We start from the raw sequence: 47,641 nt of genomic DNA, 5'->3' as shown, positions 1-47,641 counted from the left end.
TCCGTGAATGTTTACCCGTAATCGGGTGCGCATCCGCGTTGAGCGGAACCAGGAAGAGGAATAATCTTCCGGTTCACAGCGTCCTCGCTGATGTTGCCACCCCGAGGGGTGGACTTTTCAAAGGAACCGCGTCCGGCCGTGATGGCCGAGACGGGGTTGTCAATCTGGCGTTGACTTTTGGCACGCTGTTGAGTTCTCAAGGAACGGACGCTTCCTTTGTACTCACCCTCTCGGGCTTTCCTCCGGGCGCTTCCCTTCGGTGTTTCTTTTGTCTTGCTGTTCTCGCTGTCTTGCGTTTCCGACTCTATCAGACTCTTTCGTGTCCGATTTTCCTCGGTGCCTTTCCGGTTCCCGCTCCGACCTTTCGGCTTTCGCGTTTCCCTTTCCGGCGGTTCCGACTTTATCAGAAGTTTTCGGCCGGTCTTACCGGCCTGGTGTTTCTGATTTATCGGGAGTGGCTTCTTGGCTTATGAGAATCAAGAAGCAGGCAGATATTAACTGCCGCCACTGGACTTGTCCAGTTCTAGGCAACTGTTCGAATCTACCTCCCCAGTCCTTCCGTGTCAACGGTTTTTCTGGGGCGTCGAGGAGACTAGCAGGTCAGCAGGGGCCGACGCACATCACGCCGCAGTGGGGACCGTGGCGCTGCGCTCCGCGGGGTCCAGGTCGCCTGTGGCGCCGGCTCGGGCAGCCCTGCCGCCCAGGACGTAGACGTAGGCGAGGAAGGCCAGTTCAGCGGCGATTCCGATGCTGATGCGGGCCCAGGTCGGCAGGCCGGAGGGGGTGACGAAGCCTTCGATGGCCCCGGAGATGAACAGGATCAGGGCCAGGCCCACCGCCATGCCGAGAGCCGCTCGGCCCTCTTCTGCGAGGGCTGTCCGGCGTGAGCGCGGGCCCGGATCGATGAGCGTCCAGCCGAGGCGCAGGCCTGTGCCCGCGGCCACGAAGACCGCCGTCAGTTCGAGGAGGCCGTGCGGGAGGATCAGGCCCAGGAACGTGTCGAGGCGGTCGGCGGAGGACATCAGGCCGATGCCTACGCCCACGTTCAGCATGTTCTGGAAGAGGATCCAGATGACGGGGAAGCAGAGGAAGGCGCCCAGGACCAGGCACATCGCCGCTGCCTGGGCGTTGTTCGTCCACACCTGGGCGGCGAACGACGCCGCTGGGTGGCTCGAGTAGTACGTCTCGTACTCACCACCGGGGCGGGTGAGCTCGCGCAGTTCGCCGGGGGCCGCGATGGAGGACTGGACCTCCGGGTGGGTGGCGATCCACCAGCCGATGATGACCGCGAGGGCCGTCGAGAGCAGGGCCGTCGGGACCCACCAGTGGCGGGAGCGGTAGACCGCTGCCGGGAAACCGTGGGTCAGGAAGTGTGTGGCGTCGCGCCAGGAAGCGCGGCGGGTGCCTGTCACGGCACTACGCGCGCGTGCCACTAGGCGAGTGAGGCGGCCGGTGAGCTGCGGATCAGGGGCGCTGGACTGGATCAGCGAGAGGTGCGTGGCCGTGCGTTGGTAGAGGGCGACGAGTTCGTCGGTCTCGGCTCCGTTGAGGCGGCGCTGACGGCGCAGCAGGGCGTCGAGTCGGTCCCACTCTGCTCGGTGGGCGGAGACGAAGACGTCGAGGTCCATCAGGTGGCTGCTCCTCGTACTACGGCGCGATGCTGCCTCAGCTTGGCAGACTGGCGGTTCCGAGGGCAGGGCAGGGAAGGGCGGCTGGCGTGAGTGAGCTTGTGACGGGCGAGGCGGTGGCGCTTGAGCTGCGCCCGGCGAAGCTGCCGAGCCGGGGGCTCGCCGTACTGATCGACTTGGCGGTGGTCTGGGCGGTCTACCTGGGGGTGACCATTGGGATCGTGGCTTCCACGTCCTCCTTGGACGACGCCGCGGCCGCGGCGGTCGCCGTCGCCAGCTTCGTACTGATCCTGGTCGGTGGGCCGATCGCGGTGGAGACGCTCAGCCATGGGAGGTCGCTGGGCAAGATGGCGTGCGGGCTGCGGGTGGTGCGGGACGACGGGGGGCCGATTCGTTTCCGGCACGCCTTGGTGCGGGGTGCGGTGGGGGTCGTCGAGATTCTGCTGACGTTCGGGGTCGTCGCGTGCATCGCCTCGCTGGTGTCGGCGCGGGGGCGGCGGCTCGGGGATGTGTTCGCGGGGACGCTTGTCGTACGGGAGCGGGTGCCTGTCGGGCAGACGGCTTTCATTCCTCCGCCGCCGCCCTGGCTCGCGGGGCGGTTCTCCGGGCTCGATCTGTCCGGGGTGCCGGAGGCGCTGTGGCTGGCGATCCGGCAGTACCTGACGCGGATGGGGCAGTTGGATCCGCAGGTCGGCTGGGCGATGGCGGAGCGGCTTGCCGGGGATCTCGCGGAGCGTACGGGGGCGCCGGCTCCGCAAGGTGTGCCGCCGGCCGCGTATCTGGCGGCGGTCGTGCGGGAGCGGCAGGCGCGGGACGCTCGGCGGGCGTTCGGGGGTGGGCACGCGGCGGCGCCCGTGGGGTATCCGGGCGGGGGTGTGCCGGCGGGGCCTGTCTCTCACCCGGCTTACCCGGCGGGGCCGGTTGCGCCGGTTGCGCCGGTTGCGCCGGTTGCGCCGGTTGCGCCGGTTGCGCCGGTTGCGCCGGTTGCGCCGGTTGCGCCGACGGTCGGACAGGAGCCGCGTGATGTGGCGCCGCCGCCGGCCGCTGAGCGGGGCGGTGCGGATGCCGCGTCGCCCGGCACTGGGTTCGTGCCGCCCGCGTAGGTCTGCGGGGCCGGCGTCAGGCGAACGTCGAGGGCGGGGATTCTAGGTTCTCGAGCTCGATGCCGGGGGCCGAGAGTACGACGTCGCCCGTGATGTGGATGGCGTGCTGCTCGCCGGTGTCCAGGGCTGTGACCTGGTATTCGTCCACGATCAGCGGGCCGTTGTCAGTGGCGTGTGCTTCGCTTTTGAGCAAGGCCCAGGACTGGTCGAGGGTGCGGGGGGCCAGGACCGGGTCGGTGAAGGCGACGAGGCGGACGCGGGTCGCGGGGGAACCGGGGGTGAGGCGCAGCAGGCGTGTGGTCGCGATGAGGAATGCGGGGGATGTGCCGGTGAAGGCGTGGGCGGGGGCGTTGTCTTCCGTGGCGTGGGTTCCGGTGGGGTCGGTGCGGACCCAGGTGACGCCGTCGATGGCAGCGGCGCGGATCTGCCAGTCCCCCGCGTGGAGTTCGAGGCGGATGGGGCGGCCGAGTTCGTCGAGGGCGAGGTCGACGGAGCCGGTGGGGTCGCCTGAGGGTGCGTTCCGCTGGGCGACGTAGCGCCAGCCGGAGGGGCCGGGGGCGCAGTGGAAGTGTTCTTCACCGAGGGGGGTGTGGTCGTGCGGGTCGTGAAGCGAATAGTGGCCGCGGGGCATGGGGGCTCGGTCCTTGTCGGGGGTTGGTTGTAGGCCGGGGGTGGTTCTAGGCCGGGGGTGATTCTTGTCCGCGGGCCTGCTGGGGCGGGGGACGTGCACGGGGACGGGGACGCGCCAAATTCGGCCTCGGGCGGTCGGCTGTCGGCTGCTGTCGGGAGGTCGGGGTCGAAGCCAAGGTAGGCCAGCCGTGAGTCTGCGTCGCTCGGGCCCGGGTGTGCTGGGGGCCTGGGTCGGCTGGGGGTCAGGCTCGGCTGCGCGGCTTCGGGCTGATGGGCACCGGGTTGCGAGGGGGCCTGGGCGGGCGCGGACAGGTTCCGTCGGCTGCGGCCTGAGGGCTGGGGGCTGACTGCCCGGTTCGCGGTGGCGCGGACCCGGTGCGGGCTCAGGCACAAGGGCCGGCGGCTGACCACCCGGCTCGCGGTGGCGCAGATCCGGGGCGGGAACAGGTGCAGCGGGCGTGGGGATCGTCCCGCCGGCGGGACGGAGGGGCGCTGGGGAGATTGTGTCTGTGGGGGTAGTCAGTCGTGCCGTGGGCGTCGGGCTGTGGGTGGGGCGCCCTCCACGGGCGCAGGCCCCCGCCCTGGTGGGCGGAGGCCTGCGGATGAACCAAGGGCCGGGGCGGTGCGTCCCGGCGGCAGGGTTGATCAGTAGCGGTAGTGGTCCGGCTTGTACGGGCCCTCTACCTCTACGCCGATGTACGAGGCCTGCTCGGGGCGCAGCGTCGTGAGCTTCACGCCGAGCGAGTCCAGGTGGAGGCGGGCGACCTTCTCGTCGAGGTGCTTGGGGAGGACGTAGACGTCGGTCGGGTACTCCTCCTGCTTGGTGAACAGCTCGATCTGGGCCAGGGTCTGGTCCGCGAAGGAGTTGGACATCACGAAGGACGGGTGGCCCGTCGCGTTGCCCAGGTTCAGCAGGCGGCCCTCGGACAGGACGATGAGGACCTTGCCGTCGGGGAACGTCCACGTGTGGACCTGCGGCTTGACCTCGTCCTTGACGATGCCGGGGATCTTCGCGAGGCCGGCCATGTCGATCTCGTTGTCGAAGTGGCCGATGTTCCCGACGATCGCCTGGTGCTTCATCTTGGCCATGTCCGAGGCCATGATGATGTCCTTGTTGCCCGTCGTGGTGACGAAGATGTCGACCTTGTCGACGACCTCGTCGAGCGTCGTGACCTGGAAGCCGTCCATCGCCGCCTGCAGGGCGCAGATCGGGTCGACCTCGGTGATGATCACGCGCGCGCCCTGGCCGCGGAGCGACTCGGCACAGCCCTTGCCGACATCGCCGTAGCCGCAGATGAGGGCGGTCTTGCCGCCGATCAGGACGTCCGTGGCGCGGTTGATGCCGTCGACGAGGGAGTGGCGGCAGCCGTACTTGTTGTCGAACTTCGACTTCGTGACGGCGTCGTTCACGTTGATCGCCGGGAAGAGAAGGGTGCCGTCGCGGTGCATCTCGTACAGACGGTGGACACCGGTCGTGGTCTCCTCCGTCACGCCGCGGATCTCAGAGGCGAGCTGGGTCCACTTCTGCGAGCCTTCGGTGATGGTGCGGTTGAGGAGCTGAAGGATGACGCGGTGCTCGTCCGACTCGGCGGTGTCCTCGGAGGGGACCTTGCCGTCCTTCTCGTACTCGACGCCCTTGTGGACGAGGAGGGTGGCGTCGCCACCGTCGTCCAGGATCATGTTCGGGCCGCCGGTGGGGGTGTTCGGCCAGGTCAGCGCCTGCTCCGTGCACCACCAGTACTCCTCAAGGGTCTCGCCCTTCCAGGCGAAGACCGGGATGCCCTGCGGGTCGTCCGGGGTGCCGTTCGGGCCGACGGCGATGGCCGCGGCGGCGTGGTCCTGGGTGGAGAAGATGTTGCAGGAGACCCAGCGGACCTCGGCGCCCAGGGCGACCAGGGTCTCGATGAGGACGGCGGTCTGCACGGTCATGTGCAGCGAGCCCATGATGCGGGCGCCGGCCAGCGGCTGGGTGGCCGCGAACTCCTTGCGGATCGACATCAGGCCGGGCATCTCGTGCTCGGCGAGGGTGATCTCCTTGCGGCCGAAGTCGGCGAGGGAGAGATCGGCGACCTTGAAGTCCTGGCCGTTGATGAGAGTCGACATTGGTGAGCTGCTCCTCGTGGGATTGATCGAGGGTGGGTGGACATGGCTGACCTGCGACGACGGCACGGAGAAGCACCGGCGCGCAGCAGCGCAGTCCGTCGGAGGCCCTCTCTCCCTCGGCCGGTGCCCGTAAAGGCACCGCCCGACCGCCATCAGCAGCGACGTCTGGCTCGGTCACAAAGCTACACCGATTGGCCCAGCGAGCCCCAGCCCGCCTCCCGGGTGTCACCACGGGTGCGCTCCCCGCGGGCGGGGACACGGACAGGGACACGTACAGGGCCACGTACCCGCACATTCGGGACCTTTGCGCTTTTGAACCTGCGCGTGCGTGTTGCAGGATGCCTTGAGATCGGGAACATTTGCGCGATCTTGTTTGACGAAGGCGTTAAAGGCGTTAGGAGATCCACGTGACCCGTCCGGCCGATCCCCCCATAGGCGGGAGCAGCGGCGAGCAGAAGAAGCTCAAGCTGCTCGCAGTGACCGCCTGTCCGACCGGTATCGCTCACACGTACATGGCGGCGGAGAAGCTCTCGCAGGCGGCGGAGAGCCTCGGCATCGACATGAAGGTGGAGACGCAGGGCTCCATCGGTGCCGAGAATGTTCTGACTGACAACGATGTCAGGGAGGCTGACGGCATCATCATCGCGGCCGACAAGGATGTCGACCGCGACCGTTTCGCGGGCAAGCGCATCCTGTCCGTCGGGGTGTCCGAGGGCATCAGCCACCCGGAGCGACTGATCGAGCAGGTGCAGAGCGCGCCCGTGCACGGCGGCGGCAGCGGTGACGGCGGTTCCGCCGCGGCGTCCTCCGGTGGCGGTGGTGGCGGTGGCGGCAAGGAGCGCAGCCTCGCGTACAAGGCGCTGATGAACGGCGTCTCGTACATGATTCCGTTCGTCGTGGTCGGCGGGCTGCTGATCGCGATCTCGCTCTCGCTCGGCGGCCACACCGACCCTCAGGGCGGGCTCGTCATCCCCGACGGCTCGTTCTGGAAGCACGTCAACGACATCGGTGTCATCGGGTTCACGCTGATGGTGCCGATCCTCTCCGGCTATATCGCGTACGCGATCGGCGACCGGCCCGCGCTGGTGCCGGGCATGATCGGCGGCTTCATCGCCAACACCGGTGAGCTGTACGACTCCAAGGCCGGTGCGGGCTTCATCGGGGCCATCGTGACCGGCTTCCTCGCCGGTTATCTGGTGCTGTGGATCAAGAAGGTCAAGGTCCCGAAGTTCGCCCAGCCGATCATGCCGATCATCGTGATCCCCATCGTCGCGACGACGGCACTCGGTCTCTTCTTCATCTACGTCATCGGGAAGCCGATCTCGTGGATCTTCGAGCATCTGACCAGCTGGCTCAGCGGTATGACCGGCACCAGCGCGATCCTGCTCGGCGCGATTCTCGGGCTCATGATCGCTTTCGACATGGGCGGGCCGGTCAACAAGACGGCGTTCCTGTTCGGCACGGGGCTCATCGCGACCGGCAACCAGACCGTCATGGGCATGTGCGCCGCCGCGATCCCGGTCATGCCGCTCGGGCAGGGGCTCGCGACGCTGATCCGCAAGCGGCTCTACAGCGAGCAGGAACGGGAGACCGGTCTTGCCGCCCTGTTCATGGGCTTCTTCGGGATCTCGGAGGGTGCGATTCCGTTCGCCGCGGCCAGGCCCGCGCAGGTCATTCCCGCGAACATGCTCGGTGGCGCGGTCGCCGGTGCGATCGCAGGACAGGCGGGCGTCGAGGACGCGGTGCCGCACGGTGGGCCGATCGTGGCGGTCCTGGGTGCCGTCGGTGGCGTACCGATGTTCTTCATCGCGATCGTCATCGGCGCCGTCGTCACCGCCCTCACCACAGTCACCCTGGTCGACCTCAGCGAGCGCAAGCGGCGCGGGGCGCCGGTCGTCGACGTACCGGGCGGTCCCGAGCCGGTGCTCGCGGGCGTGGGTACGGGCGCGGGCTCCGGGACCGTAGCCTCCAGGGCGTCGGCGACCCCGGCCCCTCAGAAGGCGCCCGCGGCAGCCGCTCCGGCCGCAGCCGCGGCCTCCTCTCCCGAGGCCGACGACGAAGTCCTCTCCGGCTATCTCACCGAGCAGACCGTCAAGGTCCAGCTGGACTCCGCCGACAAGGACTCCGCGATCCGCGAGATGGCGAACCTCCTTGCCGCCACCGGCAAGGTCACGGACGTCGAGGAGCTCGTGCGGACCGCTCTGCGCCGCGAGGCCCAGGGCACCACGGGGCTCGGCGAGGAGATCGCCATCCCGCACGCCAAGACCGATGCGGTGACCTCGCCGGTCGTCGGGTTCGCGCGGTCGGCGGAAGGCATTGAGTGGGGTGCCATCGACGGTACGAAGGCCAAGCTGATCTTCATGATCTCCGTGCCGGAGGCCGCCGCGGGCGACGAGCACCTGCGGATTCTCGCGCTGCTCTCGCGCAAGCTGATGGACACCGGCTTCCGTGAGCGCCTGGAGGCCGCGCCCGACGAAGCGGCGATCCTCGGGGTGCTGCGCGAGGTTCAGTAGCTCCGGCAGTTCCCGTACGAAGATGGGGCCCCGCACCTGCACGGTGCGGGGCCCCATCGGCGTACGTACTCAGAAAATCAGTGACCGCCCGGCGCCTTCGCCGGGTTCGTGCCCTCGGCGGCGGCCGCCTCGCTGTAGATGTCCGGCTCCAGGTAGATCACGCGGGCGATCGGGACCGCCGTGCGGATGCGCTCCTCGGCGGCGTTTATGGCCGCGGCCACCTCGGCGGCCGTGTCGTCGTGCTGGACGGCGACCTTGGCGGCGACGAGGAGCTCCTCGGGGCCGAGGTGCAGCGTGCGCATGTGGATGACGCGGGTGACCGTCTCGCCGTCGACCAGGGCCTTCTCGATCTTCTCGACCTCGTCCGTGCCCGCGGCCTCGCCCAAAAGCAGGGACTTCGTCTCCGCGGCGAGGATGATCGCGATCAGGATGAGCAGGACGCCGATGCAGAGCGTGCCGATGCCGTCCCAGACGCCGTCGCCCGTCGCGAGCGCGAGGCCTACGCCGCCGAGGGCCAGAATCAGACCGACGAGCGCGCCGAGGTCCTCCAGGAGCACGACCGGCAGCTCGGGGGCCTTCGCGCGGCGGACGAACTGCGTCCAGGTGAGGCTGCCGCGCGTGTGGTTCGACTCCTTGATCGCCGTACGGAAGGAGAAGCTCTCGGCGATGATCGCGAACACCAGGACACCCACCGGCCAGTACCAGTGCTCCAGCTCGTGCGGGTGCTTGATCTTCTCGTAGCCCTCGTAGATCGCGAACATGCCGCCGACCGAGAAGAGCACGATGGAGACCAGGAAGGCGTAGATGTAGCGCTCGCGGCCGTACCCGAAGGGGTGTTGCGGGGTGGCCTCGCGCTGCGCCTTCTTGCCGCCGAGGAGCAGCAGCCCCTGGTTGCCCGAGTCCGCGAGCGAGTGCACGCTCTCGGCGAGCATCGACGACGAGCCACTGAAGATGAACGCGACGAACTTCGCCACCGCGATCGCGAGGTTCGCGGCGAGTGCCGCGACAATCGCCTTTGTTCCGCCTGACGCGCTCATGTGTGCCCGTTGTCCCTTCGCCTGCGTACGTTCCTCGTCCACGGCCGGCAGTACTGCCTGCCGGCCGGGCGGCGCTGCTTTGCCCGCCCTTTGCGGTGGGTCATTGTTGCAGCACGAGGCGCTGGTGGTGAGTCAGGCCACCACAGTGGCACGGAAGACCGTACCCACTCCGGACACTTCGGTCTTTTCGTCCGCGGGGACGAACACCGACTGTCCGGGCGTGAGTTCCCCGGCGTCGCCGACGCGGACCGAGCCCGCGACGCAGAGCAGGATCTGCGGCGTCGCGGCCGTGAGGTCGTGCGGTCCCGCCGCGCCCTCGGGGAGGACGAAGCGGGAGAGGCGGAACTCGTCGATCGGGGTTTCGTAGACCTCTTCGCCGTCCGGTGATGCCTCGGGGCGCAGGACGCCGGGGTCGGTCGGCTCGAAGCGGACGATGCGCAGGAGTTCGGGTACGTCGACGTGCTTGGGGGTCAGGCCGCAGCGCAGCACGTTGTCCGAGTTGGCCATGATCTCGACGCCGAGGCCGTCGAGGTAGGCGTGCGGGACTCCGGCGCCGAGGAACAGTGCCTCGCCGGGCTGGAGTCGGACGTGGTTGAGGAGCATCGCCGCGATGACGCCGGGGTCGCCGGGGTAGTGGCGCGCGATGCCCGCGTACGGGGCGTAGGCGCCGCCGAGGCGCTCGGCGGCCTCGGTGACCTCGGTGACGGTGGCCGCCATCTCCTCGGGGTCGGCGGTCAGGACGGCCGTCAGGACCTCGCGCAGGGCGCCGTCCTGCGGCTTGGCGTGCAGGAGGTCGACGTACGGCTTCACGGAGTCGACGCCGAGACCGGCGAGCAGGTCCGCGGCCTCGACGGGGTCGCGGAAGCCGCAGAGGCCGTCGAACTCCGTGAGCGCGCAGATCAGTTCGGGCTTGTGGTTGGCGTCCTTGTAGTTGCGGTTCGGGGCGTCGACCGGGACGCCCCGGCTCTCTTCGTCCTCGTAACCCTCCCGCGCCTGCTCCAGGTCGGGGTGCACCTGGAGGGAGAGCGGGGCGCCCGCCGCGAGGAGCTTGAGGAGGAAGGGCAGGCGCGGGCCGAACCTGGCGACCGCCGCCCTGCCGAGCTCCCGCCCCGGGTCCTCGTCGATCACCTCGTCGAGCGGACCGCGCTCGGTGCGCGAGGGCGCGCCGGGGTGTGCGCCCATCCACATCTCGGCCTGCGGCTCACCGGTCGGCTCGACGCCGGTGAGCTCGGCGATGGCGGTGGTGGAACCCCAGGCGTAGGGGCGGATGGTGTTGGTGAGGCGGTCCACGGAGGGGGTCTCCCTTACGTACGTGCGCGGTGCGGGGTGTTCGGTGGCGAGTGCCGGGTCATGCAGCCCGTGCGCTCATGAACGGGCTGCGGTCATGAGCCGTGCTGCGGTCATGATCCGTCCCTCGGGGCGAGCGCCAGGTAAACGGCGGCGAAATCCGTGACGGCGATCAGCTCCGCGAGGGTCTCCAGGTCGTCGCCGTCCTCCGGTTCGAGCTCGCTGATCGCGACGTCGTGGCTGTGGGCGAGCTCGCGGGCAGCGGGCGCGGCGCTGAGGCCGCCCGCGTCCACCGGGCGGTCGCGGAGCAGGACGACGCGGGCCCGCAGGTGCTGGGGTTCCTCGACGCGGTCGCGGAAGAAGTCGTCGCCGTCCGCACCGGGGGCCAGGTGACCGGCGAGCAGGGCGCCGTGCGCGGGCAGCGCCTCGGGCAGTTCGCCCGCGACCGCCGGGTGCCCGGCCAGCTCGGCGAGCGTGGCGGCGAAACGCCGGCCGACGGGACCCGCCAGCCGGTCCTCGGTCCAGATCACCGGCAGGGCGTCGGCGAGTTCGGCGGCGAGTGTCTTGGCGGGGTTGCTGTGCGTCGCGATGACCGGACCGCAACGTTCCGCGACGTGGTCGAGGCGGTCGGCGATCTTCTCCAGGGTCTCGGCCGGTGCGGTGATCAGGCCGGTGCGGTCCAGGAGGATGAGCAGCGGGACGAGCAGCGCCCAGAGGGTGGCCGGGGCGGACGCGGCGGCCTCGTCGCTCACGCGTCGTGCTTCGTACGTCCCCGAGGCGCGCTCTCCGTCGTGCGGGGCTTCGTACTCCCCGTACGGCGATGTGGCCATCGGGACCGTGAGGCCGTGCGTGCCTTCGACGCCCTCGGCGAGGGGGGTACGGGCGGGGGCCACGGCGACGACGGTGCAGCCGCGGCGGTAGGCCTGCTCGGCGAGGAGTTCGAGGCCGGGCTCCGTGCCGTCCGGGGTGGCGACGAGCAGCAGGTCCAGGGGGCCCGCCCAGCCGGGGAGCGCCCAGCGCAGGGCGCCTGCCGCGGGGGCCACGCCGGTGGGGGCGAGGCGGATCACGGGGCAGCCCGCTCCCGCGAGGGTGCCGAGCAGGTCGGCCACGCAGGTGGCGGCGGTGCCGGGGCCCGCGATCAGGATGGCGCGGGGGCGGCCGTCCGGCTTGAGCTGCGTGAGGCCGGCCTCCGTGGCGTGCCGGACCGCCGTACGGACGCGGGCTCCTGCTTCTGCGGCGCCGCGGAGGAGGCCGCGGCGGTCCGCCACGGCGAGGGCCTCGGGGGCGTCGAGCAGCGATTCGTCGAGCATGGGTCGGGCCTCCGATTCGCCGGGCGACGGCGGGGCGCCGCCGGTCGCGCTTCTTGGGCTTTACGCGGGGCGGCGGGCCTCGTCGACGAGGAGTACCGGGATGCCGTCGCGGACGGGGTAGGCGAGGCCGCAGTCCTTGCCTGCTGCCGTGCAGACCAGCTCCGTGTCCGCCTCCTTGAGGGGGGCGTGGCAGGCCGGGCAGGCGAGGATCTCCAGGAGGCCGGCTTCGAGCGGCATGGGGTGGGTCCCTTCGAGCGGGGTGGGGTGCGGGATGTGGCCTGCTCAGCGTACCTCTGGCCCCTGGGCCTGGGGTTGTGTACTGCCGGGGCTTCGCCCCAGGCCCCCTTGGGGTGCTGCGCGTCGTTCTTTGGCTGCGGGCCGGTGGGGCGTTTGTGCCCACCCGTTCCGCCTTGCGGAACGCCTGCCCACAAACGGGGGCGGCCGGGGTGGGCACCTGGCCGCGAACGCCTGTGGTTGCTAGCCCCTGATGATTGCCAGGGCCTCGTCGCGTGCCTTGGTCATTGTCTGTTCGTCTCTTGCTTCTACGTTCAGGCGCAGGAGGGGTTCCGTGTTGGAGGCTCGGACGTTGAACCACCAGTCGGTGGCCGTGATGGTGAGGCCGTCGAGTTCGTCGATGGTGACGCCCTCCTGGTCGGTGTACTTCGCCTTGATCGCGGCGAGGCGGGCCGTCTGGTCGTCGACCGTGGAGTTGATCTCGCCGGAGGCGGCGTAGCGGTCGTACTGGGCGACGAGGGCCGACAGCGGGCCGTCCTGGCCGCCGAGCGCCGCCAGGACGTGGAGGGCGGCCAGCATGCCCGTGTCCGCGTTCCAGAAGTCGCGGAAGTAGTAGTGCGCCGAGTGCTCGCCGCCGAAGATGGCGCCGGTCTTGGCCATCTCCTCCTTGATGAAGGAGTGGCCCACCCGGGTACGCACCGGCGTGCCGCCGTTCTCCCGCACGACCTCGGGCACCGACCAGGAGGTGATGAGGTTGTGGATGACCGTGCCCTTGCCGCCGTTGCGCGCCAGCTCGCGCGAGGCGACCAGGGCGGTGATCGCCGACGGGGAGACCGGGGCGCCGTCCTGGTCGACGACGAAGCAGCGGTCCGCGTCGCCGTCGAAGGCGATGCCGAGGTCGGCGCCCTCCGCCCGGACCCGCTCCTGGAGGTCCACGATGTTCTTCGGGTCCAGGGGGTTGGCCTCGTGGTTGGGGAACGTGCCGTCCAGTTCGAAGTACATCGGCACGAGCGTGAGCGGCAGGCCCTCGAAGACCGTCGGGACGGTGTGCCCGCCCATGCCGTTGCCCGCGTCGACGACGACCTTCAGGGGGCGGATGGAGGTCAGGTCCACCAGGCCGCGCAAGTGCGCCGCGTAGTCCCCCAGGGTGTCGCGCTGCGTGAGCGTGCCGGGCGTGGCCGCGGCCTCCGGGGCGCCCGACTCCGACCAGCCCTCCACCAGTGCGCGGATCTCGGCGAGGCCGGTGTCCTGGCCGACCGGGGCGGCGCCCGCGCGGCACATCTTGATGCCGTTGTACTGCGCGGGGTTGTGCGAGGCCGTGAACATCGCGCCCGGCAGGTTCAGCGCACCCGACGCGTAGTAGAGCTGGTCCGTGGAGCAGAGGCCGATCTCGGTGACGTCCACCCCGAGCGCCGCCGCCCCGCGCGCGAAGGCACGGGCCAGGCCGGGCGACGACGGCCGCATGTCGTGCCCGGTCACGATCGCGTCCGCGCCCGTCACCTTCGCGAAGGCGGCGCCGAACAGCTCGGCCAAGGACTCGTCCCACTGGTCCGGGACCACCCCGCGCACGTCGTACGCCTTCACGATCTGGGACAGATCAGCAGTCACGGCCAACCCTCTCTGCAGGTTCTGCGAGTTCAGCGATTCCGGCGAGTCTTCGTCGGCCACCCCAAACTACCCGCAACAACCGACAACCAGCCGTGAACGTCATGAAGCCATGATCGTTGCTGGTCGTCGCCCGGTTCCCGCGGTCACCGCCAGCTCCTCGTCACGGCCGCATCCAGGTCCTCGTCACGGCAGCATCCAGCCGAGCACCGCCGTGCTCTGCCCCACCACGATCAGGCACATCACGAGCAGCAGGCCGAGGCTCCAGGGCAGCACCTTGCGCAGCAGATCGCCCTCCTTGCCCGCGAGTCCGACGGCCGCGCACGCGATCGTCAGATTCTGCGGGGAGATCATCTTGCCGAGCACGCCGCCCGAACTGTTGGCGGCCGCGAGCAGTTCGGGCGAGAGGCCGGACTGCTGGGCCGCCGTCACCTGGAGCGCGCCGAAGAGCGCGTTGGCGGAGGTGTCCGAGCCGGAGACCGCGACGCCGAACCAGCCGAGCACCGGCGACAGGAAGGCGAGCCCCGCTCCCGCCGCCGCCACGAAGTGGCCGATGGTGGCGGCCTGCCCGGACAGGTTCATCACGTACGCGAGGGCGAGCACGGAGGTCACGGTGAGGATCGCGAACCGCAGTTCGTGCACGGTCGCCGCCCATTCGCGCACCGCCACGCGCGCGTGCACCCCGATGACGGCCGCCGTGGCCATCCCGGCGATCAGCACGAGCGTCCCGCCCGTCGCCACGAGCGGCAGCGAGAAGAGATTGCCGCCGACCGGGTCACCGTCGGGGTTGGCGACGTCCAGGAAGGGCCAGTCGAAGGTCTGCGTCGCCTTGGCCAACAGGTCCTTGACGGGCGGGATCTGGGCGACCGAGAAGATGGCGACGATGAGCGCGTACGGGGCGTAGGCGCGCAGGATCTCGGGGCGCGGGTCGTCGTGGTCCAGGTCTTCGCTGCGTACGCCGGTGAGGACCGCGACGCGTACGGGTTCCGAGGCCGGCCTGCGCGCGCTCGGCACCGCCACCAGGGCGCCCGCGCCCGCCAACGCCGCCCCGATGTCGGCAAGCTGGGCCGAGACGTAGTTGGACGCGGCGAACTGGGCGGCGGCGAAGGCGAATCCGCAGGCGAGGGCGGGCACCCAGGTCTCGCGCAGCCCGCGCCGCCCGTCCACGAGGCCGACCAGGAGCAGCGGCACGACGAGGGCGAGCAGCGGTGTCTGGCGGCCGACGACCGTGGCGACGGTGTCCAGCGGAAGCCCGGTGACCTGGGCGAGCGTCACCACGGGGGTGCCCATGGCGCCGAACGCGACGGGCGCGGTGTTGGCCACGAGGGCGACGACGGCGGCCTTCACCGGATCGAAGCCGAGCGCCACCAGCATCACCGCGGAGATGGCGACGGGCGCCCCGAAGCCGGCGAGCGCCTCCAGGAGCGCCCCGAAGCAGAAGGCGACGACGAGGGCCTGGATGCGCGGATCGTCCGAGAGCCGCCCGAAGGAGCGGCGCAGGATGTCGAAGTGCCGGGTGCGCACCGTCATCCGGTACACCCACAGGGCGTTGACGACGATCCACAGGATGGGGAAAAGACCGAAGAGGACGCCTTGAGCGGCCCCGGACGCCGTCTGGCCGAGCGGCATCCCGTACACGAGCCAGGCGACAAGGGCGGCGACGCCGAGGCCGATGAGGCCCGCGCGGTGGGCCTTCATGCGGACGACGCCCAGCAGGACGAGAACGGTGAGGAGGGGCAGGGTCGCGATGAGGGCGGACAGGCCGAGCGAGTCGGCCACGGGCTCCAGCTGCTGCACGTACACGGGCGGCTCCCCGGTTTCCGTGATGCGGAAAGTGATCTCTCACGAGTGGGGGAAATGGTCATGTCGACGGCATGGGCACGTCAATGGGTCGCGCGAGAGAAAATGTTCAGCGCTAAACAACGGGGGCCTACGTAGCGGGGCGTACGGGAAGGAGCACACAAGAAGGAAGGGGCGTACAGGAGCGAAGGAAGCGGTCCGCTCAGGAATCCGGTGAGCGCAGCACACGCAGATGGCCGCGGCGCGCGACCTCCGTCGGGTCCGCCCTGCGGGGGCCGCCGCCCGCTTCCGCCGCACGCTCCTGCGGGCGGGCCGCCTCGCGCACCGCGTTGGCGAGCGCTTCGAGATCGTCACCGCTGGGGCGGGCCGGACCGGAGGCGTCGGCGAGGCGGACGACCTCCCAGCCGCGGGGCGCGGTGAGGCGCTCGGAGTGCTCGGCACACAGGTCGTAGCAGTGGGGTTCGGCGTAGGTGGCGAGGGGGCCGAGGACCGCGGTCGAGTCGGCGTAGACGTACGTCAGCGTCGCGACGGCGGGACGGCCGCAAGCGGTGCGCGAACAGCGACGTACAGGGCTCACGATGTTGGACGGTACCGCACTCTTGAGCGGGCCGCGACGACGCCCCGCGACGTCACCCCACCGTGTCGTGCTGTGATCCGCGCCACGGCACGCTCGCGCGACGCCTCGCTGACCTGCGGTGACACAAGAGGCCTGGGTGGTCAGTGGTGTTGAATCCGGTCACCACTTGGCGCAAAACACGTCACTCATCGCGAGATCGACCGTCCCGGGGAGAGGCGGAATCGGCCCCGAGGCTGACCGGAACGGTCATGCGGCGACATCCCGCGCCTCGTACAGACGCCCTACGGAAGCCGTACGGCAGCCCGGTGGAAGCTGTGCGGAAACAGCGATCTCGAGGACTACTCTTCGTCAGTGATGGACGACCCCGTACAGCCCCCCACCTCAGAACCGAGGCCCCGCCGTCGCGACCGCCACGGCAGGGGCATGCGCGGCCCCGTCGCGCCTCCCCAGGTGCCGCTGTCCGCCAGCCGCGCCGAGGTCTTCACCGACCTGGTGCAGGACTCCGTGGAGCGCCTGGAGCGGCGGTGGCCCCAGCTGACCGAGATCGAGTTCCTGGTCCTCGAGGTTCCCGCTCTGGGGCGGGCCGCGGGTCCTGGCCCCGGTTCGGGCGAGGACGACTGGAGCGACGACATCGTGCCGCTCGGGGGCACGATCGAGGCCTCCGAAGGGCGGCCCGCCCGCGTGGTCGTCTACCGGCGTCCGGTGGAGATCAGGACCAAGGGGCGCGACGAACGGGCCGCGCTCGTCCACGAAGTGGTGGTCGAGCAGGTCGCCGAGCTCCTCGGGCTGTCGCCCGAGTCGGTGGACCCGCGCTACGGAGAAGACTGACCGCTCCCCCGCGCCCCTGCCCGCCCGCCGGCCGCGCTACTTCTGCAGCACCTTCAGATCCTGCTCCGCCTCCGGCACCGACACCGTCCCCCTGTCGTCCGGCAGGGTCTGGATGGTGAACATGGGGATGCCGTCCTCCGGGGACTCCAGCATGCGGGAGCCGTAGACTTCGCCCCCCGAGACCGGCTCCACCGTGATCGCGTACGTGCCCTTGAGGCCGCTCGGAACAGGGGCCTTGATGCCCAGCGTCGTACCGCCCTTGACCGCGTACGTCTTGCTCGTCGACGAGCCGCCCTCGGAACCGCCCGAAGCCGTGACCTTCACCCTCCCGGTCTTGCCGGGGGCCACCAGGGAGAGCGTGGACCCCTTGGCCCGGTTGTCGGCCACCGTCGCGCGCGTGCCGATCGCGTTCGTGGCGGGGATGAACGCCGCCTCCTGGTCGGCGCCCTTGCCCCGGGTGACGCGCAGGGCAGCCACCACCGGCGCCGCGTCCTCGGTCGGCGTCAGGACCAGCGAGCCCGCCTCGCCCTTGGTGACGTCGGCCAGGTCGACGGCGCTCGTCATGCCCGACTTGACGTGCAGGTTCGCGTGTCCGGCCGGGCTGATCGAGCCGGTGGGCGAGGCCAGTTGGACCTTGAGGTCGGCATCCGCGGCGCCCGGCGCGAAGGCCACCAGACGTACCGAAGTGGCGTCCTTGGGGATGCCGGGCAGAACCAAACGGCTCGCGGGGTCCGCGGACGCGGGCAGCCAGTCGCCGCCGAGCTTGTCGTCCGAGGACTGCACGGCGGCCGCGACCCGGCCGCTGCGCGCGGTCACGTGCATCGTCAGGTTGGTCTGCTCCTTGGGCGAGAGCGTGGAGAGCAGGACCGGGACGCTGGAGTGCGGCTGGACCTGGATCGCCTCCCCCACCTCGGTCTTGAGGGCGCCGTCCTTGCCGTACAGCTCGATGTCGACGACGGCCGCCGAGTCGTCCGGGTTGGTCAGGTGGACGTAGTCGCTGCGGTCCTTGTCGGTGCTCGCGCCGGGGAACCAGAAGTCCGTGTCGGGAGCCGTGCAGTTGGCGCCCTGGATGCCGCGTCCGCTGCCCACGGAGTACTTGGTGGTCTGCTGGACGGTCCAGCCGGGGGCAAGCTTGCCGTCCGCGGTGCCCAGGAGCGCGGGTGAACTTCCCCCGGACTCCTCACCGGTGACGGGCTTGCCCGGCGTCTTCGGGGTCAGGAAGGGCTTGGCGGCCTTCTTGGCCTCCTTGTTGTCGCCGCCCTTGGGGGCGTCCGTCAACTCCCTTGTCGCGGGCAGCAGTTCCGCCTTGCCCGCTTCACCCGATTCCTCACCCTTGGGGGTGAACGCCGTGTACGAGGTCTCGGCGAGGTCGGACGAACTGGGCACCGGGCAGAGCAGGCTGGTGCGCTCGACGGGCAGCCGCGCCGCCGCCTTCGCTCCGTCGTCGCCGCTGCCGTCGGGCGCGTTGGCCACGGCGAATCCGGTGACGGCGGCGAGGGCGGCCACCGCGGCGATCAGGGACTGGGTCGTGCGGTTCACTGCTGGCTCCCGTCGGGGCGCTCACTGTCGGTGCCGTGCGGCGGCTGTGGCGGCACCGGGGGCTGCTGGTGCCCGTACACGGGGTCGTACGACTGCCCGTACTGCTCGGCGCCGCCCTGTGCGCCTCCGTAGGCGTACGGGTCGTACTGGCCGCCCTGGTAGGGGTCCTGGTACCCGATCTGGTCGGACTGGTCGTAGCCGCCCGCCTGGTACTGCGCGTCCTGGTACTGAGCGTCCTGGTACTGCTGCTCGCCCTGGTACGTGCCGTAGTCGGCGCCCGTGTGGGCAGGTGCCTCCCACTCCTCGTACGACTGCTGCTGGGGCACCGCGGCGAAGGCCTCCTCCTCCGGAGGAGGGGGCGGCGTACCGGCGTCGTCCTGTCCGGCGCCCGCCTGCGCCTGCGCGGCTTCCTGCTCGGCCTGAGCGGCCCGCAGCCTGCGCGCCCTGCGCCCCTCGCCCTCGACCGGCTGGGCCGGGATGACGGGCTCGTCCGGCAGGTCGTCGTCCACGTGCCGGCGGCGTCCGGGAAGGGCCATGACCACCAGGACCACGGCGAGCGCGCCCTGCGCCCAGAGCCACGCGGTGTGGCCCATGGGCGCGTCGTAGGTGACGTCCAGACGGCCGCCCGTCGCGGGCAGGTCGAAGCCCTGTGCCCAGCCGTCCAGCGTGGTCGCGGTCAGCGGGCTGCCGTCCAGGGTGGCGGTCCAGCCCGCGTCGACGGCGTCCGCGAGCCGCAGGGTGCGGCCCTCGTCACCGGCCGGGATGTTCGTGTGCAGCTCCACGGGCCCCGCGGCTACCGGCTGGGGGTCGCCGGAGCCGGGCACGATCGCGGCGCGCGAGACCTGGCGGTCCACGCGCCACAGGGCGCTGCCGTCCTCCTGGCTGAGCCGGGTGAGGCCGGGCGTGGAGTCCAGGGTGCGGCTCATCTGGCGGGGTGCGCCGTCGCGTACGAGGACGTAACGGACGGCGAAGCCGCCGAGCTGGTCGGCCTGGTCGGCGCCGGAACCCGCGAGGAGCCTGGCGACGATCTTGTCGAGGTTCCGGTTCGAACCGCCGGCCTCGGCGAGCTCGGCGTCACCGAGCCGGGCGCCGGAGCCGCGGACGAGCGTGTACGAGACCCGGGCGGCCGACTCGCTGTCCAGGACGAGCGTGCGGGCCTGGTCCTGCGTGCCGCTCTCCTCGGCGACGAACGCGGGCACCTGCACCGGGTCGCGCCGCTCCAGGGGGCCGTCGGCGCCGCGGATCATCCACCCGGCGGCGACGAGCAGCGGCCCGGCGGCGGCCGCGAAGGCGATGAGGACGGCGACCGGCTGACGCCAGCCGAAGCTCTGCTCGGCGACACGCGTGCGTGCTCCGTCGGCGCCGAGCGCGGCGGCGGCAAGGAGGGCGATGCCGTACCCGAGGGTGGCGGGTCCCGCCCACGCCGAGCCGTTCGAGAGCGCCGCGAAGACCAGTGAGACCAGCGCGGCGAGCCAGGCGGTACGGACGGCCAGCTGCCGCTCGGTGCGCAGGAGCGCGGCGAGGGCGGCGAGCACGATGCCGATGAGCAGAAGGCCGTCCACGGTGCCGGGACCGCCGGGGCTGCTCCCGAGCAGGTCGAGCCCGGTCGCGGAGCCGGCGCCGAATTCGAGCCCGGCCTCTCCGAAGAAGCCGAAGGGCAGCAGCGAGAGCGACCAGGGCGCGAGGATCAGGAGCGGGGTGCCGAGCGCGGCGAGGAACCGGAGGCCGTACGCCGTGATGTCGCCCCTGCGCACCACGAGGAGCGCGAGGCCGAGCACCAGGGCGATCGGCCACACGACCGGCGTGAAGGCGGTGGTGATCGTCAGGAGCAGGGCGAACGCCCACGAGGCGCGCCAGCTGCCGCGGTTGCCCTCCGCCGAGGTCAGCCCGCTGGCCGCGATGCCCGCGCGCGCCATGAGCGGCAGCAGGATCGCGAGGACGGCGGTGCCGATGCGCCCGCCCGCGAGCGCGCCCGTGGCGGCCGGCAGGAAGGCGTACGCGACCGAGGCCCAGGCGCGCAGCAGGCGCGACTCGACGAGCGGCCGTGAGGCGAAGTAGGCGGCGAACCCGGCAAGCGGCACCGAGCCCACGAGGAGCACGGTGACCGCGAGTCCGGTGGAGCCGAACATCAGGGTGCTGAGCCCCGCGACGAGCGCGATGTAGGGCGGCGCCGACTGCGTACCGCCCGTCCCCACGGGGTGCCAGGCGTCCAGATAGCGCGCCCAGAGGCCGGAGGAGTCGCCGGGTGCGGGAAGGAGCGCGCCGCCCGCGAGCGCACCGCTGCCGAGGAGTTCGCGGCAGGCGATGAGGGAGGCGAACAGGAGCACCACGAAGAGCATCGGACCCGGCTTGCGGGCCAGGCGCTTCAGCCGTGCGAACTGCTCGACCTGGAGGAAGTCGGCGTCGTCCCCGCCGGGTCCGGACTCGACGGTTCCGTGCCGTCCCGCGCCGGTGACGGCCTCGGGGTCGGAGCGGCCGACGACATTGCCCGCGACCTGTTCGACGGTGGCACGCACGGTGGCGCCGGGCGGCGGGAAGAGCGGCCGCATCTCGGCCGGTTCGAGCGCCGACTTGCCGCGCTTCTTGCGGGCGGCGGTGATCCGTCCGGGCCGAAGCAGCGTCCCGAGGAGTCCGGCGACCTCGTCGACGGCCTGGCCGGGCACCTTGCCGACCAGATACGCGACGGTACGCAGCAGGGTGCCCACCACGAGCCGGAACAGCACCCAGGGCAGCACGGCCGTGCGGGCGTTGACGAGCAGGGTGTAGACGGCGCCCGCCTTGTCCACGCGGTGCGGCGACGTCGACGTACGGCCGACGCAGTCGACGGTGCGGCGCTCGCGCGAGGAGGCCTCGGCGTGCCGCACGACGGCTTCGGGGGCGATCAGGACGCGGTGGCCCGCGTTCTGCGCGCGCCAGCACAGGTCGACGTCGTCCCGCATGAGCGGCAGGCGCCGGTCGAATCCGCCGAGTTCGTCGAAGACGTCCCGCCGGATCAGCATGCCCGCGGTGGACACCGAAAGGACGGGCCGCACGTGGTCGTGCTGGCCCTGGTCCTGTTCGCGGCGGTCGATGCCGGTCCAGCGGCGGCCGCTGTTGGCGATGGAGACGCCGACTTCCAGGAGCTGGCGGCGGTCGTACCAGCCGCGCAGCTTGGGGCCGACGATCGCGACGTCCTTGCCGACCTCGCGTTCGTTCTCCACGACGCGGAGCAGTTCGGACAGGGCGCCCGGCTCGGGCGCGCAGTCGTCGTGCAGCAGCCAGAGCCACTGCTCGGGCTCGCCGTGCGGCAACTCCGGGAGGTCGTAGTTGTCGTCGCGCCAGGTCCGGCTGACCGGGTCCCAGCCGCTGGGGCGCTTCAGGTAGGGCAGCTCTTCCGGTGTCAGCATGCCGGCGGTGCGGTTCGCCTCGTCGACGGCGGTGCCGAAGCCGGAGCGCCGGGCCAGGTGCAGGACGCGGTCGGGGCCGAGTGCCTCGGTGACCAGGCGGGCGGAGTCGTCCGCGCTGCCGGTGTCCGCGGCCACGGCGTTCTGCACCGGGCGGTCCTGGCCGAGCAGGCCGGCCAGGGCGTCGGGCAGCCAGCGGGCGCCGTCGTGGGAGACGATCACGGCGGTGACGACGTGCCGCGGGAACTCAGGAGCGGCAGCGTCGTGGTGAGCGGCTGCCGGATGGCTGTGCACGGACATCGAGGTACGGGCCCCGGTTCGATGGACTGCGGTGGACGCCTGCGCTTCATGGGGGCGCCGGGGCGTCTCGGACGGGGCCCCACACTAACGGCTGGCATCACAACAGCCCGCCGCCTGTGGATGACCCACGGACGTCGGGCTGTTCCTTACGTAGGGGTGTGTGCCGATTGTTCGGGCGGAACAGGCTCTTGCTATCGGTCTCCTGTTCGCTCCGAACTGGCTGGAGTTCAGACGGCAGCCTTCTTCAGGCGCCGGCGTTCGCGCTCCGAAAGACCGCCCCAGATTCCGAACCGCTCGTCGTTCGCCAGTGCGTACTCAAGGCATTCCGAGCGAACCTCGCAGGCGAGGCAGACCTTCTTGGCCTCTCGCGTGGAGCCGCCCTTCTCGGGGAAGAAGGACTCGGGATCGGTCTGGGCGCACAGCGCGCGCTCCTGCCAGCCGAGTTCCTCGTCCGCGTCCTCGACCAGCAGTTCCTGAACCAGCTCGGTCATGTGCGCCCCTCGTCTGTCTGTGCGTCCCCGTGGTGCTTGCCGTTACCGATTTCGGCTGAACGACACGAGTGAAATTACAAGTGTGCCGATCCGGGCCAGTCAAGCCGAGATCTGCTATTGGGCCCCTTATTCACCCTGCGGAACCAAGGTAATGCGGAAAGTGTTCAAATCGGCATAAACCCTGACAGCCGTCAGCGGCCCGTACCGAGGCATCGCGCGACCGCCTCGCCGGGCACCCTCATCAGGGAAGGACGCCGCCGAGATCGATCCCGTTGCGACCGGTCCGCCGAAGCGAAGCGGATCACATTCGGGTTACGGGATCACAACGGGGTTTACGAGCCGGTCGCGCCGGTTGAAGCGCAACGTGTCCCCTGGGTGTCCCGTGTGCCGGGTGCACAAACCTTTCACCTCACAGAACAACCGGATGAGGTGAAACATGTCTCGCATAACGGACATAGAGTTGACAGAGAAGGTGTGAGCCGGTCTCCTTGTGGGCATGCTCGCGAACTTGGCTCTCTCGACGACCCGCACCAGCGGGCTCCTCGGTGCTGTCCACGCGCGCTGTCGTTGTTCCTGCTCCAGCTGTTGAGGTTTCCCGCTTCCAGCTGTCGAGCCCGCTCGGGCGCCGTATCGCCGCCCGAGCCGCCTTCTCTTTCTGCTTCTTCTTCGGCCTCGCAGCCCTCTTCTGTTCCCTCGCTTCAGCGCCCTAGCGACTCCTGACACTCACGTTGAGGAACCACCGCACCATGAACAGCGACAGCGACCTCCAGATCGCCGGCGACATCCTCGAAGTCACGCACCTCCTGCAGCCCGCCCGCGAGCACCCCGCCACCGTGGCGGAGTTCGTCGGCATGGCCCGCGGCATCGCGGCCGACCGCACGCAGTGGGCCCACCTCGTCGAGTACGACGCGACGAGCCGCTGGTACCACCGCCTGCGCACCGGGCCCGGCTACGAGGTCTGGCTGCTCTCCTGGGTGCCAGGACAGGGCAGCGGGCCGCACGACCACGGCCTCTCCTCCGGCGTACTGACGGTCCTGGAGGGTGAACTGACGGAGCGTACGGAGCGCGGGCAGCGCGCGCTCGGCGCCGGGTCCCAGCGCGTGTTCGCGCCCGGGTACGTCCACGACGTCGTCAACGACTCCCTGGAGCCCGCCGTCAGCCTGCACGTCTACTACCCCGGCCTGACCGACATGCCGATGCACGCGGCGCGGTGCGGCGTGCGGGACACCGCCGAGGCGGCCGGAGATGTCGTAACCGCCTGACACGCTGTCGTACCTGCCTGACATGCTTGGGCCCATGCGCATTGTGGTCCTGGCCGGCGGTATCGGCGGCGCCCGTTTCCTCCGCGGGCTCAAGAAAGCCGCGCCTGACGCGGACATCACCGTCATCGGCAACACCGGTGACGACATCCACCTGTTCGGCCTCAAGGTCTGCCCCGACCTCGACACCGTGATGTACACCCTCGGCGGCGGCATCAACGAAGAGCAGGGCTGGGGACGTACGGACGAGACGTTCAAGGTCAAGGAAGAACTCGCGGCGTACGGAGTCGGGCCCGAGTGGTTCGGGCTCGGCGACCGGGACTTCGCCACGCACATCGTGCGGACGCAGATGCTGGCCGCGGGCTTCCCGCTCAGCGCGGTGACGGAAGCGCTGTGCGAGCGCTGGCAGCCGGGCGTGCGGCTCATCCCGATGTCGGACGACCGCGTCGAGACGCATGTCGCCGTCACGGTCGACGGCGAGCAGAAGGCCGTGCACTTCCAGGAGTACTGGGTGCGGCTTCGGGCGTCCGTGGACGCGCACGCCGTCGTGCCGGTCGGCGCCGACCAGGCCAAGCCCGCGCCCGGCGTCTTGGAGGCGATCGCGGAGGCGGACATCGTGCTCTTCCCACCGTCCAACCCCGTGGTGAGCGTCGGCACGATCCTCGCCGTGCCGGGGATCCGCGAGGCCATCGCCGACGCGGGCGTGCCCGTCGTCGGGCTCTCCCCCATCGTCGGGGACGCGCCCGTGCGGGGCATGGCCGACAAGGTGCTCGCCGCGGTGGGCGTGGAATCGACGGCCGCTGCGGTCGCCGAGCACTACGGAAGCGGTCTGCTCGACGGCTGGCTCGTCGACACGGTGGACGCCGGGGTCGTGGAGCAGGTCGAGTCGGCGGGGATCCGGTGCCGTGCGATCCCGCTGATGATGAGCGACGTCGACGCGACCGCCGAGATGGCGCGGGCGGCGCTTGCGCTGGCGGAGGAGGTGCGGGCGTGAGTTCTTCCTCCCTTTCGGCCTCCCCTCCGACTTTTCGGGTGTGGGCCGTTCCCGGGCTGCCCGAGGTTCGGCAGGGGGACGATCTCGCCAAGCTGATCGCCACCGCCGAGCCGGGGCTTGCCGACGGTGACGTGCTCCTCGTCACCTCCAAGATCGTCAGCAAGGCCGAGGGGCGGATCGTCGAGGCCGGTGACCGCGAGGCGGCCATCGACGCGGAGACGGTACGGGTCGTGGCGCGGCGCGGGACCCTGCGCATCGTCGAGAACCGCCAGGGCCTTGTCATGGCCGCCGCCGGTGTCGATGCCTCGAACACGGCGTACGGGACCGTGCTGTTGCTGCCCGAGGACGCCGACGTCTCGGCGCGTGCGGTGCGGGACGGGCTGCGGGACCTGCTGGGCGTGGACGTCGGGGTCGTGGTCACGGACACCTTCGGGCGGCCCTGGCGCAACGGCCTGACCGATGTCGCCATCGGGGCGGCGGGCGTGCGGGTCCTCGACGATCTGCGGGGCGGCGTGGACGCGTACGGCAATCCGCTGAGCGCGACGGTCGTCGCCACCGCGGACGAGCTGGCCGCCGCCGGGGATCTGGTCAAGGGGAAGGCCGAAGGGCTGCCGGTGGCGGTGGTCCGGGGGCTGCCGCATGTGGTGGCGGAGGCTGGTGGGTCCGATGAGGGGGCCCGCGCCATGGTGCGGAGCTCACGTGACGACATGTTCCGGCTCGGGACGTCCGAGGCCGTACGTGAGGCTGTGACGCAGCGGCGGACCGTCCGGGAGTTCACGGACGATCCGGTGGACCCCGGAGCCGTCAGGCGTGCCGTGGAGGCTGCCGTGACCGCGCCGGCGCCGCATCACACGACGCCGTGGCGGTTCGTCCTGCTGGAGTCCGAGGAGTCGCGGGTGCGGCTGCTCGACGCCATGCGCGCCGCTTGGGTCGCGGACCTGGAGCGGGACGGGAAGTCCGCGGAGTCCATCGAGAAGCGGGTGCGGCGGGGGGACGTCCTGCGCAGGGCGCCCTATCTGGTGGTGCCTTGCCTGGTGATGGACGGCTCCCATACGTACGGGGACGAGCGGCGGGACGCCGCCGAGCGCGAGATGTTCGTGGTCGCCGCCGGGGCCGGGGTGCAGAACTTCCTCGTCGCGCTTGCCGGGGAGCGTCTTGGGTGCGCGTGGGTTTCGTCGACGATGTTCTGCCGGGACGTCGTACGGGAGGTGCTCGGGCTTCCGGGGTCGTGGGACCCGATGGGGGCGGTGGCTGTGGGGCATCCGGCGGGGGAGCCTGCGGCTCGGGCTTCGCGGGATGCGGGGGACTTCGTCCGGGTTCTGTAGCGGGCCTGGCCTTCGGCCTCGGCTTGGCCTGCGGCCTCGGCTTGGCTGCGCCTTTGCTGCGGGTTGTGGGGGCTGGTCGCGCCGTTCCCCGCGCCCCTGAACTTCGGCTGCGGGTTTGGTGTGGTTGCTCGCGCCGTTCCCCGCGCCCCTTACGGGGCTCGTGACGTTCTCCGCGCCCTTACGGGGCCTCGCGGCGTTCCCCGCGCCCCTTGCGGGGCTTAGATCTTGGCTATGTCGAACTTCGGCATTCCCGGTTTTCTGCGGGAGGGGGTTCTGCCGCTCAGGAGGATGAGGCGGGCCGCTCGGTGGCGTTGGCCCTCGTAGGGGGTCAGGAGGCGGAGCATTTCCTCGTCGTCCGCCGTGCGGTTGTCCGCAAGGGCGTGGCCGATGATGCCCGGCAGGTGGAGGTCGCCCACCGTGACCGCGTCCGGAGCGCCGTTGCTGCGCTGGATCGTCTCCGCCGACGTCCACGGGCCGATGCCCGGGATCAGTTCCAGGCGGGCCTGCGCCTGCGCCGGCTCCATCGCCGCCGCCTCCTCCAGGCGCGCGGCCACGCGCGTCGCCCGCAGGATCGTCGACGCGCGCTTGTCGTCCACGCCCGCCTTGTGCCACTCCCAGGACGGGATCAGGGTCCAGGTCCTCGGGTCCGGCATGACGTGCATGCGCAGCTGGGCGGGGACCGGGCCGGGGGCCGGTTCGCCGAACTTGCGGACCAGGAGGCGCCACGCGCGGTACGCCTCGTCCGTCGTGACCTTCTGTTCCAGGATCGAGGGGATCAGGGATTCCAGGACCAGGCCCGTGCGGATCAGGCGGAGGCCGGGGCGGCGGTGTGCCGTGACCGCGAGGAGGCGGTGGCGGGGCACGAAGTCCTCCGGGGCGTCCGATTCACCCAGGAGGAGCGGGAGTTGGTCCAGGAGCCAGGCGGCTCCCGGGCCCCACGCCTCCGCCTCCACCGACTCCGCGCGGAGGGCGACCCTCAGGGTGCCGGGGCCTTCCGGGGTGCGGGTGGCTCGCCAGGCCGAGCCGTCGGGGGTCGCGCGGAACGTGGGGTCCGCGGGGCCCCTTCGCAGGGGGCCCAGGGTCAGGCCGAGGTTCAGGGGGTAGGGCGGGGTCCAGGTGCGGGTTCGCCCCGTCGAGGGGCGACGGGGCACTCCCCCGGGCACCACCGTTTCGCCGCCGCGCACCGTGGTGCGGGTGGGGCGGGGGGCGAAACGGGATGACATCTGTACGAGGGTAAGGGCTTTTATTTCCCCAACCCCGCCCCTTCCCGAAAACCGGCTGGGCGCCGGGGCCTTGCGTGTCGGAAATCACCGGCTCCGCCGAGTTCGTCCTCAAACTCCCCCAAGCTCTTAAAGAGCAGGGGGGGACCCCCATGACGGGCTGGGAATCCAGACCCCTGACGGGCTGTAACCCCTGAAAGGGGTCTACTGGTCCGACGAGAACCGCACCGCCCCCGCCGGCAACGCCGCCCCGCACCACACCCGTACGCCCTCGCGCAGTTCGTTGTCGGGGCCGACGTCCGCGCCGTCGCCGATCACCGCGCCCGTCAGGATCGTGCGGGCGCCCACCCTCGCGCCCTCGCCGATCAGTGAGTCCGTGATCACCGCGTTCGGTTCGACGACCGCGCCCGCGAGGACCGTGCTGCCGTCCACCCGCGCGCCCTCGCCGATCACCGCGTGCTCGCCGACGACCGTGCCGCCGGTGAGCTTCGCGTCCTGGGCGACCGTGGCGGTCGGCAGGACCAGGCGGTCGCCGCAGCGGCCGGGGATCGCGGGGGACGGCGCGCGGCCGAGCACCAGGTCGGCGGAGCCGCGTACGAAGGCCTGGGGCGTGCCCAGGTCCAGCCAGTACGTCGAGTCGACCATGCCCTGGAGGTGGGCCCCGGAGGCGAGGAGGTCGGGGAACGTCTCGCGTTCGACCGAGACGGGGCGGCCCACGGGGATGGTGTCGATGACCGAGCGGCGGAACACGTACGCGCCCGCGTTGATCTGGTCGGTGACGATCTCCTCGGGGGTCTGCGGCTTCTCCAGGAACGCCTGCACCCTGCCCGTGTCATCGGTCGGCACGAGGCCGAACGCGCGCGGGTCGGTGACCTTCGTGAGGTGCAGGGAGACGTCCGCCCCCGACTCCTCGTGCGTCGAGACCAGGGCCCGGATGTCCAGGCCTGTCAGGATGTCGCCGTTGAAGATCAGGACCGGTTCGTCGGGTCCCGAGGTCAGGCGCGATGCCACGTTGCGGATCGCGCCGCCCGTGCCCAGGGGCTCGGTCTCCGTGACGTACTCGATGTGGAGACCGAGGGCCGAGCCGTCACCGAAGTACGGCTCGAAGACCTCGGCGAGGTAGGAGGTCGCCAGGACGATGTGCTCCACGCCTGCCGCGCGGGCCCGCGCCAGCTGGTGGGTGAGGAACGGGACGCCTGCCGCCGGAACCATCGGTTTGGGGGTGTGCACCGTGAGCGGACGCAGCCGGGTGCCCTTGCCGCCGACCAGGAGGATCGCTTCTGTCACCTGTCGTCTCTGCTTCCTGCTGGGGCCGGCCGAACTTGAGTCGCGGCCGGCCAGTGTATGCAGATGGCTTTGCAGATCGTGCAGTCGTGCAGTGCGCTGTGCGGGTCGTGCGGTGTGCGTCGGCCTCAGCGCGCCTCAGCGGCCCTGGAGCCTGGCCGAGGTCGACCGGGCCTTGCCCAGCTTCTTGTACAGGCGGATACCGGGGCACTCCGTGGCGAAGCCGTCACGGTGCCCGGAGATCACATGGAGCCGGACGTTCCTGCCTTTCTTGTACAGATTGCCACCCCCGGACTTCAGATATGTCGATCCTCGCGGGTTCGCTCCGTACAGACCGAGTTTCCACGCGGTCAGCCGGGCGATCGCGTTCACGGCTGCCGCCGGCGGATTGGAGGAGCCGTAGCTGCCGATGACGGCGATGCCCGTGCTGTTGGTGTTGAAACCGAGAGTGTGGGCCCCCAGGACGGGCTTGGCCACACCTCCGGCACGCCCTTCGTAGATGTTTCCGCACTTGTCGACCGCGAAGTTGTAGCCGAAGTCACGCCAGCCGCTGCTCTTGACGTGGTAGCGGTAGATGCTGCGCAGCACGGATCCCGCCTGTGAGCAGCGGTAGTTGTTGCCGGACGCGCTGTGGTGCACGAAGGCGGCCTTCACCGTCTTCGTGTACGCGAACTTCTTCTCGCGCAGCTTCTCGTTCGCGCCCCAGCCCTTGCGCGTGACGATGCGCGGCCGGGGTCCCACGTAGGGCTTGGCCTTCCCCGCCGCCTCCGGGCCGCGGGCCGCGATGAGCTCGGCCTCCGTCTCCTTCTTGCTGAGCGCGGGCAGGACGGCCGCGTTCTCGCCCGCAAGAGCCGCGGCCTGGGCGCCTTGGGGCCGGGCGTTCAGCGGGGCGGGCTCGGCGCCGGGGTCGACGAGTTCGACACGCAGCCCTTCCGGAAGGACCTGATCGGCGGGGACCCCCGCGATCGAGCGGTGCCGTGCCGCCTCGCTTCCCTCCTGCTCACCCGCCTCACCCCGTACGCGGATCTCGACCGCGTTCGAGTCGCCGACCCACAGAGGTGCCGTGGAGCCGCGGACCCTGCCCGAGGCACGCTCCTCGGCGTCCGGGTCGGCGGCGTGCTCGTGGTTGTGCGTCTCCACGGCCTGCCAGGAGGACCACTTGTCGGTGCCGCTCGCCCGCGTGCGGACCTGGACGCTGCCGTGCAGTTCGGCGTCCGGGTCGTCCCAGACGACGCCGACGAGGGAGAAGGGGCGGACCTCTCGCTGGAGCAGGCCCTGTTCGCCGGACGCGCCGCCGCCCGGTGAACGGTCGGAGCCGAGCGGGGCGAGCGGGAGGGACTGGGTACTGCCCGGAACCGACTCCGCGGATCGCCCGTCCTGCGACTGGACGGCTGGAGTCTCGGCACGGGCGCCGGACGACGGCAGGGTGAGGGGAAGCGCCAGGGCGGCCGCGCACGTGACGCCGATCGAGGAAGCTAGAAATCCACGCATACGACTGATAGTTGGCACAGTCGGGCATTTCTGTCCATTGCGGAATTGACGGTCCGTCTGTTCGTGTCCGCCGAACCGGTGGCCCGCACTCCCCCGCCACGCCCGGGGTCAACGGAGCACGCGCGTACCCTTGCGCCCGTGAATGCCACCGACCGCACCCCTGCCGACCTGCTGCGATCCGCGCTCGCCGCGGACCCGGGCCGCCCGCTCATCACCTTCTACGACGACGCCACCGGTGAGCGCGTCGAATTGTCCGTGGCCACCTTCGCCAATTGGGTGGCCAAGACCGCCAACCTGCTCCAGGGCGACCTCGCCGCCGAGCCCGGTGACCGGCTCGCGCTGCTGCTGCCCGCGCACTGGCAGACGGCGGTCTGGCTGCTCGCCTGTTCGTCCGTCGGCGTCGTCGCGGACGTGGGCGGCGACCCGGCGGGCGCCGACCTCGTCGTCAGCGGGCCCGAGTCGCTCGACGCGGCGCGGGCCTGCTCCGGGGAGCGGGTCGCGCTCGCGCTGCGGCCGCTCGGCGGTCGCTTCCCGCAGGCTCCCGACGGCTTCTCCGACTACGCGGTCGAGGTGCCGAGCCAGGGCGACCGTTTCGCCCCGTACGCGCCCGTGGACCCGGACGAGGCCGCCCTCGCCGTCGGCGGCGCCGACGGGCTGACGGGTGCGGAGCTGGTGGAGCGGGCCCGCGCCGACGCCGGGAAGCTGGAGCTCGCGCCCGGCTCGCGGCTGCTCTCGGGTCTTTCGTACGACACCTGGGAGGGCCTGAGCTCCGGGCTGTACGCCCCGCTGGCGGCGGGCGGCTCCGTGGTGCTCTGCCGACATCTCGACCAGCTGTCCGGGGACGGCCTGGCGAAGCGGATCGAGGACGAGCGGGTCACGGCCACCACCAAGTAGCCCGCTCCCCTCCCGGGCTGCCCCCGCCACCCGATCGGCCCACCCCGGCCCCTGGCCCGCAGGCCCCCGGCGTCACGTCGGTCCATGGTCGTAGAAGCGCACCTTGCACCGACGTCGCGATGAGGGGTGGACGTAGACGTGTCCGACACCGCAGGCATGCCCGCCGGACCGGATCGCCCGGACCCGGACGGGGCCCTGCCTGAGCCGCCGGTCACGCACGCTCCCGGTGCGGGCTCCAGCCCCACCGGCGAGGGCATCGCCCGGCGCAGGCGGCGCTGGCTGCGGTGGACGGCGGTGGGGGCGGCCGGGCTCGTCCTGGTCGCCGGGGGCGCCGGGTGGGCCATCTACAAGAAGCTCGACGGCAACATCACCAAGGACACCGACGCCGCGGCCGAGCTCGCCCGCTACGAGAAGGAGCGCCCGACGGCACTGGTGAACGGCGCGCAGAACATCCTGCTCATCGGCTCCGACACCCGGGCGGGCCGCGGCAACAAGAAATACGGCCGCGATCCGGGCACCCAGCGCTCGGACACCACGATCCTGCTGCACCTGTCGGCCGACCGGAAGAGCGCGACCGCGGTGTCGATCCCGCGGGACGTGATGGTGGACCTGCCCAGTTGCCGCAAGGCCGACGGGTCACGGACGCGGGCCCAGTTCGCGCAGTTCAACTGGGCGTACGAGTTCGGCGGGACTGCCTGCACCATTCGTACGATCGAGAAGATGACGAAGATCCGCGTCGACCACCACATGGTCGTGGACTTCGCCGGGTTCAAGGACATGGTCGACGCGGTCGACGGCGTCCAGGTCTGCCTCAAGCGGCCGATCAACGACAAGGCCGCCCATCTGAAGATCGCCGCGGGCATGCAGACCCTCAACGGCGAACAGGCGCTCGGCTATGTGCGCGCTCGCAAGAGCATCGGCAACGGCAGCGACACAGACCGGATGGACCGCCAGCAGCAGTTCCTCGCGGCACTCGTCAACAAGGTGCAGAGCAATGACGTCCTGCTCAATCCGGGGAAGCTCTATCCCGTTCTCGACGCGGCCACTTCTTCGCTGACGACCGACCCGGCACTCGCGAGTTTGCGTGGTTTGTACGAACTGGTGCGCGGCATGCGCAACATCCCCACAGAACAGGTGCAGTTCCTCACGGTGCCCCGGCGCTCCTATGTCTACGACGCCAATCGGGATGAACTCGTGGAGCCCGCAGCGGACGAACTGTTCTCGCGACTCCGAACGGACGCACCCCTTCAAGTGACACGCGAGGAGCCCGAGCCGACCCCCCGCAACGAGCAGGCGGAGAAGGGCCGGAGCGACTCCGAGGAGTACGACGGAGCCGACACGTACGAAGACTCCGAGGAGTACGACTACGAGAGCGACGAGAAGCCGGACGACCCCGCCGATACGCCGAGCCCCGCTCCCACATTCCGGGGCAACACGGCCGCCGGAACGACCTGCGAGTAAAGCCATGCTCAAGCGCAAGACCGCCCGCACAAAGAAATAGGGCGGATTGCCCAGTTGTAGGGGAGTGGAATTTGTCACCGGCGTCGTTCATCGCTGAACTGGGCGGATAGTGTGAGCGATCCGGTGCGCCGGGCCCTTCGTGGCCGCGCACCGCTGGACGACTGACCGAGCGCCTTTCTTGAGGGGGGAAAGGCGCCGCGTGGCCCCGACGGAGGACGCAGACAACCGTGGACGCGCAAGGCCGTGGGCGGGCGGAGAACATCGATCCCGCAGACCAGTGGGTACTCAACCCGAACACCGGCGATTACGAACTGCGACTGAGCCCTTCCGGAGGGCAGTCGGCAGTACCCGGACCCCGCAGATCGACGCGGTCCTCGTCACGCCAGGGAACGCGCGGCCGTGACGGCCGACGCGACGAGCACCGTGACGAACAGCGCGAACAGCGCGATGTGCCGCCGCAGCGCAGACGCCGCGCTCCGCAGCCGGAGGCCGCGGGAGGGCGGCGCAAGCAGAAGCCGAAGAAGTCCAAGGGCAAGAAGGCCCTGGTGTGGACGGGCGGCGTGCTCGCCTTTGTCCTGGTCGCGACGGGTACCGCCGGGTACCTCTACTACCAGCACCTCAACGACAACATCACCTCCATCGGCGACGACGGAGCGGGCACCGGCGGCTTCAGCAAGGACCGCGCCATCAACATCCTGGTGATGGGCACGGACAAGCGCAGCGGCAAGGGCAACGAGAAGTACGGCGACAAGGGAAGCCTCGGCCACGCCGACACGACGATCCTGCTGCACGTCTCGAAGGACCGCACGAACGCGACCGCGTTGAGCATCCCGCGCGACATGATCACGGACATTCCGGACTGCCCGACCGAGATGGAGGACGGCACCAAGAAGACCATCGCCGGCTCGCAGGGCGTCCGCTTCAACGAGAGCCTCGGCCAGAACGACCGCACGCCCAGCTGCACCATGCGGACAGTCACCGAGATCACCGGCATAAAGATGGACCACTTCATGGTGGCCGACTTCAACGCGGTCAAGACGCTTTCGAGCGCGGTCGGCGGCGTGGAGGTCTGTCTGGCCAAGGACATCGACGACCCGGACTCGCACCTGAAGCTGCCCAAGGGCAAGCACACCATCGAGGGCGAGGACGCACTGGCGTTCGTCCGTACGCGTCACTCCGTGGGCACCGGCGGCGACTTGAGCCGCATCGAGCTCCAGCAGCAGTTCCTCAGCTCGCTGATGCGCAAGCTCAAGTCGAACGACACGCTCACCAGCCCGTCGAAGATGATAAAGCTGGCCGAAGCGGGCACCGACGCGCTCACCGTCGACTCCAAGATCGCGGACATCATGAAACTCCGTGACCTGGGCATGGAGCTCGGCAAGCTCGACATGAAGAACCTCAGCTTCGCGACCGTGCCCGTCGTCGACAACCCGGCGGAGAAGGTCCACACGACGGTCATCCCGAACGAGAGCAAGGCCGAGCCGCTCTTCGCCATGATGCGCGCCGACGAGTCGCTGACCGCGGTGAAGAAGAAGGAGAAGAAGGAGAAGGCGGAGGTCGCCGCCCGTCTCAAGGGCAGCAAGTCCGCGGCCTCCGACGTGCGGGTCAACATCTACAACGGCAGCGGCAAGACCGGCGCCGCTCAGGCAACTCTCACGTACTTGCAGAACACTGAGGGCATGTCCAAAGCAAGCCAGCTCGGCAACGCGCCGTCCGACCTCAAGAAGACGACGCTGGAGTACGCCCCCGACCAGGCCGACCAGGCCCGGCGGCTCGCCGACATCATGGGGCTCTCGGGCTCCGCGATGAAGCCCGGCAAGAGCGAGAAGAACTCGCAGGGTCTGCCCGCCATCAAGCTGACGCTCGGCAGCGACTTCAAGGGGGCCGGGGTCTCGATCAGTGCCCCGTCGAAGGCGCCGGAGGACATCCAGAAGGTCGAAGCGGATAAGACTGTGTGTGCCAAGTGACCTGAAGCGGCCATTCTGCGTCTAACAAGGCGCAGGATGGCCGTAATTCGGGCTGGCGCGGGGAGCGCCGGGGGCGCGGGGAGGGGCAGGGGATGGGGAAGAGCAGCGTGCGTGGGGAGGGGGCGCGAGAACGTGCCCCGCACGCAAGTGATCTTGGCTTGGAAGAAAGCCCGCAGCACGAGGGCGGGAAACCACCGGCGGACGGCGGTAAGCAGCGGCACCGCAGTGGGGGCGGCGGCCCGCGGGCGCCGCGTCCAAGACGCCGGATACTCCGCTGGTCGGCGACGATCCTGTCGGTGCTGATTCTCGGCACGGCCGGCGCCGGATATCTCTGGTACCAGCATCTGAACAACAACCTGGAGACCGACGAGCTGAACATCGGCGAGGACCGGGCTCCCGCGCCCACGCCGAACGCCGCGGGCCAGACGCCGCTGAACATCCTGCTCATCGGCTCGGACGCGCGGGACTCCAAGGAGAACCAGAAGCTCGGCGGCGCCAAGGAGACGTTCGGGGGCACACCGCTCGCCGACGTCCAGATGCTGCTCCACCTGTCGGCCGACCGCACGAACATGTCGGTCATCAGCATGCCGCGCGACACCCTGCTCGACATACCCAAGTGCACCGACCCCGACGACGGCAAGGTCTACGAGGCGTCCACGCAGCGGACGATGACGAACCAGACGCTCGGCCGCGGCGGCCCCGGCTGCACGGTCGCCACCTGGGAGAAGCTCACCAACATCCACATCAACCACTTCATGGAAGTGGACTTCTCGGGTGTGGTCGACATGGCCGACGCGATCGGCGGCGTGCCGGTCTGCGTGGACGCCAACATCCACTCGCGCGACAGCGAGGGCCACGGATCGGGCCTGAAGCTCGAAGAGGGCACCACGTCCATCAAGGGCGAGCAGGCCCTGCAGTGGCTGCGCACCCGCTACGGCTTCGACGACGGCAGCGACATCGCCCGCGCCAAGGCCCAGCACATGTACATGAACTCGCTCGTGCGCGAGTTGCGCGAGAACGCCGGTCTGAGCAGCCCCAACAAGCTGCGCAAGCTGGCCGAGACGGCCACCAGCGCGCTCAAGGTCGACGAGGGCCTCGGCAGCGTCAAGAAGCTCTTCGACCTGAGCAACGAGCTCAAGAAGGTCTCGCCGGAGCGGACCACGATGACGACCATGCCGTTCGAGTACCTGGGCGCGCGCGTGGTCCCCAAGCCGGGCGACGCCGAGCAGCTCTTCCGCCTCGTACGCGACGACGTCGCGCTGGACGGCAAGGGCAAGAAGAAGGCCGCCAAGGAGAAGGTCTCGGACGACCCGGCGGCCGACGACGCCGAGATCGCCGTGCAGGTGCAGAACGGCACCCGCTCGGACACCGAGCCGCCGGCCAGCGGGCGGGCGACCACCATCACTCAGCTACTCGCAGGGAAGGGCTTCACCAAGGCGGCTGCCGATACGACGACGGCGCTCGCCGAGGAGAAGACCGTCATCAGGTTCCCCAGCGCGGACCTGGAGGGCGACGCCCAGCGGGTCGCCAAGTCCCTCGGCATGAAGCTGAGTTCGGTGAAGAAGTCGACGGACGTCTCCGGGGTGACCCTGGTCGTCGGCGCCGACTGGCGGGAGGGGAACACCTACCCCAAGTCGAAACAGGACGACAAGACGCCGGATTCGGCCGACGCGCTCAACGGCTCGGACAAGAAGGCCTGCATGCACGTGAACCCGAAGTTCACCTGGGAGTGACGCCGGACCCCGGCCCGCCTGCAGCGGGCCGGGTCCGCCCGGAAGGCACGTGCCTCAGGCTTCGCTGAGGACAGCCGGACGCCGGGAAGCGATGACCCTCTTGGCGAGCGAACGCGGGCTGGTCAGGAAGCCCCAGCCCCACGACATGTGCATGGTCGCAAGCGCCACCGGGATCTGCAGGCGCGCCTTCAGCGGCAGCCCCTTGCCCGCGGGCAGCGAGCCCGCGGTGATCGCCGCGAGGTAGCCGGCGGGGACGACGAAGCCCCAAGGCGTGACGAGGGCGCCCACCACGACGCCTGCCGCGATCGCGCAGACGGCGGTCGGCGGCGCGAGGTAGCGCAGGTTGATGGAGCCCTCGTGGTAGCGGGCGACGACGTGCCGCCAGCGGCCGTAGTCCTTGTACTGCTTGGCAAGCGCCTTCACGCTCGGCCGCGGGCGGTACTGCACCTTCAGCTCGGGCGAGAACCAGATGAGGCCGCCCGCCTCGCGGATACGGAAGTTCAGCTCCCAGTCCTGGGCGCGGATGAACTCTTCGTTGTAGCCGCCCTGCTGTTCCAGGGCCTCGCGGCGGAAGACACCGAGGTAGACGGTCTCCGCCTGCTGGGCCTCGCCGCCGGTGTGGAAGGCGGCGTTGCCCACGCCGATCTTCGACGTCATGGCGGCGGCGACCGCGTGCTCCCAGTCGTTCTCGCCCTCGGCGTGCATGATGCCGCCGACGTTCTGCGCGCCGGTCTCCTCCAGGAGGCGTACGGCCGTGGCGATGTAGCCGGGCGAGAGGATGCCGTGGCCGTCCACGCGCACCACGATCGGGTGGCCGGAGGCCTTGATCGCGGCGTTCAGGGCCGCGGGCGTGCGGCCCGTGGGGTTCGGGACGGTCTGCACCCTCGCGCGGTGCCCCGCGGTCTCGGCGACCAGTTCGGCGGCGATCTCGTCCGTGCGGTCCGTGGAGGGACCGAGCGCGACGACGACCTCCATCTCACCGTCGTAATCCTGTTCGAGGATCGCGGATACGGCAGCACGCAGATGCCGTTCCTCGTTGAGCACCGGCATGATCACGGAGACGGCAGGAAGCTGCACGTGAGGCGTCGCGTTCATCGGCGTCACGTTACCGCGAATGGGGGACACCGGCGCGCGCCGCCCGGCCTGCTGCCCCGGGTCGCAGATCGTATGGGCCTACGGTTCTGGCATTCCCCGGCCCATCGAGACTCTCCCCCACCCGTCCCGGCCACCGCGGAGGTGTCCCTTCACGTGCCCACACCGCCCCGCCGCTACCCGACCCCGCCACCGCGTGGCCAGCGCCCGCCACGCGCGAGGCAGCCTGCGCAGCAGCCCGCGGGTCGGCCGGTCAAGCGGCGCAGGCGGCCACGCTGGGTCGCGCGGGCGGCGACGGTCTTCTCCGTGACGGTGCTCGCGGCGGCCGGGATCGGGCACGCCGTCGTCACCAGCCTCGACACCAAGATCGACCGGGTCGACGCCTTCAAGGACATGAAGAACCGGCCCAAGGGGGGCACCGGCATGAACGTCCTGCTGGTGGGCACCGACGGCCGCGACAAGATCACCGATGCGGACAAGCAGAAGTACCGCCTGGGCGGAGCGCCCTGCCACTGCACGGACACGATCATGATCGTGCACATCTCGGAGGACCGGAACCGCGCCAGCGTCGTGAGCCTGCCCCGGGACAGCTACGCCGAGATGCCCGAGCACGTCGACCGGAACTCCGGCGAGAAGCACAAGCCGCACCCGGTCAAGATGAACGCGGCGTACGCGGAGGGCGGCGCCAACCTCACCGTGCGGACCGTCGAGAACATGACGAAGGTCAAGATCGACCACTATCTGGAGGTCGACTTCACCAGCTTCATGAAGACCGTGGACGTGCTCGGCGGCGTCGAGATCTGCACGTCCCGCCCGCTCAAGGACTCGTACACCGGACTCGACCTGCCCGTCGGCACCCACACGCTGAACGGCGGCGCCGCGCTGCAGTACGTCCGCACCCGGCACGTCGACGGCTCGTCCGACCTGGGGCGGATGCGCCGCCAGCAGCGGTTCCTCGCGGCGCTGATCTCCAAGGCGACCGGCAGCGGGGTGCTGCTCAACCCGCTCAAATTCCGCGACGTGAGCAGGACGCTGCTCAGCTCGGTGCGGGCCGACGGCGGCTTCGGCACGAACGAGATGCTCTCCCTGGGGCGGGCGATGCGCGGCTTCTCGCCGCGGTCCTCGGAATTCACCACGGTGCCGCTGCTCGACAAGGGCGTGAACGTGCCGGGCATCGGCTCGACGCTGAAGTGGGACCCGAGGAAGTCCACGAAGCTCTTCGACGCGATCCGCGCCGACCGCCCGCTCGCCGCGCACCACGCCAAGCGGGCCATCGTCGACGTGTCCCCGCAGCAGATCCGGGTGCAGGTCGACAACGGAACGGGCAGGCCGGGCCAGGGCAAGCAGGTCGACGGCGCGCTGCGGTCCACCGGCTTCAGGACGACCCGGGCTCCGGGCAACTGGCCCGGAGCGCCGCTCAAGCACACGGTCGTCGCGTACGACCCGCGCTGGGACCGGTCGGCGAAGTCCCTGGCGACCGCGCTGCCCGGCAGCATCATGAAGCCGGTGAACGGGCTCGGCTCGACCCTGAAGGTGTTCGTGGGCCAGGACTTCAAGCGGATCAGGTTGGTACAGGCGGAGGACGCCTACCAAGGCGAGTTCGGCGCCCTGACCGGCGACCAGGTGGTGTGCCGGTAGGCCGGGGCCGCCCGGGGGCTCAGTCCTGGAGCCCCTCGGCGGTTCAGTCCTGGAGCCCCTCGGCGGCACGCGCCTGCCGCAGCTCCTTGATGGCCCGGCGCCGCGCGAGACGGTGCGTGCGCCGGATCTGCGCCTCCTGATACCGGCGCCGGTCCCGCTCGGTCTCCGGGAGCACCGGCGGCACGGTCCGCGGCTTGCCGTCCGCGTCGACGGCGGCGAAGACGAGATACGCGGAGCCCACCTGCTGTGCGGGCGTCGACTCGTTCCAGCGCTCGGCGAGGACCCGGACGCCGACCTCCATGGAGCTGCGGCCCGTCCAGTTCACCTGCGCCTTCACATGGACGAGGTCGCCGACGCGCACCGGCTCCAGGAAGGCCATCTCGTCCATGGACGCGGTGACCGCGGGTCCGCCCGAGTGCCGTCCGGCGACGGCCCCCGCCGCGTCGTCCACCAGTTTCATGATCACACCGCCGTGCACCGTCCCGAGGAGGTTGGTGTCGGCGTGGGTCATGATGTGGCTGAGAGTCGTACGGGACGCCGAAGTCGGCTTGCCCGGAATCTCCGATTCCGCGCCAGGGGCCAGGTCTGTCATGGGCTCCACCCTATGTCTGACGTATGTCCGGGCCGGCCCCCGGCCGCTTTGCATCAGCTCTGCAACAGCCCTGACCCGAAATCCCACCTGCCCTGTAAGGCACCCTCTCCAAGACGGCACACTGGTCCACATGAGCGATTGGCCTGACGACCAGGGCGGCCGTGGATACGGCCGGGGCAGCGGGAGCGCACAGCCTGAGGGCGCCCGCAGGATGCGGCATGTCCAGCGCGGCGGCCCGTCCGGCCGACCGGGCCAGCAGCAGGCGGGAGGTGTCCCGCAGCAGCACTCGTACGACGACGGCTCCGGCCAGCGGTACGGCGACGCGCGCGACGACATGTTCGAGCCCCGCGGCCCCGCACAGAACGACTACGACAGCGGTTACAACACCGGTCAGGTCTACGGCTCCCCGAACGGCCAGGGCAACGGCGGCCAGGGCGGCGACGGATACGGCACCCGCGCCCCCCGCCCCGCCCCGAACTGGCGGCGCCGCATCAAGATCGGCTCGATCACCCTGGTCGTGGTGCTTGTCGCGGTCTCCGTCGGCACGTACTTCTGGGCCGACGGCAAGCTCAAGCGCGAGGTCGACCTCTCCAAGGTCATCGAGCGCCCCGACGGCGGCGACGGCACTAACTACCTGATCGTCGGCTCCGACAGCCGCGAGGGCATGTCCGACCAGGACAAGAAGGACCTCCACACGGGCTCCGCCGAGGGCAAGCGCACGGACTCGATGATGATCCTGCACGTCGCGGACGACGGCGGGAACACGATGATCTCGCTGCCCCGCGACTCGAACGTGACGATCCCGTCCTTCAAGGGCGCCGAGTCCGGCAAGCTCTACCCGAACCAGGGCCGCCAGACGAAGCTCAACGCGGCGTACGCCGAGGACGGCCCCGAGCTGCTCGTGCGGACCGTCGAGTACAACACCGGCCTGCGCATCGACCACTACGCCGAGATCGGCTTCGGCGGCTTCGCCAAGATCGTGGACGCGGTCGGCGGCGTCGAGCTGGACATCCCCGAGGGCTTCAAGGACGAGAAGTCCGGCGCCGACTTCGAGGCGGGCAAGCAGACCCTCGACGGCAAGGAGGCCCTGGCCTTCGTCCGCACCCGTTACGCCCTGAAGGGCAGCGACCTGGACCGCACGAAGAACCAGCAGAAGTTCCTCGCGGCCCTGGCCAACCAGGCGGCGACGCCGGGCACGGTCCTGAACCCCTTCAAGCTCTACCCCACGATGGGCGCGGGCCTGGACACGCTGATCGTCGACAAGGACATGGGCCTGTTCGACGTGGCGTCCATGTTCTGGGCGATGAAGGGCGTCACGGGCGGCGACGGCAAGTCCATGAACATGCCGCTCGCGGGCTCCACCGGCGGCAACCTGCTGTGGGACAAGGCCAAGGTCAAGCAGATGGTGGAGCAGCTGAACAACGACGAGAAGGTGACCGTCTCGGGCGGCTGAGACGTTCGAGCGAATCACGGGAGGGCCCCGCCGGCGGATCGGCGGGGCCCTCCCGCATGCCGCGGGCACGGCCCCGTACCCCGAACGCTCCGCCCGCCGCGAAGGCGCGGCTCCCTCGTGTCACGGTGGACCGGACCCCACCTGACGCCCGGAGCACGCCAATGGCAGATCTGCAGGTCGACCTCGACACCACCGCCGAAGCCGGAGACCTCGACCGGCCCGTCGAGCGGACCCCCGAACCTCCGCCCATATCCGACGGCTTCGAGCCCGGACCGGCGCGCGAGACGGCGACAGCCCCCGGATCACGGTCCGGGACAGCGGCCGAAGAGCTGCGGCCCAAACCCGGGCCCTCCGTGCCGGACCCGCTCAGGCGGGCCCGCGCGCTGCTCGCCGCGCATCCCGTCGCCGACGGCTACAGCGGACTGCCCTGGGTGCTGCGCGGACTGCCCTGGTACGACCTGGAGCTCGGCGACAACGCCGTGGACGCCGATGTGCCGCGCCTGCGTGCGGGCGGTGTGGGGGCGCAATTCTGGTCCCTGCACGTCCCGGAGTCCATCACCGGTGACCGGGTGCTCGGCGCGACCCTGGAACAGCTCGACCTCGCCAAGCAGGTCGTCCGCGGTCATTCCGAGGGGTTGCGTCTTGCCGCGTCGGCGTCCGAGGTGGCCGACGCCCGCCACTGCGGCCGCATCGCCGCCCTGCTCGGTCCGGCGCGCGCAGAGGCGATCGGCGACTCGCTCGCCACCCTGCGCGCCCTGCACGCCCTCGGCCTGTGCTCGCTGACGCTCTCCGGCACGTCATGGGCGGGCCCGCAGGGGCTGAGTCCGTTCGGCGAGGAAGTGGTGCGCGAGCTGAACCGGCTCGGGGTGCTCGCGGAGCTTTCCGGGGCATCCGAGGCAACGGCGCGCCGGGTGCTCGCCGTCTCCAGGGCGCCGGTGCTGTTCACCCGCGCGGGAGCCCGCGCGCTGCGGGACGCCCCGGCGAACCTGCCGGACGACCTGCTCACCGCGCTCGGCGCCGCCAAGGGCCTGTGCCTGGTGCCCCTGGCGGCCGGGCAGACGGGTTCCTCGATACGGGAGGTGGCGGACCACCTCGATCACGTGCGCCGTCTCGCGGGGCCGGAGTCCGTGGGCCTCTCGGGGATGTACGACACCCCGGACGCGCACCCCGACGGCCTGGGCGACGTCTCGCACTATCCGCACCTCATCGCCGAGCTCATCGAGCGCGACTGGCCCGACGAGGACCTCGCCCGCCTGACGTGGGGCAATGTCCAACGGGTGCTGCGCGGCGCGGACTTCGCGGCGCGGGCGGCGCGGGAGAGGCTGCGCCGGCAGGCGGGGCTCTAATGCCTGACAGTTACCGCATGCCGCCTCTTTGAGGGTAACGTCGCGTGCATGAACGACAGAGCACCCGCTCCTGGAGGGCTCGCGCTGGTCCAGGCGCTGGTGAACACGCTGGACGTGGAGTCGGGCGCGGACGCCCTCGATACCACGGAGGGGCGGGCGCCGTTCGGCCTCGCGCCGGGCGCGGAGGTGACGGCCGCGCGGGAGCTGCGGGAGTCGCTGCGGGTGGTGTGCCTCGCCCATGCGGGACTCGGGCCGCATGCGGGGGCGCCGCCGCAGTCTCTGTCGCTGGATCAACTCCTCGCGGGGGCGCCGCTGTTGGTGCGGATCTCCGCCGATGACGGGTCGGCGTCGCTCGCTCCGGTCGACTCGGCGTCGCTCGCTCCGGTCGACTCGGCGCCGCTGGTCTCACGAGTGGCGGCGGCGATCGCGGAGGCGGCCGCCGCCGGGACGTGGGGGCGCCTCAAGGCGTGCGAAGCCCTCGATTGCCATTGGGCCTATTACGACCGCAGTCCTGCCGGGCGGAGCCGGTGGTGCGACATGGGGGTGTGCGGGGCCCGCGCCAAAATGCGGGCTTATCGGGCGAGGAAGGGTGCGGGTGGGGAGGGGTGAGTTCTCCCGACCCCGCCCCTTCCCGAAAACCGGCTGGCGCCGGGGCCTGACCGCCAAGAATCTCCTCAAACGCCGGACGGGCTGAATTAAGCCCCCGGCCTCCCCATCGCCCGGTACGTCCAGCCCGCCGCGCGCCAGACCTGCGGGTCGAGCGCGTTGCGGCCGTCCAGGATGAGGGGGTTCGACGCCACCTGGCCCAGGGCCTCCGCGTCCAGCTCGCGGAACTCGGCCCACTCCGTCAGGTGCAGGACCGCGTCGGCGCCCCTGACCGCGTCCAGGGCCGTCTGTGCGTACGCGAGCGTCGGGAAGAGCCGGGCCGCGTTCTCCATCCCCTTGGGGTCGTACACGGTCACCTGGCCGCCCTGGAGGTGGATCTGCCCGGCGACGTTCAGCGCGGGCGAGTCACGGACGTCGTCCGAGTCAGGCTTGAACGTGGCGCCGAGTACCGCGACCCGCTTGCCCAGGAAGGACCCGCCGCCGAGCGCCTCGCGTGCCATCTCCACCATCTGCCCGCGCCGGCGCATGTTGATGGAGTCGATCTCCCGCAGGAACGTCAGCGCCTGGTCGGCGCCGAGCTCCCCCGCCCGCGCCATGAACGCCCGGATGTCCTTGGGAAGGCAGCCGCCGCCGAAGCCGATCCCGGCGCGCAAAAACTTCTTGCCGATGCGGTCGTCGTATCCGAGCGCCTCCGCCAGCTTCACGACGTCGCCGCCCGCGGCCTCGCACACCTCGGCCATCGCGTTGATGAACGAGATCTTCGTGGCGAGGAAGGAGTTGGCCGCGGTCTTCACGAGCTCGGCGGTCGGGAAGTCCGTGACGACGAAGGGCGAGCCCTCACCGATCGGACCCGCGTACACCTCGCGGAGCAGCTTCTCGGCGTGCGCGCTGCGGACGCCGACGACGATGCGGTCCGGGTGAAGGGTGTCCTTGACCGCGAAGCCCTCGCGCAGGAACTCCGGGTTCCAGGCCAGCTCGGCCTCCGCGCCCGCGGGAGCGGCCGCGGCCAGCTCGCGCGCGAGGCGGTCCGCCGAGCCGACCGGCACGGTGGACTTGCCGACGACGAGCGCGGGGCGCGTCAGGTGCGGGGCGAGCTGAGCGAAGGCGCTGTCGACGTAGCTCATGTCGCAGGCGTACTCGCCGTGCTTCTGCGGGGTGTTCACGCAGACGAAGTGGACGTCGCCGAAGGCCGCGACCTCCGCGAAGTCCATGGTGAAGCGCAGCCGCCCGCTCGAACCCTCGATCCCGGCGACGTGCTTGCGCAGCAGCTCCTCCAGGCCGGGCTCGTACATCGGGACCTCGCCCCGCTGCAGCATCTCGATCTTCTCGGGCACGACGTCGAGGCCGAGCACCTCGAAACCGAGCTCGGCCATGGCCGCGGCGTGCGTCGCACCGAGGTAGCCGGTGCCGATCACGGTGATCTTGAGGGCCATGCGGTGCTCCAGGGGTATACGGCCGTCAGTGCGGTGCCCGAGCATAGTCGGGCCCTTGACCGGGCACGTTTCCGCCATTGCCGACCGCTCGCCGACCGCCCGGTGCCGGCTGTCGGCAAGCTCACGTATCCCTCACGTGAGCCGCCCTCTAAAATTTGGGTTACTTAACGGTAATTAGCGTCCTTGGAGCGTGAGAAACCTTGGCCGGATCGGCTGATTTCGACCTGTACCGCCCGTCCGAGGAGCACGACATGCTCCGGGACGCGATCCGTTCGCTCTCCGAGGCGAAGATCGCACCGTTCGCCGCCGCGGTGGACGAGGAGGCCCGCTTCCCGCAGGAGGCGCACGACGCGCTCGTCGCCTCCGACCTGCACGCCGTGCACGTACCGGAGAGCTTCGGCGGCACCGGCGCCGACGCGCTCGCCACGGTCATCGTGATCGAGGAAGTGGCCCGCGTCTGCGCCTCGTCCTCCCTGATCCCGGCCGTGAACAAGCTGGGCTCGCTCCCCGTGATCCTCTCCGGGTCCGAGGAGCTGAAGAAGAAGTACATGACGCCGCTCGCCAAGGGCGAGGGCATGTTCTCGTACGCCCTCTCCGAGCCGGACGCGGGTTCGGACGCGGCGGGCATGAAGACGAAGGCCGTCCGTGACGGGGACTTCTGGGTCCTCAACGGCGTGAAGCGCTGGATCACGAACGCGGGCGTCTCCGAGTACTACACGGTGATGGCCGTGACCGACCCGACCAAGCGCTCGAAGGGGATCTCCGCCTTCGTCGTGGAGAAGTCGGACGAGGGTGTCTCCTTCGGCGCCCCCGAGCGCAAGCTCGGCATCAAGGGTTCGCCGACCCGCGAGGTCTACTTCGACAACGTTCGCATCCCCGCCGACCGCATGATCGGCGAGGAGGGCACGGGCTTCGCCACGGCGATGAAGACCCTGGACCACACCCGCATCACCATCGCGGCCCAGGCGCTCGGCATCGCGCAGGGCGCCCTGGACTACGCCAAGGGGTACGTCCAGGAGCGCAAGCAGTTCGGGAAGCCGATCGGCGACTTCCAGGGCGTGCAGTTCATGCTCGCGGACATGGCGATGAAGATCGAGGCCGCGCGGCAGCTGACGTATGCCGCCGCCGCCAAGTCGGAGCGCGGCGACGCCGACCTCACCTTCCAGGGTGCGGCCGCCAAGTGCTTCGCCTCGGACGTCGCGATGGAGGTCACCACGGACGCCGTCCAGCTGCTCGGCGGCTACGGCTACACCCGTGACTACCCCGTCGAGCGGATGATGCGCGACGCGAAGATCACGCAGATCTACGAGGGCACGAACCAGGTCCAGCGGATCGTGATGGCCCGCAACCTGCCGTAACCCGGAGCGGCTCTTCCGGAGCAGCACCTCGGAGCAGCACCTGTCGCCCTCCCCCTGTCACAGGGGGAGGGCGATCGTGTTTTCCGGGGCTCACCTCTCGGGCGGGGCGCTCACTTCCCGGGCGGGGCCAGAACCGGCGGGCTGCCCCACGGGAGTTCGAGGGCCGCCCGCAGCGCGAGCACCGGCTGCTCGCCGATCCTCTCGGCGAGCTCCCGCTCGACGCGGCCCAGGACCAGTTCCGCCCTGCGGTGCGTGCGCGCGCCCTCCTCGGTCCTGCGGATCAGCCGCCGGCGCCCGGAAGAGGGGTCGGGGACCTGTTCGAGCAGACCCGCGGCGACCAGGCCGTGCACCGCCTGGTGGGCGGTCTGCCGGGTGACGCCCATCCGGCGTGCCAGCTCGGAGACCGTCGTGCCCTCCTCGTCGAGGACCGCGAAGAGGCCCGCCTGCGTCGGGGACACCGGGGCCTCCCCCGCCTCTTGCAGGGTCGCGAGGAGCGCGTCCTCGAACCAGCGCCGGGCGTCGCCGAGCAGTTGCGGGAGGTTGCGGCCGGTGGCGTGCATGGCGCGAGCCTATGCGCCCGCGGCTTGCCCGACCCCTCACCACTATGTCAGGCTGCCTGACATTCAGCTCGTCGCTCCGCACCCCGGGAGAGCCATGACCATCGAGTACGCCACCCGCCACCGGCGCTCCTCACGCATCCCCGCCGAGCCGGGCAAGCCCTACGTCATCGAGAAGGGCGAGGGCGACCGCGCCCATCTGTTCGGCGACCTGATCACCATTTACGCGGGTGGCGAGCAGACCGAGAACGCCTTCAACTTCTTCACCGTCGAGGGCCCCAGGGGCAACGTCATCCCGGCCCATCTGCACCCCGACACCTACGAGGTCTTCTACGTCACCCAGGGCGCCGTCCGCCTGTTCGTCGAGGACCTGGAGGGCGAGCAGCAGGAGAAGCTCCTCACCCCCGGCGACTTCGGCTTCGTGCCCAAGAACTGTCCGCACGCCTACCGCATGGAGCGCCACCACAGCCAGGTCGTCGGCGTGGCCGCGGGGCCCGGCGGCACCTTCGAGCGGTTCTTCGAGACGCTCGGCGCCCCCGCCGAAGGGCTCGGTCTGCCGCGCGAGCCGGTCGTGCCCACGCCCGACAAGTTCGCCACCGTCCCCGAGCAGTACGACGTGCGCTTCCTGCCCGACCACCAGTGGCGCACCCGGTGAGCGACACGGGACCTGACCTGCGGAAGCTGATCGCCGGGCCCCATCCGGACGTCGCGCCTCTTCCGGCACCTGATCCGCGGGTCCTGCGTGGCGTCCCGTACGGCGAGGTCGAAGGCGCCCGGCCCCTGGAACTCGACCTCTGGCTGCCGCCCGCCGGAAGCGGCCCCGCCCCTCTGGTCCTCTTCGTGCACGGCGGCGCCTGGCGCAGAGGGCGCCGTGACGACATGGGACTGCGCACCCGGCACTGGACCCCCGGCCCCCTTGAACGCATCGCCGCGGCGGGCTTCGCGGTCGCCTGCGCCGACTACCGGCTCAGCGGCGAGGCCCGCTTCCCCGCCCCGCTCGACGACCTGCGCGCCGCACTGCGCTGGCTGGGCCTGCGTGCGGCGGAGCTCGGCATCGACACCGCGAGGACGGTGCTGTGGGGCGAGTCCGCGGGCGGGCACCTGGCCTCGCTGCTCGCGCTCGACCCCGCGGCCTCGGCCGCCGGAGCCGTGATCTGGTACGCCCCGAGCGATCTCACCGTCGCCCGCGGCCCGTTCGACCCGCACAGCGCCACCACCCCGGAGGCCCTGCTGCTCGGCGCGGCCCCCGCCTCCGTTCCCGAGCGGGCCCGCGCCGCCGGCCCCGTCGCGCGGGCCCACCGCGGCGCCCCGCCCTTCCTCCTGGTCCACGGCGAGCAGGACACGATGGTCCCGGCCGCGCACAGCGAGGCGCTCGCGGCGCGGCTGCGGGAGGTGGGAGCCCCGGTCGAACTGCGCACGGTGCCGGGCGCCGACCACGGCTGGTACGGAGCGCCCGACGACGTGGTGGAGGACGTGTTCGCCCGCTCGCTGCGGTTCGCGCAGGGGCTCGTGACCTGAGAACGCGGAGAGCGGGGGGGGGGGGGGCCGGGCCCCCCCCCCCCCCCCCCCC

37 protein-coding genes are annotated in these 47,641 nt (G+C 70.7%); 17 read left to right on the top strand and 20 right to left on the bottom strand.

Annotation, left to right across the window (positions count from 1 at the left end; genetic code table 11):
• Window positions 1-620 precede the first annotated feature (620 nt).
• On the bottom strand, window positions 621-1,628 hold the full coding sequence (locus ACWFR3_RS36235) for a stage II sporulation protein M (RefSeq protein ID WP_453738947.1): 1,008 nt from the start codon (window positions 1,626-1,628) through the stop codon (window positions 621-623).
• Window positions 1,629-1,717: 89 nt separating this feature from the next.
• Here ACWFR3_RS36235 and ACWFR3_RS36230 point away from each other — a divergent pair, with 89 nt between their 5' ends.
• Window positions 1,718-2,731 carry an RDD family protein gene (locus ACWFR3_RS36230; RefSeq protein WP_453738946.1) on the top strand — a complete coding sequence of 338 codons (1,014 nt, stop codon included), beginning with the start codon at window positions 1,718-1,720 and terminating at the stop codon, window positions 2,729-2,731.
• Window positions 2,732-2,747: 16 nt separating this feature from the next.
• Here the strand turns inward: ACWFR3_RS36230 and ACWFR3_RS36225 are convergent, their stop codons facing one another.
• On the bottom strand, window positions 2,748-3,362 hold the full coding sequence (locus ACWFR3_RS36225; RefSeq protein WP_453738945.1) for a hypothetical protein: 615 nt from the start codon (window positions 3,360-3,362) through the stop codon (window positions 2,748-2,750).
• A gap of 644 nt (window positions 3,363-4,006) precedes the next feature.
• Window positions 4,007-5,464 (bottom strand): adenosylhomocysteinase, encoded by a 1,458-nt coding sequence (gene ahcY, locus ACWFR3_RS36220; RefSeq protein ID WP_453738944.1) that lies wholly within the window; start codon window positions 5,462-5,464, stop codon window positions 4,007-4,009.
• 407 nt (window positions 5,465-5,871) lie between these two features.
• Here ahcY and ACWFR3_RS36215 point away from each other — a divergent pair, with 407 nt between their 5' ends.
• Window positions 5,872-7,977, top strand: coding sequence for a fructose-specific PTS transporter subunit EIIC (locus tag ACWFR3_RS36215; protein ID WP_453738943.1), 2,106 nt, complete (start codon window positions 5,872-5,874; stop codon window positions 7,975-7,977).
• 77 nt (window positions 7,978-8,054) lie between these two features.
• Here the strand turns inward: ACWFR3_RS36215 and ACWFR3_RS36210 are convergent, their stop codons facing one another.
• The 7 genes from ACWFR3_RS36210 to ACWFR3_RS36180 form a co-directional block, all read right to left on the bottom strand.
• On the bottom strand, window positions 8,055-9,014 hold the full coding sequence (locus ACWFR3_RS36210) for a cation diffusion facilitator family transporter (RefSeq protein WP_453738942.1): 960 nt from the start codon (window positions 9,012-9,014) through the stop codon (window positions 8,055-8,057).
• Between the two features lie 132 nt (window positions 9,015-9,146).
• Complete coding sequence (manA, locus tag ACWFR3_RS36205; protein WP_453738941.1) at window positions 9,147-10,304, bottom strand: mannose-6-phosphate isomerase, class I; 1,158 nt, start codon at window positions 10,302-10,304, stop codon at window positions 9,147-9,149.
• A 110-nt stretch (window positions 10,305-10,414) separates the two neighbouring features.
• Window positions 10,415-11,611: an SIS domain-containing protein gene (locus tag ACWFR3_RS36200; RefSeq protein ID WP_453738940.1), complete on the bottom strand. Its 1,197-nt coding sequence runs from the start codon at window positions 11,609-11,611 to the stop codon at window positions 10,415-10,417.
• A 60-nt stretch (window positions 11,612-11,671) separates the two neighbouring features.
• Window positions 11,672-11,848, bottom strand: a complete 177-nt coding sequence (locus ACWFR3_RS36195) for a Trm112 family protein (protein ID WP_453738939.1) — start codon at window positions 11,846-11,848, stop codon at window positions 11,672-11,674.
• A 240-nt stretch (window positions 11,849-12,088) separates the two neighbouring features.
• On the bottom strand, window positions 12,089-13,453 hold the full coding sequence (locus ACWFR3_RS36190; RefSeq protein ID WP_453738938.1) for a phosphomannomutase/phosphoglucomutase: 1,365 nt from the start codon (window positions 13,451-13,453) through the stop codon (window positions 12,089-12,091).
• A gap of 183 nt (window positions 13,454-13,636) precedes the next feature.
• Window positions 13,637-15,253: an L-lactate permease gene (locus ACWFR3_RS36185; RefSeq protein WP_453738937.1), complete on the bottom strand. Its 1,617-nt coding sequence runs from the start codon at window positions 15,251-15,253 to the stop codon at window positions 13,637-13,639.
• A gap of 199 nt (window positions 15,254-15,452) precedes the next feature.
• Window positions 15,453-15,827, bottom strand: a complete 375-nt coding sequence (locus ACWFR3_RS36180; protein ID WP_453738936.1) for a DUF3499 domain-containing protein — start codon at window positions 15,825-15,827, stop codon at window positions 15,453-15,455.
• A gap of 354 nt (window positions 15,828-16,181) precedes the next feature.
• Between ACWFR3_RS36180 and ACWFR3_RS36175 the strand changes: the two genes are divergently transcribed.
• Entirely contained in the window at window positions 16,182-16,655 is a 474-nt protein-coding gene (locus ACWFR3_RS36175; protein WP_453738935.1) for a metallopeptidase family protein, read from the top strand.
• 36 nt (window positions 16,656-16,691) lie between these two features.
• Here the strand turns inward: ACWFR3_RS36175 and ACWFR3_RS36170 are convergent, their stop codons facing one another.
• From ACWFR3_RS36170 to ACWFR3_RS36160, 3 genes are all read right to left on the bottom strand, one after another.
• Complete coding sequence (locus ACWFR3_RS36170; protein ID WP_453738934.1) at window positions 16,692-18,194, bottom strand: DUF5719 family protein; 1,503 nt, start codon at window positions 18,192-18,194, stop codon at window positions 16,692-16,694.
• Entirely contained in the window at window positions 18,191-21,877 is a 3,687-nt protein-coding gene (locus tag ACWFR3_RS36165; protein ID WP_453738933.1) for a glycosyltransferase, read from the bottom strand. The genes ACWFR3_RS36170 and ACWFR3_RS36165 overlap by 4 nt, the downstream gene beginning before the upstream one ends.
• Before the next feature lie 227 nt (window positions 21,878-22,104).
• A complete protein-coding gene (locus ACWFR3_RS36160; protein ID WP_016642094.1) occupies window positions 22,105-22,368 on the bottom strand; it encodes a WhiB family transcriptional regulator in 264 nt (87 codons plus the stop codon).
• 746 nt (window positions 22,369-23,114) lie between these two features.
• On the opposite strand from ACWFR3_RS36160, the gene ACWFR3_RS36155 reads away from it, so the two are divergent.
• The 3 genes from ACWFR3_RS36155 to ACWFR3_RS36145 are packed head-to-tail and all read left to right on the top strand — an operon-like array spanning window position 23,115 to window position 25,946.
• Entirely contained in the window at window positions 23,115-23,630 is a 516-nt protein-coding gene (locus ACWFR3_RS36155; RefSeq protein ID WP_453738932.1) for a cysteine dioxygenase, read from the top strand.
• Between the two features lie 34 nt (window positions 23,631-23,664).
• Window positions 23,665-24,621 (top strand): 2-phospho-L-lactate transferase, encoded by a 957-nt coding sequence (cofD, locus tag ACWFR3_RS36150; protein WP_453738931.1) that lies wholly within the window; start codon window positions 23,665-23,667, stop codon window positions 24,619-24,621.
• Window positions 24,618-25,946, top strand: a complete 1,329-nt coding sequence (locus tag ACWFR3_RS36145) for a coenzyme F420-0:L-glutamate ligase (RefSeq protein WP_453738930.1) — start codon at window positions 24,618-24,620, stop codon at window positions 25,944-25,946. The genes cofD and ACWFR3_RS36145 overlap by 4 nt, the downstream gene beginning before the upstream one ends.
• Window positions 25,947-26,164: 218 nt before the next feature.
• On the opposite strand, the gene ACWFR3_RS36140 is transcribed toward ACWFR3_RS36145, so the two are convergent.
• The 3 genes from ACWFR3_RS36140 to ACWFR3_RS36130 all read right to left on the bottom strand — a co-directional run bounded on the left by ACWFR3_RS36140 (window position 26,165) and on the right by ACWFR3_RS36130 (window position 29,941).
• Window positions 26,165-27,169 carry a DNA-3-methyladenine glycosylase family protein gene (locus tag ACWFR3_RS36140; RefSeq protein ID WP_453738929.1) on the bottom strand — a complete coding sequence of 335 codons (1,005 nt, stop codon included), beginning with the start codon at window positions 27,167-27,169 and terminating at the stop codon, window positions 26,165-26,167.
• Between the two features lie 201 nt (window positions 27,170-27,370).
• Complete coding sequence (locus ACWFR3_RS36135; protein WP_453738928.1) at window positions 27,371-28,453, bottom strand: sugar phosphate nucleotidyltransferase; 1,083 nt, start codon at window positions 28,451-28,453, stop codon at window positions 27,371-27,373.
• Between the two features lie 135 nt (window positions 28,454-28,588).
• Entirely contained in the window at window positions 28,589-29,941 is a 1,353-nt protein-coding gene (locus tag ACWFR3_RS36130) for a peptidoglycan recognition protein family protein (protein WP_453738927.1), read from the bottom strand.
• A gap of 138 nt (window positions 29,942-30,079) precedes the next feature.
• Between ACWFR3_RS36130 and ACWFR3_RS36125 the strand changes: the two genes are divergently transcribed.
• The 4 genes from ACWFR3_RS36125 (at window position 30,080) to ACWFR3_RS36110 (ending at window position 35,996) form a co-directional block, all read left to right on the top strand.
• Window positions 30,080-30,835 (top strand): TIGR03089 family protein, encoded by a 756-nt coding sequence (locus ACWFR3_RS36125; protein ID WP_453738926.1) that lies wholly within the window; start codon window positions 30,080-30,082, stop codon window positions 30,833-30,835.
• Window positions 30,836-30,973: 138 nt separating this feature from the next.
• The gene (locus ACWFR3_RS36120; RefSeq protein ID WP_453738925.1) at window positions 30,974-32,296 is read left to right on the top strand and encodes an LCP family protein; all 1,323 of its coding nucleotides are present in this window, start codon (window positions 30,974-30,976) and stop codon (window positions 32,294-32,296) included.
• 227 nt (window positions 32,297-32,523) lie between these two features.
• Window positions 32,524-34,263, top strand: a complete 1,740-nt coding sequence (locus ACWFR3_RS36115; protein WP_453738924.1) for an LCP family protein — start codon at window positions 32,524-32,526, stop codon at window positions 34,261-34,263.
• Window positions 34,264-34,355: 92 nt separating this feature from the next.
• Window positions 34,356-35,996 carry an LCP family protein gene (locus ACWFR3_RS36110; protein ID WP_453738923.1) on the top strand — a complete coding sequence of 547 codons (1,641 nt, stop codon included), beginning with the start codon at window positions 34,356-34,358 and terminating at the stop codon, window positions 35,994-35,996.
• A 54-nt stretch (window positions 35,997-36,050) separates the two neighbouring features.
• Here ACWFR3_RS36110 and ACWFR3_RS36105 read toward each other — a convergent pair whose 3' ends face one another.
• On the bottom strand, window positions 36,051-37,091 hold the full coding sequence (locus ACWFR3_RS36105; protein ID WP_453738922.1) for a glycosyltransferase family 2 protein: 1,041 nt from the start codon (window positions 37,089-37,091) through the stop codon (window positions 36,051-36,053).
• Window positions 37,092-37,244: 153 nt separating this feature from the next.
• On the opposite strand from ACWFR3_RS36105, the gene ACWFR3_RS36100 reads away from it, so the two are divergent.
• Window positions 37,245-38,726, top strand: coding sequence for an LCP family protein (locus ACWFR3_RS36100; protein WP_453738921.1), 1,482 nt, complete (start codon window positions 37,245-37,247; stop codon window positions 38,724-38,726).
• Between the two features lie 43 nt (window positions 38,727-38,769).
• Here ACWFR3_RS36100 and ACWFR3_RS36095 read toward each other — a convergent pair whose 3' ends face one another.
• Entirely contained in the window at window positions 38,770-39,318 is a 549-nt protein-coding gene (locus ACWFR3_RS36095) for an acyl-CoA thioesterase (RefSeq protein ID WP_453738920.1), read from the bottom strand.
• A gap of 130 nt (window positions 39,319-39,448) precedes the next feature.
• Here ACWFR3_RS36095 and ACWFR3_RS36090 point away from each other — a divergent pair, with 130 nt between their 5' ends.
• From ACWFR3_RS36090 to ACWFR3_RS36080, 3 genes are all read left to right on the top strand, one after another.
• The gene (locus ACWFR3_RS36090) at window positions 39,449-40,771 is read left to right on the top strand and encodes an LCP family protein (protein ID WP_453738919.1); all 1,323 of its coding nucleotides are present in this window, start codon (window positions 39,449-39,451) and stop codon (window positions 40,769-40,771) included.
• Window positions 40,772-40,932: 161 nt separating this feature from the next.
• On the top strand, window positions 40,933-42,117 hold the full coding sequence (locus tag ACWFR3_RS36085) for a dipeptidase (RefSeq protein WP_453738918.1): 1,185 nt from the start codon (window positions 40,933-40,935) through the stop codon (window positions 42,115-42,117).
• Window positions 42,118-42,165: 48 nt separating this feature from the next.
• The gene (locus ACWFR3_RS36080) at window positions 42,166-42,726 is read left to right on the top strand and encodes a CGNR zinc finger domain-containing protein (protein WP_453738917.1); all 561 of its coding nucleotides are present in this window, start codon (window positions 42,166-42,168) and stop codon (window positions 42,724-42,726) included.
• Window positions 42,727-42,812: 86 nt separating this feature from the next.
• Here the strand turns inward: ACWFR3_RS36080 and ACWFR3_RS36075 are convergent, their stop codons facing one another.
• Window positions 42,813-44,156, bottom strand: a complete 1,344-nt coding sequence (locus ACWFR3_RS36075) for a UDP-glucose dehydrogenase family protein (RefSeq protein ID WP_453738916.1) — start codon at window positions 44,154-44,156, stop codon at window positions 42,813-42,815.
• 200 nt (window positions 44,157-44,356) lie between these two features.
• On the opposite strand from ACWFR3_RS36075, the gene ACWFR3_RS36070 reads away from it, so the two are divergent.
• The gene (locus ACWFR3_RS36070; protein WP_453738915.1) at window positions 44,357-45,514 is read left to right on the top strand and encodes an acyl-CoA dehydrogenase family protein; all 1,158 of its coding nucleotides are present in this window, start codon (window positions 44,357-44,359) and stop codon (window positions 45,512-45,514) included.
• Between the two features lie 110 nt (window positions 45,515-45,624).
• Here ACWFR3_RS36070 and ACWFR3_RS36065 read toward each other — a convergent pair whose 3' ends face one another.
• The gene (locus ACWFR3_RS36065) at window positions 45,625-46,074 is read right to left on the bottom strand and encodes a MarR family winged helix-turn-helix transcriptional regulator (protein WP_453738914.1); all 450 of its coding nucleotides are present in this window, start codon (window positions 46,072-46,074) and stop codon (window positions 45,625-45,627) included.
• Between the two features lie 94 nt (window positions 46,075-46,168).
• On the opposite strand from ACWFR3_RS36065, the gene ACWFR3_RS36060 reads away from it, so the two are divergent.
• Together ACWFR3_RS36060 and ACWFR3_RS36055 are read left to right on the top strand one after the other, a co-directional pair.
• The gene (locus ACWFR3_RS36060; protein WP_453738913.1) at window positions 46,169-46,726 is read left to right on the top strand and encodes a quercetin 2,3-dioxygenase; all 558 of its coding nucleotides are present in this window, start codon (window positions 46,169-46,171) and stop codon (window positions 46,724-46,726) included.
• Window positions 46,723-47,589 (top strand): alpha/beta hydrolase fold domain-containing protein, encoded by an 867-nt coding sequence (locus ACWFR3_RS36055; RefSeq protein ID WP_453738912.1) that lies wholly within the window; start codon window positions 46,723-46,725, stop codon window positions 47,587-47,589. The genes ACWFR3_RS36060 and ACWFR3_RS36055 overlap by 4 nt, the downstream gene beginning before the upstream one ends.
• Window positions 47,590-47,641: the final 52 nt, after the last annotated feature.

Source organism: Streptomyces sp. NPDC055189, from assembly GCF_053606765.1.
Note: the sequence above shows the minus strand (reverse complement) of the source record. Positions and strands in the feature narration are given on the sequence as shown.

Bases quoted from the DNA above. Each gene is read 5' to 3' on its own strand.
- ACWFR3_RS36235 (WP_453738947.1), bottom strand. From the start codon at position 1,628: ATGGACCTCGACGTCTTCGTCTCCGCCCACCGAGCAGAGTGGGACCGA.
- ACWFR3_RS36225 (WP_453738945.1), bottom strand. From the start codon at position 3,362: ATGCCCCGCGGCCACTATTCGCTTCACGACCCGCACGACCACACCCCC.
- ahcY (WP_453738944.1), bottom strand. From the start codon at position 5,464: ATGTCGACTCTCATCAACGGCCAGGACTTCAAGGTCGCCGATCTCTCC.
- ACWFR3_RS36210 (WP_453738942.1), bottom strand. From the start codon at position 9,014: ATGAGCGCGTCAGGCGGAACAAAGGCGATTGTCGCGGCACTCGCCGCG.
- ACWFR3_RS36200 (WP_453738940.1), bottom strand. From the start codon at position 11,611: ATGCTCGACGAATCGCTGCTCGACGCCCCCGAGGCCCTCGCCGTGGCG.
- ACWFR3_RS36195 (WP_453738939.1), bottom strand. From the start codon at position 11,848: ATGCCGCTCGAAGCCGGCCTCCTGGAGATCCTCGCCTGCCCGGCCTGC.
- ACWFR3_RS36175 (WP_453738935.1), top strand. From the start codon at position 16,182: ATGGACGACCCCGTACAGCCCCCCACCTCAGAACCGAGGCCCCGCCGT.
- ACWFR3_RS36165 (WP_453738933.1), bottom strand. From the start codon at position 21,877: ATGTCCGTGCACAGCCATCCGGCAGCCGCTCACCACGACGCTGCCGCT.
- ACWFR3_RS36160 (WP_016642094.1), bottom strand. From the start codon at position 22,368: ATGACCGAGCTGGTTCAGGAACTGCTGGTCGAGGACGCGGACGAGGAA.
- ACWFR3_RS36155 (WP_453738932.1), top strand. From the start codon at position 23,115: ATGAACAGCGACAGCGACCTCCAGATCGCCGGCGACATCCTCGAAGTC.
- cofD (WP_453738931.1), top strand. From the start codon at position 23,665: ATGCGCATTGTGGTCCTGGCCGGCGGTATCGGCGGCGCCCGTTTCCTC.
- ACWFR3_RS36140 (WP_453738929.1), bottom strand. From the start codon at position 27,169: ATGTCATCCCGTTTCGCCCCCCGCCCCACCCGCACCACGGTGCGCGGC.
- ACWFR3_RS36130 (WP_453738927.1), bottom strand. From the start codon at position 29,941: ATGCGTGGATTTCTAGCTTCCTCGATCGGCGTCACGTGCGCGGCCGCC.
- ACWFR3_RS36110 (WP_453738923.1), top strand. From the start codon at position 34,356: ATGGGGAAGAGCAGCGTGCGTGGGGAGGGGGCGCGAGAACGTGCCCCG.
- ACWFR3_RS36105 (WP_453738922.1), bottom strand. From the start codon at position 37,091: ATGAACGCGACGCCTCACGTGCAGCTTCCTGCCGTCTCCGTGATCATG.
- ACWFR3_RS36095 (WP_453738920.1), bottom strand. From the start codon at position 39,318: ATGACAGACCTGGCCCCTGGCGCGGAATCGGAGATTCCGGGCAAGCCG.
- ACWFR3_RS36090 (WP_453738919.1), top strand. From the start codon at position 39,449: ATGAGCGATTGGCCTGACGACCAGGGCGGCCGTGGATACGGCCGGGGC.
- ACWFR3_RS36085 (WP_453738918.1), top strand. From the start codon at position 40,933: ATGGCAGATCTGCAGGTCGACCTCGACACCACCGCCGAAGCCGGAGAC.
- ACWFR3_RS36080 (WP_453738917.1), top strand. From the start codon at position 42,166: ATGAACGACAGAGCACCCGCTCCTGGAGGGCTCGCGCTGGTCCAGGCG.
- ACWFR3_RS36075 (WP_453738916.1), bottom strand. From the start codon at position 44,156: ATGGCCCTCAAGATCACCGTGATCGGCACCGGCTACCTCGGTGCGACG.
- ACWFR3_RS36065 (WP_453738914.1), bottom strand. From the start codon at position 46,074: ATGCACGCCACCGGCCGCAACCTCCCGCAACTGCTCGGCGACGCCCGG.
- ACWFR3_RS36060 (WP_453738913.1), top strand. From the start codon at position 46,169: ATGACCATCGAGTACGCCACCCGCCACCGGCGCTCCTCACGCATCCCC.